Raw genomic sequence first — 50,450 nt, 5'->3', positions numbered from 1 at the left:
GAACCCGGAAGTTAAGCTCTTCAGCGCCGATGGTACTGCACCGGGGACGGTGTGGGAGAGTAGGTCACCGCCGGACAATCTTTTGAGGGCCCCCACCATTCGGTGGGGGCCTTCGTGTTTTTCGGGGAGTTTCCCCTCAAGGATTTCCCGGAGGGTTTCCCGGGGGCTTCGCGTGCTGCTTTCCGGGGCTTTTCCCGGGCTCCTTTCCGGTCCTTTCCTGGTCCTTCCGGTTTGTTCTGGCTCGTTTCGGAGGCTGGCTGGGGCTTGGTCGTTCCGGGGTTTGTGTGGGCTTCTGGCTCGTTACGATCAGGGCTTCCACCCCGCTACGACCGCCGTGCCTGGACTTCCCGGCCTGTGGCGTTTCATGGGACACGGAGTCCGCGTGCACCAGCCTTTACGGCCCTGTCCGGGACCCGCCCAGGACGTCAGTAGGCTGGAGACGTGGACTATCGAGCGGTTGAACAAGCGATCATGCAGCGTGGTGTCGAGTGGAACTTCGAGCCCAGCCTCGACAGGATCGCCGCGCTCGTGGATCTGCTCGGTTCCCCGCAGCACTCATATCCCGTCGTGCACGTGGCCGGTACGAACGGCAAGTCGAGCACGACCCGGATGATCGAAGCGCTCCTGCGCGAGCGCAACCTGCGGGTCGGCCGCTTCACCAGCCCTCACCTCGTCTCCATGCGCGAGCGCATCTGCGTGGACGGTGTCCCGCTCAGCGAGGAGCGCTTCGTCGAGGTGTACGAGGACATCGCGCCCTACCTGGAGATGGTCGACGCCCAGGGGCGGCGGCTCTCCTTCTTCGAGACCCTCACCGCGATGGCGTTCGCCGCTTTCGCCGATGCTCCGGTGGACGTCGCGGTCATCGAGACGGGCATGGGGGGCATCACCGACGCCACCAACGTCGCCGACGGTGCAGTGGCGGTCATCACGCCCATCTCCCTCGACCACGTCGACTACCTCGGGCCCGACGTCGAGACGATCGCCGGGGAGAAGGCCGGCATCATCAAACCCGGGGCGACCGCGGTGCTCGCGCAGCAGGAGCTTCCCGCGGCCTCGGTGTTGATGAGGCAGGCGGCCGACACCGGTGCCACCGTGGCACGCGAGGGGCTGGAGTTCGGCGTGCTGAGCAGGGAGCTCGCCATCGGTGGGCAGCTGCTCCGGCTCAAGGGGCTCAAGGGAACGTACGAGGACATCCTGCTCCCCCTTTACGGTGCCCACCAGGCGAGCAACGCCGCCTGCGCGCTGGCCGCGGCGGAGGCGCTGACCGGCGGGGAGGAGCCTCTGGACGCGGAGCTGGTACGGCAGGCGTTCCTGCAGGTGCGTTCGCCCGGCAGGCTCGAGGTGGTTCGCCGGGGGCCCACGGTGGTCGTCGACGCCGCGCACAATCCGGCGGGAATGCGGGCCACCCTGGACGCCGTGCAGGAGTCCTTCGACTTCGCGAAGCTCATCGGCGTGGTGGCGGTGTTCGAGGACAAGGACGTCCAGGGCATCCTGGAGCTGCTGGAACCGATGATGGACGAGATCGTGGTGACCAGGAACTCCTCGCCGAGGTCCATGGACGTGGACGATCTCGCCGCGCTGGCCGAGGAGATCTTCGGTCTTGACCGGGTGTACCAGGTCGAGAGGCTGGACAACGCGATCGACCGGGCGATCGGCCTGGTCGACGCCCTGGGCGAGTTCAGCGGGGCCGGGGTGCTGATCACCGGGTCGGTGGTGACCGCCGGTGACGCGCGTCTCCTGCTCAAGGCGGACGAGGCACAGTGAGCGGGCGAGGGCACGGCGGGCGACGAGACGCGTCACGCGGGCCGTACGTGCTGGGCGGACAGAGCGCGCCGAGCGGGCGGAACGCGGCGGTAAGCCGACGGAACGGGACGAGCCGGCCGGGCGTGGCGGGTGGGGTATGGCCGAGGCGACTCTGGAGGAGCGAAAAATGATCACGGTCACTCCGGGGATGAGACGTCTCTGTGCCAGCGTGCTCGGCATGGAGGCCATAGTCGTCGGTCTGTTCACGCCGGTCGCCATCAACACGCAGGGCATCGAACCGGCCGTCGCGGCCACCGTCGGCCTGGGCCTGGCGTTCCTCTGCGTGGTGGTGATCGGCCTGCTCAAGCGGCCTTTCGCCTACGTCGCGGGGAGCGTGATCCAGGTGCTCGCCATCGCCTCCGGCCTCATGGTCCCGACCATGTTCCTCCTCGGAGTGATCTTCGCCGCGCTGTGGATCACAGCGATATTCGTCGCTCGCCGTGTCGAGGGTGTGACTTCTCGCTAAAGTCGGCCAACATGGCCGTCCCTCCCATCCAACCGACTCGGGTGGTGTCCGCCAGGCCCACGGGCCTGGTGCGCGCGCTCCGCGTCTCCCTGATGCTCGACGTCGTCCTCGGACTGCTCGTCGCGGTAGTGCTGCCGCTGGCGATCGTCGCCATCCCCAACACCATCTCGGTGGTCGCCGCCCTCCTGCCGCCGGACATCTCGCAGATAGCGATGATCAGGGCGCACGGGCTGGCGCTTCCCGCGATGGTCCTGACCGTGCCGGTGGCGGCGGTGGCCGTGCACCGGATGAGGGCGGCCCCGATGATGGTCGCGGGGCTGACCCTGCTCGCCTTCGCGGACGCCGCCGGCGGGTACGCCGGGTCCACGGCGCTGGTGGGGGTCCTGCGGGTCCTGCACGGGGTCGGTGCGGGCCTGCTGGTCCCGGCCACCCTGATGGCCGTGTGGGGGCGTTCGGTGCTCCTCAGGGCCGTGTGGGCGGCCGCGTTGACGGCGAGCCTCCTGGCCGCCCAGGCGCTCGCCCTGTGGCCCCTTGACCAGGTCGACTCCTGGCGCGTCACCCTCCAGCCGTACCCGATGCTCACCGGGGTCGCGCTCGTGCTCGCCGCGGTCTACCTGGTGCTGTGGCTGAAGGAGGGCGAGAGTGCCGGTCCCGTACGGGCCGTCGCGGAACGCGGGCGCACGCTGTGGGTGTTCGTGCCCGCCGTGGGCGTCGCGGCCCTCGCCCTGGGCAGCACGTTCGACTGGTCGCCGAGCCTGGTGATCCGCGCGGCGCTGGTGTCGGTCCTCGTCCTGCTGGCCCTGGCCTCCTCCGGCGCCTCGAAGGGAGCCGTCGGCCGGGCGCCGGCCTACGCGATGATCGCGGTCGGCGTCGTCGTGCTGCCGACCGCCGCCCAGATCACCTACGTCGAGCTCGGCGGGCTGGGAGGTCCCGGCCTGTCCGGACTGTGGCCGGCCTTCGCGATCGCCGCGCTGGTGGGCCTCCTGTCCGCCGCGCTGGCGAACCGGCCGGGTCACGCGGCCATGCCCAGGGTCACCGCGGGCGGGCTCGTGGTGATGGTCGCGGGCCTGTGCGCCGTGCGGCTGTTCCTTCCGGCTCCGGGCGGGCTTCCGCTGATCATCCCGTTCGCGCTGCTCGCGGGGGGTGCCTCGGTGGCGCTCACCGGCGCGCTGCGCTCCTGCGGCGAGGGGGCCGCGCTCCTGGCGCTGTCGCTGTTCTTCCCCGCGGTGCTCGTGGGCTTCCTGCTGGGCAGCGGTGTCCAGGTCACCCGCCTGGAGGAGGCCACGACCCCGCAGGCGCTGGTCGACGGGTTCGTGGACGCCCTGCATCTGTGGGCGCTGATCGGGGGCGGCCTGGTGCTCGCGGTGATCGTGCTCGGCGCCGTCCTGGCCCGTCTTCTGCCCGGTACGCCGGTGGGCACCCGGGAGGCGGGGGACGCGCAGGACGCGAGAGACGCGCGGGACACCCCGTTCGGTGCGGGTTCCGCCTCCGGGCTGGTGCCCTCTCCGGCGGGGGAGGTCGATCTCGCCGGTGGCGCGTGGCCGGACGCCACGGCGTCGGGACCTCCCAGACAGACCGGCCAGACCGGCCGGAGCGGTCGGCCAGAGCAGGCCGGGCAGGCGGAGCGGGACGCTCAGGCCGGGCAGGCGAGACACTCGGTGGTGCGGCCGCGGTCCGAGGCCGCGGCCGGTCCGCAGCCGCAGGTCCGCCCTGACCCCGAGGCCGGGCCCATGGCGGCGACCGAGTCCATGAGCGGGTCCATGGCCGTCAGCGGGGGCGGGCACGGGGCGGGCGCGGGCGGAAGGCCCAGGCCCCGGCACGAGCCCGACCGGGTCCCCGAGCGCGACCCCGAGCCGGAGACGGAGACCGAGCAGGAGAAGGTCGTCGCGCCGCCCGTGGTGGTGCCGCCGCCCGCGCCCTCGCCCGAGGACGGCCCGGGGAACGGGCCCGCCCTCCAGTGACCTCGCCGACCACGGGGAATCGCGCGAAGGACGGTAAACTTCGCGCGATTACCGCAGTCCGCGACCCATACATGTTCAAAGGAGAACTTCAGTGTCCGAGCGCACCCTTGTCCTGATCAAGCCCGACGGTGTGGCGCGTGGTCTCATCGGCGACGTGATCGCCCGTGTCGAGCGCAAGGGTCTGAAGGTCGTGGCGCTGGAGCTGCGCACCCTGGACGTCGACACCGCCAAGGTGCACTACGCCGAGCACTCCGAGCGGCCGTTCTTCGGCGAGCTGGTGGAGTTCATCACCTCCGGCCCGCTGGTCGCGCTGGTGCTCGAGGGGCCGCGCGCCATCGAGGCCTTCCGCGGCCTCGCCGGCCTCACCGACCCGGTCAAGTCGGCGCCCGGCACCATCCGCGGCGACCACGCCCTGGAGATCGGCGAGAACGTCGTCCACGGCTCCGACTCTCCCGAGTCCGCCGCCAGGGAGATCAAGATCTTCTTCCCGGATCGCTTCTGAACGCACGCTTTCACCGTGTTCGCCGGGCCCCGCCGTCCTTGTGGACGCCGGGGCCCGGTGTATTCGGCTAACCCAAGATTTTGCTGCGGCAGGCCGCCTCATTGCGCTCAATGGTGGGTACGTCACGTTACGATTCGAGTGCGTTCCGTAGTTTTCGCCGACGACCTGACGGAAGGAGGCCGGCCTTCCTCATGGGCAGCAATCTTGCTTTTCTGGGCCGTGACATGGCGGTCGACCTCGGCACCGCGAACACCCTCGTGTACGTACGAGGCCGCGGGATCGTGCTCAACGAGCCGTCCGTCGTAGCGATCAACACCGCGACGGGGAAGATCGTGGCTGTTGGTATCGAGGCCAAGCGGATGATAGGCCGCACTCCCGGCAACATCGTGGCCATCCGCCCGCTCAAGGACGGGGTCATCGCCGACTTCGACGTCACCGAGCGCATGCTGCGCTATTTCATCCAGCGGGTGCACAAGCGCCGTCACTTCGCCAAGCCGCGCATCATCATCGCCGTGCCGAGCGGGATCACCGGGGTCGAGCAGCGAGCGGTCAAGGAGGCCGGTTACCAGGCGGGCGCGCGCAGGGTCTACATCGTCGAGGAGCCCATGGCCGCCGCGATCGGCGCCGGGCTCCCGGTGCACGAGCCCACCGGCAACATGGTGATCGACATAGGCGGTGGCACCACCGAGGTGGCGATCATCTCGATGGGGGGCGTGGTCACCAGCCAGTCGATCAGGGTGGGCGGCGACGAGCTCGACCAGGCGATCATCGCCTTCGCCAAGAAGGAGCACTCGCTCATGCTCGGCGAGCGCACGGCAGAGGAGATCAAGATGGCCATCGGCTCCGCGTGCCTGCTCCCCGAGGAGAGTCACGCCGAGATCCGGGGCCGTGACCTGGTCAGCGGCCTGCCCAAGACGATCGTGGTGTCGGCCGCGGAGATCCGCAAGGCCATCGAGGAGCCGTTGAACGTGATCGTCGACACGGTCAAGACGACCCTCGACAAGTGCCCGCCCGAGCTCTCCGGAGACCTGATGGACCGAGGGATCGCCCTCACCGGGGGCGGGGCGCTCCTCAAGGGCATGGACGAGCGGCTGAAGGCGGAGACCGGCATGCCGATCCACCTGGTCGACAACGCCCTCGACTCCGTCGCGCTCGGCTCGGGCAAGTGCGTCGAGGACTTCGACGCCCTGCAGCAGGTCCTGGTTCCCGAGCCGCGGCACTGATGAAGGACACCCGCCGGGCACGGGTCAACCTGGGGCTGCTGCTGGCCGCCGCGCTCGTGCTCGTGACCATCGACCACCGTTCGGTGACGGAGTCGCCGTTCGGTCCGCTCAGGACGGTCGGCACGACGCTGTTCGGCGCCGCGGAGAGCGCGGGGGCGGGCCTCGTGCGGCCGGTCGGCGAGTTCTTCGAGACGATGGCCGAGGCTCCCTCGGCGCGCGCCCGCATCGAGAAACTGCGCGCGGAGAACCAGCGGCTCCGGCACGACCTGGCGGCGCAGAGCCTCGACCGGGGGCGGTCCCGGGAGCTTCGCAGGCTGCTCGGGGTCGCGGGGACCGGCGGATACCGGATCCTGCCCACCCAGGTGATCGCCCGGCGCGGCGCCCCCGGGTTCGAGGAGGCCGTCGAGCTCGACGTGGGACGCGCCGACGGGGTGCGCCCGGAGATGACCGTGCTGAACGCCGACGGCCTGGTCGGCAGGGTGGTCCAGGTGGGCCCGTCCACCTCGACGGTGGTGCTGCTCAGCGACCCCGCCTCGGCGGCCGGGGCCCGGTTGGAGGGCAGCAACGAGATCGGGGTGGTGCACGGTGTGGGGGAGAACGGCCGCCTGGTCCGCTTCCGGCTGCTCGACTCGACCGCGCCGATCACCCCCGGCCATCGCATCGTGAGTTTCGGCTCCCAGCGTGGCGCGCCGTACGTGGCGGGGGTGCCGATCGGGGTGGTGGAGCGGGTGGAGGCCACGCCGGGTGAGCTGACCCGCATCGCGTACGCGCGGCCGTCCGCCGATCTCACCGCGCTGGACGTGGTCGGCGTGGTGGTGCGGGCGCCGCAGCGTGACCCGCGTGACGCGGTGCTCCCGCCGGGACCGCCCAAGACGAAGGTCTCGACGCCGGAGCGGGCCACCTCGCGTTCACCCGACGCCGAGTCCGGCTCCGAGCCCGGCTCCGAGTCCCGCTCCGACGCCGAGTCCGGCTCGGAATCCGGCCCGCGCGAGGCGGAGGCTCCCCGTGGCCGGCGAGAGGGGGCCTGACGGGATGGGCCGCAACGTGGCCTTCGTGCTGCTGTTCCTGGGGATCATGATCGTCCAGGTGACCGTCGTCAACAGGCTGCCGCTGCCCGGGAACGCCGCGCCGGATCTGGTGCTGCTCGCCGTGGTGGGGTACGCGCTGGCGCGCGGGGCCGCGGCGGGAGCCGTCATGGGTTTCGCCGCCGGTCTCGTCAGCGACCTGCTGCCGCCGGCGGCGCACCTGCTCGGGCACAACGCGCTCGTGCTCTGCCTCATGGGTTTCCTGGCGGGACGCGCGGTGGAGAGCCAGCCGGGCGCGGCGCCGCTCGCGGCGATGGCCTGCGCGGTCGCCGGTCCCGTGGTCGCCCTGGTGACCGGCGCCCTGGTGGGGGATCCGCGCAGCGGGCTGTCCATACTGACGACGGTGCTGCCGCAGGCGATGGCCTACAACCTGCTCGCCGCGCCCCCGGTGGTGTGGATGGTGCGAAGGCTCGTCCGGGGGCCGGAGCCGAGGCCGGTCCGGGTGCCCCAGCACGTCATACGGAGTCGCCTATGAGGCCACGTACGCGGCCTCGTGCGTCGTGGGGTCGTGGCGGGCTTCGCCGCGAGGGGAGAGCGAGGTCGGGCGGGTCGTGGGCCGGGGGTTCCGGCCGGGTGTGCGGGGAGGACGGGGTATGGGCCTGATGCGGGGGCGGCTGGTCGTGGTGCAGGTGCTGGTGGTGTCGATGCTGGCGCTGCTCGCCGTACGGCTCTGGCAGGTGCAGGTGGTGCGCGGTACGGAGTACGTGGAGGCCGCGACCGAGACGCGTACGCGCGACGTCGTCGTCCCCGCGGTGCGCGGGCAGATCCTCGACGCGACGGGCCGTCCGCTGGTGCGCAACCGGACGACGCTGGTGGTCTCGGTCGACCGCACGCGCCTGAACCGGATGGCGGGCAACGGCCAGGAGGTGCTCCAGAGGCTGGCCGACGTGCTCGGCCGCCGTCCCACCGAGTTGCGGGAGCGGATCAGGGCGTGCGGTCCCGGGGTGACCCGTCCCTGCTGGCCGGGGTCCCCGTACCAGCCGATCCCCATCGACGTCGACGTCACCACGCGCGAGGCCCTGCAGATCCTGGAGCGGCAGGAGGAGTTCCCCGGGGTCACGGCCGAGGTGCAGGCCGTGCGGGAGTATCCGCGCAAGGGCGCGGGCGCGCAGGCGCTCGGCTACCTGCAGCCGATCACGCAGGAGGAGCTGGACAGGCGCGACGGGCTCAGGTCGGCGTTCTCCGGGGTCGACCTGGTGGGCAGGGACGGCCTGGAGTCGGTCTACGACGTGCCGCTGCGGGGGACGCCGGGGATGCGGCGGGTGCAGGTCGACCGGCTGGGCAAGGTCATCGGGGTGGAGCGGCACGTGCCGCCCGTCCCGGGCGACACGCTCATCACCAGCATCGACGCCAGGGTGCAGACCCTGGCCGAGAAGGCGCTGGCGGAGGCGATGAAGGGCGCGCCCAAGGCCGACGGGGCGGCGGCGGTGGTGCTGGACGCGAGGACGAGCCGGGTGATCGCGCTGGCCAGCGCGCCGACGTACGATCCGGCGGTCTGGAGCGGGGGCATCTCCGAGGCGGAGTACCAGCGCCTGCTGTCGGGCAAGACCGGCAAGCCGCTGGTGTCGCGGGCGATCAAGGGCGAGTTCGCGCCCGGTTCGACGTTCAAGGTGTCGTCGGTGTCGGCGATGCTCAGGGACGGCTATCCGCTGCACGGCAAGTACGACTGCCCGGGGTCCTTCATGGTCGGCGACCGGCCGTTCAACAACTTCCGCGGCATCGGGCTGGGCGTCCTCAACCTGCACATGGCGCTGGTGAAGTCGTGCGACACGATCTTCTACCGGGCGGCGTACGAGCAGTGGCTGCGCGACGGCGGGCTCAATCCCAAGGGGAAGACCAAGGAGCCGATGGCGAACATGGCGCGTGCCTTCGGGTTCGGCCGTCCCACGGGCATCGACCTGCCGGGCGAGTCGCCGGGCAGGATCCCCGACCGGGCGTGGAAGAAGGCGCTCTGGGCGGCGACCAAGGAGGACAACTGCAGGCGGGCCAAGACCGGCTATCCGGAGGTGGCCAAGAGCAGTCCCAGCAGGGCCGCGTTCCTCAAGCGGCTGGCGTACGAGAACTGCCTGGAAGGGTTCCAGTGGCGGCCCGGTGACGCCGCCAACTTCTCCATCGGGCAGGGCGACGTTCTGGTGACGCCGCTGCAGCTGGCGGCGGCGTACGCGGCGCTGGTCGGGGACGGCAAGCTGCGCAGTCCCAGGGTGGGCTGGGCGCTGGTGCGTCCCGACGGCACCAAGGTCAAGGAGATCAAGGTGCCGGTGGTGGGCAAACTGCCGATCACGCCGGAGGAGCGGGCCTACATCAAGGGGGCGCTGAGCGAGGTCGCCTCCGACGGCACCGCGGCCGGGGCCTTCTCGGGGTTCCCCATGGACAAGGTCAAGATCGGCGGGAAGACCGGCACCGCCGAGGTCTACGGCAAGGCCGACACATCCTGGTTCGCCTCGTTCGCCCCGACGGACAAGCCGAGGTTCGTGATCGTCGCCATGGTGTCCCAGGGCGGGATGGGCGGCCAGACCGCCGCTCCGGCGGTACGGAAGATCTACGAGGGCATCTACGGCTTCAAGCCCGACGGGAAGCCGTCCTCCTCGGTCCTGCCGGGCGGGCGCCCCGCGAGGGCGCTCCCGGTGATCGCCAAGGACGGGACGGTGTCGCGATGACGGCTTCGGCGACGCGGGCGGCGCCGGTGACCGTGCCGGAGGGGACGTTCGCGCGGGTGTCCGTGAGCGGCGTGCCCGTCCCGGTGTCCGCTTCGGCGTCCATTTCGGCGTCCATTTCGATGTCGGCTTCGATGTCGGCTTCGATGTCCGTCGCGGTGTTCGCGGTGGGGTTCGCGAGGGCGCCGGTGGTGACGTCCGCCGGGGAGGGGGCGTGAACCGGGCGGCGGCCGCGCCGCCGAGGACGTCCCTGGCCGGCCGGACGGTGGCGGCCGCCGCCACTGTGGGCCGGATGGACGGGCTGATGCTGGTCGCGGTCACCGCGCTGGCGGTGATCGGCACGATGCTGGTCTGGTCCTCGACGAGGACCTGGGCGGCCGGCTCCACGGGGCTGGTCAAGAAGCACATCCTCAACCTCGTCATCGGTGCCGTGCTCGCCGGTACGGCCGCGATGGTGGACCACCGGGCGCTGCGGGCCTTCGCGCCGCTGATCTACGGCGCGACGCTGGTCGGGTTGATTCTGGTGATCACACCGCTCGGCAGCACCGTGAACGGCGCCCACTCGTGGATCATGCTGGGCGGCGGTTTCGCGTTCCAGCCGTCGGAGTTCGCCAAGCTCGGCCTGGTGCTGATGCTCGCCATGCTGATGGCCCAGCCCGCCAGGGGCACCGACCGGCCGCGCGGTTTCGACGTCGTGGTCGCGCTGGTGGTGTCCGTGTTCACCATGGGCCTGGTGATGCTCCAGCCCGACCTGGGCACCACGATGGTGATCGGGGTGATCACGGCCGGCACGATCGTCGTGGCGGGGGTCCGCAAGCGCTGGATCGCCGGGCTCACCCTCAGCGTGGTCGGCGCGGGGGTGGCGGTGTGGTTCCTCGGCGTCCTGGAGCCGTACCAGATCGCCCGGTTCACCGCGTTCCTCAACCCCGCCAGCGATCCGCGCGGCGTCGGCTACAACAGCACGCAGTCGCTGATCGCGATCGGGTCGGGGGAGGTGTTCGGCAAGGGGCTGTTCGGGGGTGGCCAGACCACCGGGCGTTTCGTACCCGAGCAGCACACCGACTTCATCTTCACGGTGGCGGGGGAGGAGTTCGGTTTCCTCGGCTCGGTCACCGTGGTGGCGCTGCTGGGGGTGATCCTGGTGCGGGGAGTGCGGATCGCGCGCGAGTGCGACGACCGCTTCGGCGCGCTGGTGGCCGGTTCGATCGTGTGCTGGCTGGCCTTCCAGTCGTTCGTCAACATCGGGATGACCGTCGGGATCATGCCGATCACCGGCCTTCCCCTGCCGTTCGTCTCCTACGGCGGCACCGCCACCTTCGCCAACATGATCGCCTTCGGTCTGCTCCAGGCGATCCACATGCGCGGGCAGCCGCTCAGGTGAGCCTTTCCGTGCCCGTTTCGCCCCTGCCCGCGGCGCCGGGACGCCTGCCGGGGTCGCGTACGCGGCGCCCGTGAGGGGCCGCGCCACCGGCCCGGCCCGCCGTGAGCGGGCGGCGACCGCCTGTGGCACCCCCTCCAGGCGGATATTCTTGATGGCATGTCTGTCGAGTCGCTGTTTCCCCGCCTGGAAGCGCTCCTGCCCAGGGTGCAGAAGCCGATCCAGTACGTCGGAGGTGAGCTCAACTCGACCGTCAAGGACTGGGACGAGACCACGGTCCGCTGGGCGCTGATGTATCCGGACGCCTACGAGGTCGGCCTGCCCAACCAGGGCGTCCAGATCCTCTACGAGATCCTCAACGAGCTGCCGGAGACGCTGGCCGAGCGGACCTACGCGGTCTGGCCCGACCTGGAGGCGCTCATGCGCTCCGAGGGCGTGCCCCAGTTCACGGTCGACGCGCACCGGCCCGTACGGGCGTTCGACGTGCTCGGGCTCTCCTTCTCGACCGAGCTCGGCTACACCAACATGCTGACCGCGCTGGATCTGGCGGGCATCCCGCTGGAGGCGGCCGACCGGGGCGAGGACGACCCGATCGTGCTGGCCGGCGGTCACGCGGCGTTCAACCCCGAGCCGATCGCCGACTTCCTCGACGCCGCCGTGCTGGGCGACGGGGAGCAGATCGCCATCGCGATCACCGAGGTCATCCGCGAGTGGAAGGCCGAGGGCTCGCCCGGCGGGCGCGACGGGCTGCTGATGCGGCTGGCCGAGTCCGGCGGGGTCTACGTGCCGAAGTTCTACGACGTCGACTACCACCCCGACGGCCGGATCCAGCGCGTCGCGCCCAACAGGTCGGGCGTGCCGTGGCGGATCCACAAGCACACCGTGATGGACCTGGACGAGTGGCCGTACCCCAAGAAGCCGCTGGTCCCGCTCGCCGAGACCGTGCACGAGCGGTTCAGCGTGGAGATCTTCCGCGGGTGCACCCGGGGGTGCCGGTTCTGCCAGGCCGGCATGATCACCCGTCCGGTGCGCGAGCGTTCGATCACCACGATCGGCGACATGGTCGAGGCGGGCGTCAAGGCGTCCGGCTTCAACGAGGTCGGCCTGCTGTCGCTCTCCTCGGCCGACCACTCCGAGATCGGCGAGGTCGCCAAGGGGCTGGCGGACCGCTACGAGGGCACCAACACCTCCCTGTCGCTGCCCTCGACCCGGGTCGACGCCTTCAACATCGACCTGGCCAACGAGTTCTCCCGCAACGGGCGCCGCTCGGGCCTGACGTTCGCCCCGGAGGGCGGCTCCGAGCGGATGCGCAAGGTGATCAACAAGATGGTCACCGAGGAAGACCTGATCAGGACGGTCAGCACCGCGTACACCCAGGGCTGGCGGCAGGTGAAGCTCTACTTCATGTGCGGCCTGCCCACCGAGGAGGACGCCGACGTCCAGGGCATCGCCGACCTGGCCAAGAAGGTCATCAAGGCGGGCCGCGAGGCCACCGGGTCGCGCGACGTGCGCTGCACGGTCTCCATCGGCGGTTTCGTGCCCAAGCCGCACACCCCGTTCCAGTGGGCCGGTCAGGCCGACCACGAGACGGTCGACCGCAGGCTCAAGGCCTTGAAGGAGGCCCTGCGCGGCGACCGTGACTACGGCCGTGCCATCGGCCTGCGCTACCACGACGGCAAGCCCTCGATCGTGGAGGGCCTGCTCTCCCGGGGGGACCGCCGGGTCGGCGAGGTCATCCGCGCGGTGTGGGCGGACGGCGGCCGGTTCGACGGCTGGAGCGAGCACTTCTCCTACCAGCGCTGGATGGACGCCGCCGCCAAGGTCGGCGTCGACGTCGACTGGTACACCACGCGCGAGCGCGAGGAGAACGAGGTCCTGCCCTGGGACCACCTCGACGCCGGTCTCGACCGCGAGTGGCTCTGGCAGGACTGGCAGGACGCGGTCAACGACGTCGAGGTCGAAGACTGCAGATGGACCCCGTGTTACGACTGCGGCGTCTGCCCCACGATGGGGACCGAGATCCAGATCGGGCCCACCGGGAAGAAGCTGCTGCCACTGACGGTTGTCTGAGGTAGGCGGTGCGTGAGCGCCGCTCATCCGAAACGACGACCACGACTTGGGAAGGACGACACCACCCTGAAACCCGCTCCCGACGGGCCGCCGCCCGCGCCCGTGGTGCAACGCCTGCGCGCGCGCTACGCCAAGCGCGGCCGCCTGCGCTTCACCAGTCACCGTGACATCACCCGGGCCCTCGAACGGGCGGTCCGGAGAGCCGACGTCCCGGTGGCGTTCAGCGCGGGCTTCTCGCCCCACCCGAAGATCTCCTACGTGGGAGCGGCCGCCCCCACCGGGGTCGCCAGCGAGGCCGAGTACTTCGAGATCAGCGTGACGCGCGAGTGTGACCCGGAGCGGCTGCGCGCCGCGCTGGACGCCTCGCTGCCGCCCGGTCTCGACGTGCTCGACGTCGTCGAGGCGGGCTCCGCGAGCCTGGCCGACCGGATGGAGTGCTCGGCGTGGGAGCTGCGGCTGCCGGGAGCCGATCTCGCCCTCGCCGAGGCCGCGGCCGAGAAATTCGTCGCCACGGACCACGTCGAGGTCGAACGCCTTACGAAGAAGGGGATGCGACGCTTCGACGCACGTGAAGCGGTGCTGAGCCTCAGGGTATTTGAGGGAACTGAGACAACAGCAGGTCAGGCGTCCAGTCAGCCATGTGTCATACTTCGCATGGTTGTACGGCACGAAACTCCTGCCGTTCGACCCGACGACGTTCTCACTGGACTGCGTCTTGTGGCTGACTTCGCGCCGCCGGTGCCCCCCGAGGTGACCAGGCTGGCGCAGGGCCCGCTGGACGTTCACACCGGTGAGCCCGCCGATCCGTTCGGCCTGGACCGCGACATCACGCGCGGCGGCGAAGCGGAACCGGTGGGCAGGCACGTCGGCGGCGACATATAGGACTTGGCGCCGGGCCCCAGGCCTGGCGGACAGTGAGAGACGAGAGCTCCCGCGCGGCGCGGAGACGCGCCCGGGAGCTGAACGGGAGAGCGCCCGCATGCTCGACAACGAGCCCAACGCCGGGGTCAACAGCCCTGGCGGGGACACGACAACAGAAGACACCCGGCCACCGGTGACCCGCCGCAGGGCCGCGAGCCGGCCCGCCGGACCTCCGCCGGAGCCGCCGGAGCCGGCCCCCGTGGTCACGGCCCCGCCCGCGCCGGTCGCGGCACCCGCGGCTTCCGTGACTCCCGAGGTCTCCGTGGCGGAGCCCGAGGCCGGGGCGCAGGAGCCCGTCGCGGCACCCAAGCGCACCCGTGCGCGCAAGACGGCCGTGGCGGACGGTACGACCACCACCACGCGGCGTAGCCGTGCGAAGAAGCCGGTCGCAGAGCCGGCCGAGGCCGAGATCGCGGCGTCCGCGGAGGCCGCGGCGCCCACGGCGCCCGCGGGGGTTCCTCCGGCGGCACCCGCCGTACCGGACCCCTTCGCCGTCCCCCAGCCCTTCTCCGAGCCCGCGCCCGAGACCGGAGCCGAGCCCGCGTCCCAGGAGGCGCCCGCCGCTCCGGCCAAGCGCACCCGTACGCGCAAGAAGGCCGCCCCGCGCGAGACGCCGCCGGTCGAGGCCGAGCCGAGCGTCCCCGAGGTGTCCCCCGCCGAGGCGGAGGAGGTCGTGGCGGAGCTGCTGCTCGACCTGCCCGCCGACGAGCCGCTCGACGACGAGCCCGCGGGCGAGGACATCGTCGTCGAGGAGCGGTCCGTCCTGTTCGCCGACCCCTTCGGGCTGGTCGGGCAGGAACGTTCCGAGGTGCCCTCGGTGACCTTCCAGGCACCCGCCGCGGTGTTCCAGCCCCTGTTCCAGGCCCCCGATCCGCAGCGGGCCGCTCAGGCCGCCGCGCGTCCCGCGCCGGTCCAGCCCGCCGTGCAGGAGCCCGAGCCCGCCGAGCCGAAGGCCGACCGGGCCGAGAAGATCGACAGGGCCGAGAAGGCCGAGCTCGCCGAGGAGATCGAGGACGACGACTCCGACGGCGACGACGACGCCAGTGGTCGCCGGCGCCGGCGCCGCAGGGGCGGCCGGGGCCGTGGCAAGGCGCGCGACCTCGACGAGGCCGAGGAGACCGAGGCCGAGCAGGACGACGAGGAGCAGCCCGAGGCCGAGCAGGACGACGACTCCGAGAGCGGCAGCTCGCGCCGTCGCCGTCGCAGGCGGCGCCGGGGCACGGACGAGCCCGGCGACGTCCCGGACGACCCGCCGAACACGGTGGTGCGCATCCGCGCGCCCCGCGCCGGGCGCAGCACCTCGGTGGACGAGGTGCAGAGCGTGCGCGGCTCGACCCGTCTGGAGGCCAAGAAGCAGCGCCGCCGCGAGGGCCGCGAGCTCGGCCGCAGGCGTCCGCCGATCATCACCGAGTCGGAGTTCCTGGCCCGCAGGGAGTCCGTCGAGCGCATGATGGTGGTCCGCCGCACCGGCGGGCGCACCCAGATCGCGGTGCTGGAGGACGGCGTCCTCGTCGAGCACTACGTCAACCGTGAGGCGAGCCAGTCGTACGTGGGCAACGTCTACCTCGGCAAGGTGCAGAACGTCCTGCCGAGCATGGAGGCGGCGTTCGTCGACATCGGCAAGGGCCGCAACGCGGTCCTGTACGCCGGTGAGGTCAACTTCGACACCGCGGGGCTGGAAGGACAGCCCAAGCGGATCGAGGTGGCGCTGAAGTCGGGCCAGTCGGTGCTGGTGCAGGTCACCAAGGACCCGATGGGCCACAAGGGCGCCCGCCTGACGAGCCAGATCAGCCTGCCGGGCCGTTACCTGGTCTACGTGCCCGACGGCTCGATGACCGGCATCAGCCGCAAGCTCCCCGACAAGGAGCGCACCCGCCTCAAGAGCATCCTGAAGAAGGTCATGCCGGAGAACGCGGGGGTCATCGTCCGCACGGCCGCCGAGGGCGCGTCGGAGGACGAGCTGGCCCGCGACGTGGCCCGGCTGTCGGCGCAGTGGGAGAACATCCAGCGCAAGGCCAAGTCGGCGAGCGCGCCCGAGCTGCTCTCCTCCGAGCCCGACCTCACCGTCCGGGTGGTCCGTGACGTCTTCAACGAGGACTTCGCCTCGCTGGTCGTCGCGGGCGACGTGTGGGAGACGGTCGACGAGTACGTCCGCTACGTCGCCCCGCACCTGGCCGACCGCCTCAGCAGGTGGGAGGAGGGCGGCGACGTCTTCGCCGCCTACCGGATCGACGAGCAGATCGCCAAGGCGATGGAGCGCAAGGTCTGGCTGCCCAGCGGCGGCTCGCTGGTGATCGACAGGACCGAGGCCATGACCGTGGTCGACGTCAACACCGGCAAGTTCACCGGCCAGGGCGGCAACCTGGAGGAGACCGTCACCCGCAACAACCTGGAGGCGGCCGAGGAGATCGTCCGCCAGCTCAGGTTGCGCGACATCGGCGGCATCATCGTCATCGACTTCATCGACATGGTGCTGGAGAACAACCGCGATCTGGTGCTGCGGCGGCTGCTGGAGTGCCTGGCCCGCGACCGCACCAAGCACCAGGTGGCCGAGGTGACCTCCCTGGGCCTGGTCCAGATGACGCGCAAGCGGGTCGGCCAGGGCCTCCTGGAGGCCTTCTCCACCACCTGTGAGTGCTGCAACGGCCGGGGCCTGCACGTCTCGTCCGAGCCGGTGGAGGGCAAGCCTGAGCCGCGCGGCACACAGGGCAAGATGGCCGTGGAGAAGGCCGTCGCGGAGAAGCTCGGCAAGGACGGTAACCACGCGGTGGCGGCCGGTGACCAGTCGGGCCGTGATACGGTGACCGATGCGCTTGACGGAGTCCAGCACGAGGACGGTCAGGCAGCACAGGCTTCTGGCCGGGGGCGGAGACGCTCCCGCAAGGCCAGGCCGGCCGACTAGACCCCCGTCCCGCACAGGGACGGGGCCGAAGGCCGGCACCCCCGACGTTCCGCCCGGTTCGACCAGGACACCGTCAATCCGGTACTCTGGTGAACCGGTGCGCTCATGGCGCGCCCTGTTCGCGCGCCTACCCGGTACGTCATCAATGACCACAGCCGGATGCGGGGCGCAGCATCCAGCGAGCAAGCAGTCAGAAGAAGGGTTCCGCGGTGTACGCGATCGTTCGTTGCGGCGGCAGGCAGCAGAAGGTCTCCGTCGGTGACGTCCTTGAAGTGGACAAGGTCGCCGGCGAGGTCGGTTCCACGGTTTCGCTGCCGACGGTCCTCGTCGTCAACGACGGCGACGTGACCACCGAGGCGGGCAAGTTCACGGTTGCCGCCGAGATTCTCGGTGAGACCAAGGGTCCGAAGATCCGGATTCTGAAGTACAAGAACAAGTCGGGGTACAAGAAGCGCCAGGGTCACCGCCAGCGGTACACCCAGGTGAAGATCACCGGCATCGACCAGGCCTGAGTTTCGGGAGTTTTGCGAGATGGCACACAAGAAGGGCGCGTCGTCCACTCGGAACGGCCGCGACTCCAACGCCCAGAGGCTCGGCGTGAAGCGCTTCGGCGGTCAGCTGGTCAACGCCGGCGAGATCATCGTTCGTCAGCGCGGCACGCACTTCCACCCCGGCGACAACGTCGGCCGTGGCAGTGACGACACGCTGTTCGCGCTGGCCGCGGGCCACGTTCTGTTCGGTGTCAAGCGTGGGCGCCGCGCGGTGAGCATCGTCCCGGTCGCGGAGTAGATTCGCGCCGACAGACGTTGACGGCAGGGGTGGATCGCATTCAGCGGTCCACCCCTGTTCGCGTTTTCAGCAGAGGTTCCCGTAGATAGAGGTAGGAAAGTAGACATGCCGGACTTTGTGGACCAGGTGGTCCTGCACATCAAGGCCGGTGACGGGGGAAACGGCTGCGCCTCTGTCCATCGGGAGAAGTTCAAGCCGCTGGGGGGTCCCGACGGGGGCAACGGCGGCCGGGGCGGTGACGTGATCCTGGAGGTCGACGCCAACACGGCGACCCTCCTGGAGTATCACCGCCGCCCGCACCGCAAGGCCGACAACGGCAAGCAGGGGCAGGGCGCCAACCGCGACGGCGCCAACGGCGGGGACATCATCATCCCGGTGCCCGACGGCACCGTGGTCAAGAACGCCGACACCGGCGAGGTCCTGATCGACCTGATCGGCGCGGGCACCCGCTACGTGATCGCCGAGGGCGGGCACGGCGGGCTCGGCAACGCCGCCCTGGCCTCCGCCAAGCGCAAGGCCCCCGGCTTCGCGCTGCTCGGCGAGCCCGGCGACGAGATCGACGTCATGCTGGAGATGAAGAGCGTCGCCGACGTGGCGCTCGTCGGCTTCCCCAGCGCGGGCAAGTCCTCCCTGATCGCCGCGCTCTCCGCGGCCCGCCCGAAGATCGCCGACTACCCGTTCACCACCCTGGTCCCCAACCTCGGGGTGGTCACCGCGGGCGAGACCATCTTCACCGTCGCCGACGTGCCGGGCCTCATCCCCGGCGCCTCGCAGGGCAAGGGCCTGGGGCACGAGTTCCTGCGTCACGTCGAGCGCTGCAACACGCTCGTGCACGTGATCGACTGCGCCACGATGGAGCCGGGCCGCGACCCGATCAGCGACTACGAGGCCATCGAGGCCGAGCTGGCCGCGTACGGCAAGCTGGAGGACCGGCCGCGCCTGGCGGTGCTCAACAAGTCCGACGTGCCCGACGCCCGGGATCTGTCCGACATCGTGGGGCCGATGCTGCGGGAGCGTGGCCTGCGGGTCTTCACGATCTCCGCGGCCACCCACGACGGGCTCAAGGAGCTGACCTACGCCATGGGGGAGATGGTCGCCGCCGCCAGGGCCGCCGCTCCCGTCCTGGAGCCGACCCGCCTGGTCATCCGGCCCAAGCAGCACGGCGACACGGGATTCGCGGTCCGCAGGGTCGACGAGCGCACCTTCCAGGTCACCGGGGTCAAGCCGGAGCGGTGGATCCGCCAGACCGACTTCACCAACGACGAGGCCGTGGGCTACCTCGCCGACCGGCTGGAGCGGCTCGGCGTGGAGGAGGAGCTCACCAAGGCCGGGGCGAAGGCCGGGGCCGAGGTGATCATCGGTTCCATGGAGAACGGCTACATCTTCGACTGGCAGCCGACGCTCAACGCGGAGGCCGTGCGCCAGGGGCCGCGCGGCTCCGACAACCGGCTCGGCTAACGGGACGTCCTGTCCCAGTCCGAGCGGCCCGTCCGGGGCGGCCCGGACGGGGGGTTCGGATAACCTGATCTTCCAAGTGATCATCTTTGAGAGGTGCGTGTCGTGGACTCTGCGCGCGAACGGATCCGTACGGCTTCACGCCTCGTCGTGAAGGTGGGTTCGTCCTCGCTCACCACCCCGCAGGGAATGATCGACGTCGACCGGGTGGACGCCCTGGTCGACGTGCTGGGCGCCCGCCGGAAGGCGGGCACCCAGATCGTGCTCGTCTCCTCGGGGGCGATCGCGGCGGGTCTCGGCCCGCTCGGGCTGCCCGCCAGGCCGCGCGACCTCGCCACTCAGCAGGCCGCCGCCTCGGTCGGCCAGGGCGTGCTGGTGGCCCGCTACACCTCCTCCTTCGCCCGGTACGGCCTGCGGGTCGGCCAGGTGCTGCTCACCGCCGACGACATGATGCGCCGCTCGCACCACGTCAACGCCGAGCGCACGCTGGCCCGGCTGCTGGAGCTGGGCATCGTCCCGGTGGTCAACGAGAACGACACCGTGGCCACCGACGAGATCCGCTTCGGCGACAACGACCGGCTCGCGGCGCTGGTCGCCCATCTGACCCGGGCCGACGCGCTGGTGCTGCTTTCGGACGTGGACGCCCTCTACGACGGCGATCCCCGCCGCCCCGGCGCCCGCAGGCTCGCCGACGTGCGCGGGCCGGAGGACCTCGTCGGGGTCGAGCTCGGCAAGGGCGGCGCGGTCGGCACCGGAGGCATGATCACCAAGGTCCAGGCCGCCAAGATCGCCACAGGGGCTGGGGTGCCCGTGGTGCTGACCGCCGCGGCGCACGCCGCCCAGGCCCTCGCGGGGACCGACGTCGGCACCTACTTCCACCCCGGCGGGCGCCACCCGGGCACCCGCCTGCTCTGGCTCGCCCACGCCACCACCGGCCGCGGCCGTCTCCACCTCGACTCGGGGGCCGTCGAGGCGGTGGTGAGCCGCCGCAAGTCGCTGCTCCCGGCCGGGGTCACCTCCGTCGAGGGCGAGTTCGCGGCGGGCGATCCGGTGGACCTGTGCGGGCCGCTCGGCCGGGTGGTCGCGCGCGGCCTGGTCAACTTCGACGCGGGGGAGATCCCCGAGCTGCTCGGACGCTCCACCCGGGAACTGGCCGCCAGCCTGGGGCCCGAGTACGAGCGAGAGCTGATTCACCGCGACGACATCGTCATACTGGAATCCCACAACTAGTTCTTTTGGAGCGCGAGATGTCCGAGGACTTCCTGAAGGTTGCCCTGGCGGCGAAAGAGGCCGCCGCCGAGCTGGCCCCGCTGCCGAGGGCGCCGAAGGACGCCGCGCTCCGGGTGATGGCCGACGCGCTCGTGGCCGCGTCCGCCGAGATCGTCGCGGCCAACGCGCTCGACGTGGAGAGGGCGAGGAAGAGCGGGACCTCCGAGTACATGATCGACCGCCTCCGTCTCGACGAGGCCAGGATCGAGGCGATCGCCGAGGCGGTCCGCGAGGTCGCCGACCTCCCCGACCCCGTCGGCGAGGTGATCCGGGGCAACACGCTGCCCAACGGGCTGGAGCTGCGCCAGCTGCGGGTCCCGCTCGGCGTGATCGGCATCATCTACGAGGGCCGCCCCAACGTGACCGTGGACGCCGCGGCGCTCTGCCTCAAGAGCGGCAACGCCACCCTGCTGCGCGGCTCGTCCAGCGCGTACGAGTCCAACACCGTCCTCGTCAGGATCATGCAGGAGGCGCTGGCGGGCACCCAGGTGCCCGCCGGGGCCGTCCAGCTGGTCCCCGGGCAGAGCCGCGACTCGGTCAAGGAGCTCATGCGGGCCCGCGGCCTGGTCGACGTGCTGATCCCGCGCGGCGGCGCCTCGCTGATCAACTCGGTGGTGGAGGAGTCCACCGTCCCGGTGATCGAGACCGGCGTGGGCAACTGCCACGTCTACGTCGACGCCGACGCCGACCAGGACCTCGCGATCCAGATCCTGATCAACTCCAAGGTCCAGCGGCCCTCGGTGTGCAACGCGGCCGAGACGCTCCTGGTGCACGCGGCCGTGGCCGACGCCTTCGTGCCGCGCGCGCTGGCCGCGCTGGCGGCCGAGGGCGTCACGGTGCACGGTGACGCGCGCGTCGCGGCGTACGGCGACGTGGTGCCCGCCGAGGAGGAGGACTTCCGGATGGAGTACCTCTCGCTGGACATCGCCGCCGCCGTGGTCGACTCGCTGGAGGACGCGGTGGCGCACATCAGGAAGTACGGCTCGGCCCACACCGACGCGATCGTCACGCGCTCGGTGAGCGCCTCCCGCAGGTTCGTCGCGCTGGTCGACTCCGCGGCCGTGGCGGTCAACGCCTCGACCCGGTTCACCGACGGCGGGGAGTTCGGCTTCGGCGCGGAGATCGGCATCTCCACCCAGAAGCTGCACGCGCGCGGCCCCATGGGCCTGCCGGAGCTGACCTCGACCAAGTGGGTCTACACCGGCGAGGGCCACCTGCGCACGGCCGAGGGCACGGTCCTCGCCTCGCCCGAGGCCGCCTCCCGCTAGTTCCCGCCGTTCCCTCCCGGCTTCCCGGCGGGGCGCCTCGCTGTCCCGGATCTTTCGGGGAGTCCGGCGTGCCGTCGGGAAAACGTCACACTCGCCCGCTATGGTGTGGTCTCCTATGGCTGGAGAGCAGGGGAGCGAGCGGGAGTGAGCGACCCGATAGGCGCAGCGGTCCCTGACCCATGTGGCCGACGCAGGAGGTCACGTGGGTCGTCTCGGGCGGGTCGGTCCCTACACGTTGCTGGAACGTCTCGGCCGTGGGGGAATGGGCGAGGTCTACCTCGCCTCCAGCCGCCGGGGTGACAACGTCGCGCTCAAGGTGCTCCACGACGTCCACGACGCCGGCTCCGAGGCCCGGGTGCGCCTGGAGCGGGAGGTCCGCGCCCTCCGCAGGGTGGAGAGCCCCTACGTCGCCCGCGTCGTCGACGCCGACCTCGACGGTGACCGGCCCTACCTGGTCATGGAGCACATCGAGGGAGACACCCTCCTGGAGCGGGTGCGCCGCGACGGTCCCCTGGAGGGCGCCGGGCTGCTCAGCGTCGCGCAGGGGCTCGCCGTCGCCCTGTCGATCATCCACGCGGCCGGGGTCGTGCACCGCGACCTCAAACCGGCCAACGTGGTGGTGGGCGGGGACGACGAGCCGGTCCTCATCGACTTCGGCATCGCCCACGTCCTGGACGCCACCCGGCTCACCCTGACCGGCACCTTCCTGGGCACCCCCGGATACGCCGCCCCCGAGCTGTTCGCCGACGAGCACGTGGGCGAGCCCGCCGACGTGCACGCCTGGGCGGCCACCGTGGCCTTCGCCGCGACCGGCCGTCCCACCTTCGGCGGGGGCACCGTCGAGGCGCAGATGTACGCGATCCTCAACGGCCAGGCCGACCTCGAAGGGGTCCCGGCCGCCCTGCTGCCCCTGATCCGCGCCGCCCTCCACCGCGAGCCGGCCAAGCGCCCCACCGCGGCGCTCCTCACCGGCCGCCTGGGCCGGCTGGCCCGGGTGATCCCGGCCGAGGCGGGGGCGGCCAGGAAACCGTCCGCTCCGGCGGGGGAGAGGCCCGGCCCGGCCAGGAAGCAGGAGAGCCGCTCCAAGTCCGCCGCCAAGGGTGAGGATCCCGCCAGGGGGGGCAGGGCGGCCAGGGCGGAGAGCGGCAGGGGGAGGCCGGTCCCGGTGGACGGCGCGGTGCGGGCGCCCCGGCCCCCGGCCGGTGCGGACGGCACGCCACGCGGCGGGCGGGCGGTGCCCGCCGGTGAGGCGGTCCGTGCGGCGCGGACCGCCTCACCGGCGGGTGAGACGTCGCGCGGCGGGCGCCCGGCCGCCGCGGTCGGAGAGGCGCCCCGTGGCGGGCGTCCCGCCTCCTCGACGGGCGAGGCGTCTCGCGGGGGCCGTACGGCCGCCACGGCCGGTGAGGCGTCCAGGACCGGCCGGGTCCCCGCGCCCGCCGAGACGTCGCGCGGTGGGCGCCCGGCCGCCGCGTCCAGGACCGTCCGGCGCCAGGCCGGCAAGGGGAGGGGCGGCGCGGCCGGAGAGCCCAGGGACGGGGGCCGGGCGGGGCCGCTGCCCGCGGGCAACGCGGCGCTGCTCCTGCTGGCCGTCCTGGCCGTCCCGTGCGTCGTGGCCACGGCCATCTGGCCGGCGGCCACCTTCGCCGTCACCGGGGTGTTCGCCACGCTCGCCCGTGCGCTGTGGGCCGGTCACTGGCTGGTCAGGAAGCGCAAGTCGGCCAGGACCCGGGCGGTCCTGCGGGTGCTGGGCTTCCCGCTGACCTTCGTCGTCTCGCTGCTGACCGCCCTCGTGTGGCCGGGGCTGCCGGCGGCGGTCCTCGCCGGGTGCGCGCTCTGGCTCACCCTCGGCGGCTCGCTGCCGCCCGACTGGTGGACGCACCCCGCCCCGGTCGCCGTCGCCGGCGTCGTGTTCGGCGTCGTCTGCGGAGGCATCCTCGGCCGGGAGATCGAGCGGATCGGCGCCGAGCTCGTCGAGCTCCGCAAGGAGGGCCTGCGCGCACTGGCCGTGCTGGGCGGGTTCGTCGCCCTGTGCTCCGCGGCCGTACGCGCGATCGCCCTCCTCGTGTAGACGCCCTCGGGGCCCTTTCCGCGGCGGGACGTGGGGGCCTTGGCCGGTGTGGTGAACCGGGGGGCGCGGGAGGCCGGGGCGCCGGTGGTGTGACCGCGTTTCGTCGTTCTTACGAGACTCGACAATTCTCGTGGGACGCGATGACGACACAGAGGCGAGCTGACGGGCGACCAGAATGAGAAAAGGGCCCGGGAGCAGCCACCCGGGCCCCTATTGGTAGAACTCTCCGTTAATTTCCATCGCGGCGGGAGAAGCGGTTGAAGATGCGCTCCCCGGCGTTGACGGCGCCTTCGGCCACGTCGCGCAGGACGCCGATGAACGGGTCCTGGGACTGTGACCAGGAGTCGCGGTAGGAGCGGGCGGCGGCCTTGATCTCCTCGGAGATCTTCGCGTTGGCGTCGTCGGCGCGGCGGGGGTACTCGCCGGCGATGATCGTGTCGTACTCGCCGCTGCGGCGCCACTTGTCGAGCTCGGCGACGCGGGAGACGGCGAACGGGTGGGTGGTGCCCAGCAGGTTGAGGACCTTGAGCAGGCCGTCGCGGACGTCGCCCGCCGTGTCGTACTCCCGTGCCTGGTCGAGGAAGGCCTCGATGTTCATCTCGTGCAGGCGCGAGCCGCCGGCGAGCTTCATCAGGGCGCGCAGCGCCGCGTCGGAGTCCTGGCCGCAGAGCAGGCCGCCACGGTCGGCGGAGAGCTCGGACTTGCGGTGCCACTCCTCCAGGCCGGCCACGATCGCGCGCAGGCCGATGTAGCCGAGCGGGATCCAGGCCACGCGGGTGGCCAGCCGGGTCAGGATGTCGAGCATGGTTCGGTAGACGGCGTGGCCCGACAGGATGTGGGCGGTCTCGTGGCCGATGACGAAGCGCTGCTCCTCCTCGTCCATCAGGTCGAGGAGGCCGGTCGTGACGACGATGAACGGGTCGTCGAAGCCGATCGCCTTCGCCTGCGCCAGCGGGCTCTGCTGCACGTAGACCTCGGGAATGCGGTGGAGGTCGAGCGTGTAGGCCGCGTCGCGGCCCATGTCGTGCAGGGCGCGGAACTGGGTGTCGCTGGTCCGCACGGCCGAGGCGAGGTAGATCAGGCGCAGGCGGCGCTCGCTGACCAGGCCGGACATCTGCTTGAGCACCGTGTCGAACCCGCTGAGCGACCGGAGGGCGACCAGCGCGGACCGATCGGCAGGATGTTCGTAGGCGCGCGAGCTGATGCCGGGAAGCTGCACGCGATGGCGATCCGGGGTGGTGGTCATGTTCGGCATGCTACGTCGGGTCTGCCTGCCACGCGCGGGGGGTGGTTAAAAGCTGTGTACGGCTTGCACGTATGGTCCGTTTCATGATGAACGTGCCTACCGGCCGGGGAAAGCGACGTCTGGGAGTCATGGGTGGGACCTTCGACCCGATCCACCATGGTCACCTGGTCGCGGCCAGCGAGGTCGCCCATCACTTCGATCTCGACGAGGTGGTCTTCGTGCCGACGGGAAAGCCGTGGCAGAAGGCCGACAAGATCGTCTCCGCCGCCGAGGACCGCTATCTCATGACGGTCATCGCGACAGCCTCCAACCCCCGCTTCTCGGTGAGCCGCGTCGACATCGACCGTCCGGGGCCGACCTTCACCATCGACACGCTCAGGGAGATCTCCGCCGCCTGGGGGCCCGACGTGGATCTCTACTTCATCACCGGGGCCGACGCCCTCGCCCAGATCCTGAGCTGGCGCGACGTGGACGAACTGTTCACCATCGCGCACTTCGTGGGCGCCACCAGGCCCGGCCACGTCCTGCGCGACCCCGGCCTGCCCGACGGCAAGGTGAGCCTGGTGGAGATCCCGGCGCTGGCCATCTCGTCGTCGGAGTGCCGCCAGCGGGTGGCCTCGGGAGAGCCCATCTGGTACCTCGTCCCCGACGGCATCGTCCAGTACATCAACAAGCGTGGCCTGTACGGTCACGCGCGGCCCTGAACGGGGCAGACGCCACGTCTCGTTCGCCCCGGCGCCTGGGGGGACGACCGGCCGCGGCGGGTCCCGGCCCGGTGTGAGGGCGCCGAGGGACGGCGTGGGACGGCGTGGGACAGGGCCGGAGCGATGGATGGTGAAAAATCCTGTGAATCGCGATGATCTGGTGGAATACCGCAGGCTAGAACGTGTTCCGATGAAATTCGCTATGATTTGGGAAGTTTGCGTGGGACGAGTATCCGCAGCTCAACCGGCATGATCGTCGAGCGGCCCGGCCGGTGCCCGTCCCACCCGAGATCCACAAGCGCGGTCCCGGCCGCGGAAGACGCCCCTGATCAGGCCGCCGATTCGTTTGCGGCGCGGAATCGGGTGGCACACGATGGGCGTTGTTCAAAAGGCGGCTCTTCAACGAGCGCCGAATCGGGCACCCTGATAGGTGACAGCGCCGACTAGCAGGAGGACTGACCCACACCGTGACAGCAACCGACAGATCCGTCCAGCTCGTCAGGCTCGCCGCCGAGGCGGCGGCCGACAAACTGGCCGATGACATCCTTGCCTACGACGTGAGCGACCAGCTCGTCATCACCGACGCGTTCGTGCTCTGCTCCGCCACCAACGACCGCCAGGTCCGCGCCATCGTCGACGAGATCGAGGACCGGCTGCGGATCGAGGCCGACGCCAAGCCCGTCCGCCGCGAGGGCGAGCGCGAGGGCCGCTGGGTCCTGCTGGACTACATCGACATCGTCGTGCACGTCCAGCACGAGGAGGACCGTACCTTCTACGCGCTGGAGCGCCTGTGGAAGGACTGCCCCTCCATCGCGCTGCCCGACAGCGTGACCCAGGTCGCCGCCCAGCGCGCCCGCGGGGCGGTAGCTGAGTGAGTCGTCGCGTCGTCTGCCTCAGGCATGGCCAGACGCTGTGGAACGTCGAGCACCGCTTCCAGGGTCACAGCGACATCCCCCTCGACGAGACCGGGATCGCGCAGGCCGCCCGCGCGGCCTCGCTGCTCGCCGCGCTCCGTCCCACCATGATCGTTTCCTCCGATCTCCAGCGGGCCTTCGACACCGCCTCGGCACTGGGCCGCGTCACCGGCCTGGACGTCGCCGTCGACAAGGACCTGCGCGAGCGCGGCGGCGGTCAGTGGGAGGGGCTCACCCGGGAGGAGATCTCCGAGAGGTGGCCCCGGGAGTTCACCGTCTGGGAGGCCCCGGGCGGTGAGGCGGTCGGTGACGTCGCCGACCGGGTCTCCTCGGCCGTGCGCCGTTGGGCGGGAGAGATGGACTCCGACGGCCTGCTGGTCGTCGCCTCGCACGGGGCGGCGATCCGGCTCGGCATCGCCAGGCTCATGAACCTGCCGCAGGAGCTCTGGCCCGCCCTGGGCGGGCTCGGAAACTGCTCGTGGTCGGTGCTGGAGGAGGCGCGCAAGGGCTGGCGCCTGCTGGAGCACAACGCCGGGACCCTCCCCGAGCCGGTCAGCAGTGACGACAGCCCCGAGGCCACCGATGACGGCCCCGAGGCCGCCCGGGAGTGACCTTCGAGCGGCGCGGCTTGCGCCCCGGTGGCGGGCGCGGGCCGTGTGGTCGTCGATTAGGTGAACACGCGGGTGTCCTTATATGCTTCCCGAGCGCCGCGACGAGAGCACTCGAAGCGGTGACCAGGGGCTATGGCGCAGCTGGTAGCGCGCCTCCATGGCATGGAGGAGGTCTGGGGTTCGAATCCCCATAGCTCCACGTCGGGCCGCCGCACGGGCGGGCCCGCAGGACGTCGCCGAGATCCCGTCCGATCGTCTCGATCGGGCGGGATCTCGGCGTTTCCGGGGCCGGGGAGCGGCTGCGGTCGTTTCCGGGGCGCGGGAGGGGCCGGAGGTCATCCGGTTCCGGTCCGGTCGTAGATTCCGGACACCGCCCGCGCGGTCTCCGCCACGAGGTCGCGCAGCTCCGCCGGGGCGACGACCTCCAGGTCCGCGCCGAAGCGCAGGAACTCCGCCAGCGCGTGCCGCGGGGACTCGACCGGGACCGTGACCCGGGTCCAGCCCTCGTGGTCCGGGGGTTCCGCGGTGGCCTCGGCGGCGCGCAGGACGGCCGGGAGGACCATGTCCGGCAGCCGCTTCATGCCGAACGGCGAGAGCCGGATGACGGCCTCGCCTCCCAGGAGCCGTGTCTCGAACTCCTCCAGGGCGCCGTTCCAGTGGGTGGCGAGATCGAAACCGGCGGGCCGCTCGAACGGCTCCCGGAGCGCGGGCGGTTCCAGGATCTGCGAGACCCGGTAGGTCCGCACGTGCTCGCCGCCGCGCGCGACGAGATACCAGCGGCCCGCCTTGAGGACCAGCCCGTACGGCTCCAGCGTGCGGACCACGTCCTGGGGGACCTTCCAGCGGTGGTAGCGGATCTCCAGACGGCGTTCGTTCCAGACGGCGTCGGCCACCGCGGCCAGGTGCGGGGTCTCGTCGGCGCCGTGGTACCAGTCGGGCGCGTCGAGGTGGAAGCGTTCGCGGATCCGCCCGGCCCTGTCCCTGAGCTCGACCGGGAGCGCCGCCATCAGCTTTAGCCCCGCGGCCGTCACCACCGAGCCCAGCCCGAGCTCCGCGGCGGGGCCCGGCATCCCCGCCAGGAACAGCGACTCCGCCTCGCCCGCGGTCAGCCCGGTGAGCCGGGTGCGGTAACCGTCGAGCAGCCGGTAGCCGCCGGAGGGGCCCGCGTCGCCGTACAGCGGCACGCCGGCCGAGTGGAGCGAGTCCACGTCGCGGTAGATGGTCCGGACCGAGACCTCGAGTTCGGCGGCCAGCTCCCGGGCGGTCATCCTGCCCCGGGTCTGCAGGAGCATCAGCAGGGAGATGAGACGGCTCGCGCGCATGTCACGAATTATCGGGCGAGGTCGGAGAAACGGGTTCCCGTTGTTCGAGCGACGGGGCCAAAGAGGCGGGTTCCCGTTGTCCGGGCGAGGTCGGAGAAACGGGTTCCCGTTGTGCGGGCGGGGTGGAGGAACGGGCTCCCGCCGCCGGGCGGCCGGAGAGGCGGCTTCCCGCTCTCGGCGGGGCCGAAGAGGCGGGTTCCCGGCTCGCCCTTGCCGCGCCGGCCGCGCCTCCTCCGTCTGGATGCGGGGCCGGCACGGTGGGGCGGGCCGGGAACCACGGACGCGGGTGACGTCCGCGCTCCTCTTCATGATCGGTCAGCCGGAACGGTGAGGCAGCGCGTTTTAGCCTTACTTAAGGCGGGTTTACGGGTGACCTAACCAACCCTCCCCGGCGGCACCCCGTACCGGCGGACGGCGCGCTTCCCGGCGGCCGGGGGCGGGTCTCTCAGTGTGTCGCGTTCCTGCGCGGCCAGCGGTCGCCGACCAGGCGCCGGGCGGTACGCGGGGGCCGGTCGTGCCGGTCGGTGCGGAACCAGAGCTGGACCCTGGCGCCGCCGAGGGAGGAGGCGTCGATGCGCAGCGTGCCGCCCGAGGACTCGGCGAGCCTGCGGGCGATGTCCAGGCCGAGCCCGGTCGATCCCGCGCCGCTGGCCCCGCGCCGCAGCGCCGCCTCGGGGTCGGGGATGCCGGGACCGGCGTCGGCGATCAGCATGCCGACGGTGCCCGCGCCCTGGTGCAGGGTCACCGTGAACGCCGTGCCCTCGGGGGTGTGCCGGAAGACGTTGCCGAGCAGGGCGTCCAGCACGGCGCTGAGCTCGGCGGCCGCGACCGGTACCCGCGCGGGCGCCGAGGCGCCGATCAGCTCCCACGGGCGCCGCTGGTCCTCGGCCAGCGCGGACCAGAAGGTCAGCCGTTCGCGCAGCACCTCGGCGGCGTCGCAGTGGACGAGTTCCGGAGCGCGGGAGGGCTGTCTGGCCGCCGCGATGATCTGGTCCACCTCGGCCTCCAGGCGGCCCAGCGCGCTCCTGCTCTGCTCGGCCTCGGGTCCCAGGTGGTCCAGGCTGAGCCGGAGCGCGGTGAGGGGGGTGCGCAGGCGGTGCGACAGGTCGGCGGCCATCTCCCGTTCGGCGGCGAGCAGCTGGATCACGCGGTCGGCCATGCTGTTGAACGCCTCACCGGCCGCGACCAGCTCGGGCGGGCCCTCGGGCTCGATGCGGACGCTGAGGTCCCCGGCGCCCAGGGCGCTCGCCGCCCGGCCCAGCCGCCGGGCCGAGCGCACCACGCGAACCCCCAGCCGGTCGCCGACCAGCAGCGACCCGGCGACGAGCGCCGCCGCCACCCCGCTCAGCACCGCCCACGACGAGGCGACGCCCCGGGTGAGGTCCGCCGGCGGGATGAAGATCTCGATGACCACGGTCCTGCCGCCGTCCAGGGCGACGGGGCGCAGCAGGAGGTAGCCGGTGTCCATCTCCGTGGTGATGGCCCGGGTGAGCCGGGAGGCCGCGGCCACGGTCTCGGCGGGGGCCCTGACGGTACCGGCCGAGCCGCCGCCGGGCAGGTGGACCGCGATCCGGTCCCGCGCTCCCGTACTGAGCAGCGCGTGGGTCAGCCGGTCCGGATCGACGGTGATGGCCAGCACCGGGACGAGCGCCGACGCCTGCCGCTCCGCCTCGGCCATGGCCCGGCCGTGGGCGATCTCCCTGACGATGAGCCCGAGCGGTATCAGGAAGGCCAGGGCGACCATCGAGGTTCCCGCGACGGTGAGCAGGGCGAGGGTCCGCCTCACGGCGGCGTGATCAGCATGACCCCCACGCCGCGTACGGTGTGCAGGTAGCGGGGGGAGGAGGCGCTCTCGCCGAGCTTGCGCCGCAGCCAGGACAGGTGGACGTCGATCGTCTGGTCGTCCCCGTAGGACTGCTGCCACACCTCGGTGAGCAGTTCCTTGCGGGAGACCACCCGGTCGGCGCGGGCGGCGAGGTAGGCGAGAAGGTCGAACTCGCGCCTGGTGAGGGTGAGCGGGGCGCCGTCCAGCCCGGCCTCGCGCCGGTTGAGGTCGACCGACAGCGTGCCGACGCACAGGACCGCGGGCGGGGTCGCGCTCCGCGCCCGGCGCAGCACGGCGTCCAGGCGGGCGTTCAGGTGGTCGCCGGAGAACGGTTTGACCAGGTAGTCGTCGGCCCCCGCCTGGAGCAGGCGGACGATCTCCGCCTCGTTGTCCCTCGCCGTGGCCACGATGACCGGCACGCTGGAGACGCTGCGGACCATCTTGAGCGCCTCCGCCCCGTCCAGGTCGGGCAGCCCGAGGTCGAGGACCACCGCGTCCGGGGGGTTCTGGGTGATCTCCCTCAGCGCGTCGAGGGCGCGCCCCGCGCTGCGCACGGCGTGCTGGCGCCTGCTGAGTTCCTGGATGATCGCGGATCGTACGTACTCGTCGTCTTCGACCACCAGAACCGTCGCCATGCCATGTAACGGTAGTGAACAATGAGACATATGGCGTAATAATTCACGACATGCGGCAGACGCTGGGGTTCATAGCGGTGTGGTGCGGGGCCACCGTCCTGGCGATCTCGGTCGCCTGGTTCGGCGTCCGCGACGTGCTCCGCAGCGAGGTCTTCGAGGACGCGAGCATCGAACCGCTCAACGCCGCCATCGGCCGTACGGGAGACTCGGCGCTCCCGCTGGGAGCGCCCACCGGGCCGCAGGCCGTCGGCACGCCGGACGCCTCCTCCACCGCGCCCGGCCGGACCTCGGCGCCCCGCCTCACCCCGCCCGCGCGGGACACCGCCAGGCCGCGACCGGAGCATTCCCCGTCGAGGACCGCCGCGACGCCGTCACGCACGCGGGAGACCGGGCTCTCCCGTTCCGGGCCGTCGGCGTCCCCCTCCCGGTCCACGTCCAAGCCTGCCGCGACCCACGCCGCCCCCGCGCCCTCGTCGTCCGCCGCGCCCAAGGCGACGGCCACCAGAACACGGTCGATCTCCACCGAGAACCTGCGCGTGGTGAACGTCAAGGGCGGTTCGGTCTCGTTCGCCATCGAGAACGGCGTGTGCCGCCTGATCGCCGCCGCTCCCAACGCGGGCTACGAGGCCAAGGTCGCCTCGGCCACCGGCTGGATCCGGGTCGACCTCGTCCAGGGAGAGCACGGTTCGGCGGTCTTCTGCATCGGGGGGGAGAGCCGCACCGACCTGTGGGAGTACTGAGTACTGGAGCAGGTCCGCGGGAGCCGGGACGGGTCTCCGGGAGTCAGGGCCGCTCTCCGGGAGGGGTGAGGTCGTCGGGGTGTTCTCCGGGCGGACCGGGGTGGCGGTCGCCGAGGCTGTGGGGGTGGTCGTAGTACGGGCGGGTGGGCCGGTCGCCGAGGTCGTGACGGTCTTCCTCGCGCGGGCCGGGGAACTGGTCACCGACGCCGTGACGGTCTTCCTCGCGCGGGCCGGTGGGCCGGTCGCCGAGTTCGCGTAGTCGCGCGGCCGCCTCGGCGACGCGCTCCTCGCCGAAGACCGCGACGCCGTGCCGTTCCAGCAGGGCGGTGGTGACCCCGTTGCCGGGCACCCGCCGGCCGCCGAAGGCGCCGTCGTAGACGGTGAGGCTGCCGCAGGAGGGGCTGCCCTCCTTCAGGATCGCCACCCGCACGCCGTGGGCCCGCGCGGCGGCGAGCGCCGCCCGCGCGCCGGCGAGGAAGGACTCCGTGACGTCGGCGCCCCCGGCGGTCAGCACCCGGGCCGTCCCGGCGAGCACCGCCTCGCCCCCGGCTCCGCCCTCGATCTCCGCGGCCGGGCGCGGGACGGGCAGGCCGCCCTCGACCTCGGGACAGAACGGGACGAGCCGCCCCTCCCGCCGCCACGCGGCCAGCAGCGCGTCGCCGCTGGTCTTGGCGGCCCCGTCGTAACGGACCTTCCGCCCCATCAGGCAGGCACTGACCAGGATCCTCTCCACGGCCCCAGAGTACGTGGCGCGACGCGAGGGGCGAGGGGGCCGGGCAGTACCCTGCTGCCCATGCTTCTCGATGTCCCGGGGTCTCGATGATCGGCCCGCTCGCGACCGGCCTGATCCTGCTGTCGCTGGTGATCGGGATCTTCAGCCTCGTCACCACGGCGAGGAACAGGGCGATGGGAAGAACGCTCCTCGTCGCGCTCGGGGTGCTGGAGCTCGGCCTGCTCGTCCAGGCCGGGTTCGTGATCGCCGCGCTGGTGCGGGGCGAGGGGCCCGCGGAGACGGCCACGCTCATCGGCTACCTGGCGGGCAGCCTGGTGATCCCGCCGGCGGCGGCGTTCTGGGGGTACGGCGAGCGCTCGCGCTGGGGGCCCGCGGTGATCGCGGTGGCGGGCTTCGCGATTCCCGGGATGGTCGGGCGGATGCTCCAGCTCTGGCAGGGACTGCCGTGAGCGAGCCGGCGATCGGTACCGGGCCCGGACGCGCGCTGGTGGCGGTCTACGGGGTGTTCGCCCTCGCGGCGGGGGCCCGCGCCGCCGTGCAGATCGCCACCCGGTTCCAGGAGGCCCCGCTGGCCTACTCGCTGTCGGCGTTCGCCGCGGCCGTCTACGTCGTGCTGACCGTGGCGCTGGCCAGGGGGAACAGGACCCTGGCACTGGTCGCCTGCGGTGTCGAACTGGCCGGGGTGCTCGTCGTGGGCACGCTCAGCATGGCCGACCCCGAGGCCTTCCCGCGTGCCACGGTTTGGTCGGGTTACGGAAGCGGATACCTGTTTATCCCACTTGTGCTCCCTGTCCTGGGGCTTTACTGGCTTTTGCGGCGCCGCTAGTTAGGCCCGCACCCCACAGGGCATGTGTGCCTCCCGAACCGACCAAACCACACAGGGAGGCACGGTCATGAGCTCGATTGAACAGTCCGTCGACGTCAACGTTCCGATCCGGACCGCGTACAACCAGTGGACCCAGTTCGAGAGCTTTCCCGAGTTCATGGAAGGCGTCGAGTCGATCAAGCAGTTGAGCGACACGCGTACGGCGTGGGTCGTCGAGATCGCGGGGGTCCGCCGGGAGTTCGAGGCGGAGATCACCGAGCAGCATCCCGACGAGCGGGTGGCCTGGAAGTCGGTCGAGCGGCCGCACCAGGCGGGCGTGGTGACCTTCCACCACCTCGGCCCCGACAGCACCCGGGTCACGTTGCAGATGGAGTACGACCCCGAGGGGTTCGTCGAGACCGTCGGTGACTGGCTGCAGATCGTCCGCCTGCGCGTCCGCGGTGACATGGAGCGTTTCAAGACCTTCATCGAGTCGCGCGGCGACGAGACCGGCGCGTGGCGCGGCGACGTGCCCGGCCCGCACGAGCGTGGCGACGCCGGCACCGCTGGCACCGGTGACCAGAGGCCGGGCGAGCATCACGGCACCGGCACGGGAGGCGGTCACGGGTTCGACGAGGCTGTGCCCTCGCCGCCTCCGCGCACGGGGGGCCAGTCCTATCCGCCGGACCCGTCGCTTCCCCCGCCCGGTGGCACGCCGCTGCCCCCGCCCGGTCGCGGGCTCGGCGAGGAGCCGCCGCCCGCCCCGGGGCCGCGCATCTGACGCCCGCCCGCCGGAGTCGCGTACCCGAGCCCCCGCCGCCTGACCGGGCGGCGGATTCCCGGCCGGGGTACGCGTCCGGCGCCGGTCGCTTCCGGGCCGCGTGCCCGACGTAGGCGCGCCCGGTGTCGCCCCGATGTCCGGTGCCCGGACCGTCCGGGATTTCGGGCACCGCAGGCCGGGGAGTCGCGCCGGTGCGTGAGAGAGCCGGGTCACGTTCTGTAAACAGGGACGTGGCCCGGCTTTCATGTTGTCAGTGATTCGCGCCTGTCTCGGCCGGTCACGGGCGGTCAGGAACAAATCGAGGTTTCGCTCCTGTTAGAGTCGGGGTCAGCCAATCATCCTACGATTGGATGAAATCACTGAGGAGGACTGGAACCAGCATGAGCGTGCTCACCCATCAGACCAGGGGCCGCACCGGTGGAACGACAGGCTCTCTCGCCTGGTTGCTCGTGCTGGGAATCGTTCTCGCGGCGCTGAACCTGCGCACCGCCGTCACGAGCGTCGGGCCGGTTCTCGACCAGATCACCTCCGGTCTCGGCATGACCGCCGTCGGAGCCGGGCTGCTCACAACGCTCCCCGTGCTCATCTTCGCCTCGGTCGGCGCGGTGACCCCCGCGCTGTCCAGGAAGGTCGGAGAGCACCGCCTGCTGCTCCTCGCCCTCATCGTCCTCGGCGCGGGCCTGCTCATCCGATCGATGGTGGGCTCGGCCGAGGTCTTCCTCTACAGCAGCGCCCTGGCGCTGTCGGGCGGCGCGGTGGGCAACGTGCTCATCCCCAGCCTGATCAAGCGTCACTTCCCCGGCCGGGCCGGGACCATGACCACCGTCTACACCACCGCCCTCGCGGTGGGCACGATGCTCGCGGCCGCCGCGACCGTGCCCATCCAGCGGGCCACCGACGGCAACTGGCACGTTGCCCTCGGGGTGTGGGGGGCGTTCGCCGCCGTCGCCGCCATTCCGTGGCTTGCGCTCTCGCGCAGTGAGCCGGAGCGGCACGGAGCGAGCGGGGGAACTGGTGCCCGCGCCCTGCTCCGCAGCAGGATGGCCTGGGCGGTCGCCGCCTACTTCGGCACCCAGAGCATGGTCGCCTACATCATGTTCGGCTTCCTGCCGAAGATCCTCACCGACGGGGGCTACACCACCTCGCAGGCGGGCCTGGTGCTGGGCGTCTTCACCGCGATCGGCATCCCGGTCTCGCTCGTCGTGCCCGCGATCGCGTCGCGGTTCTCCGACCAGAGGCCCGTGGTGGCCGCCTTCGTCTTCTTCTACACCGCGGGCTTCCTCGGTCTCTGGCTCGCGCCCTCCGCCCTGGCCTGGGTCTTCGCCAGCCTGGTCGGCGTCGGCATGGGGTCGTTCCCGCTCGCGCTGACCATGCTCGCCATGCGTACCCGCACCCCCGAGGCGACGGCCGCGCTGTCGGCGTTCGGGCAGAGCACCGGATACCTCATCGCGGGTGCCGGGCCCCTGGTCGTCGGCGTCCTGCACGAGTCGACCGGTGGCTGGACGCTGCCGTTCCTGCTGCTGTTCGCGGTGGTCGCCGTCCAGCTCGTGGCGGGCTGGTACGCGGGCCGGCCGGGCTACCTGGAGGACGAGCGGGTCCTCGCGCGCTGACCAGGCGTGACCGGTACGGCTCGTGTCCCCACGGGGGCGGCGCGAGCCGTACCGGCATAATGGGGCGATGCCGATCACGGGTTCGACGCGGGTCACCTATCCGGGCGGGGCGGTCAGGGGGCGTTCGGCCGTCGTCGCCACCGTGCCGGTCGGGGACGGGTACGGGACCGTCGTGGCCGAGACACCCTTCCACCCGCTGGACCACACCTGGCCCGACCAGCCCGCCGACACCGGGACCATCGGCGGGGTCGCGGTGACCGACTGCGTGACCGGGGCCGTGGCCGAGGGCGAGGAGACCGTCCGTCTCGGCGCGGACATCCCGGTGCGCCGGGGCACCCCCGGCTGGCACTGGCTGGTCGTCCACGTCACCGCCGAACCCGTCGCGGACGGCGGGCTCACGGATGCCGGGTTCACGGCTGCCGGGCCCGGTGGCGCCGGGTTCGGTGCCGGAGCCGATGCCGTCGGGTCCGATACCGCCGGGCTCGGTGGCGCCGGGTTCAGGGGTGAGGTCGAGCTGGTGGTCGACGCCGAAGGCCGCCGCGCTCTCTCGGCGGGGCACACCGCCTGCCACCTCGCCGCCCTCGCGCTCAACGCGGCGCTGGCCGGACGGTGGCGCAAGGAGGCGCCCGCCGACGGGCTGGGCCACCCCGACTTCGACCAGGCCGCCATCGCCTCCTCGCGGATCCTTCCCGGCGGCAGCCAGGACGTCTACCGGCTGGGCAAGTCGTTGCGCCGCAAGGGTTTCGGCACCGAGGGGCTGGCCGAGGAACTCCCGCGGATCGCCCGCCTGGTCGGCGACCGGCTCACGGCGTGGATCGCGGCCGACGCCGCCGTCAGGATCGACACCCCGGGCCCGGAGCTGACCGCCCGGCGCACCTGGCACTGCGCCCTGCCCGAGGCCGAGGTCTCCATCCCGTGCGGGGGGACACACCTGTCGAGCACCGCCGAGCTCGGCGCGATCGCCGTGACCCTGGAGCTGTCCGCCGACGGTTCCGAGCTGACCATGCGCACCACCACCGGCCCGTACGCCGCCGCTTCGTAGGGCGCGGGGCATCGGGCCGCTGTGCTCGCCGTTCCCGGTCCGAGCTCGCGGGCGCCGGGGCGGCACCGTTTCCGGGGGCGGGCATCCCCGTACGCCAGGGGTGCCCGCCTTTCCCGGGGCCCGGTGCGGCCCCGGGAGCCGGCAGGTCAGCGGGTCACCCGGTCAGGCGCGGCTTCGAGCGTCGCGCCCCTGAGAGCCGTCCCGCTCCTGGGACGGGACCCGCTCCTGGGACGGGCCCGTTCCTGAGAGCGTCCCGCTCCTGGGACGGGACCCGCTCCTGAGTCGGCACGTCTCTGAGAGCGGCCCGTCCCTGAGACGGCCCGCAGGGCGGCCTCCGCCGCGATCAGGGCGCTGTGCGAGGAGACCTCGCTGAGCAGGCCGGGGGCCGCCACCGCGTCACCGATCAGCCAGACGCCGTCCCCCCGGTCGATCGCGGGCCGATCCCGCCAGGTGGCCCCCGGCAGGTCCAGGGCGCCGGTGCGGCCGTTGCACGTGGCCTCCCGCCGCCAGGTCGTCCGCTCCCGCCAGCCGGGGAGCCCGAGATCGGCCACCCGCTCCGCCCGGGAGATCGCCTCCGCCCTCGTCTCACCCGGTCTGACCGGCATCTGCAGCTGGCAGAGGCTGTGCCCGTCCGGGGCGAGGGAGGGGTCCGGCAGGCTGTACCGCTCCAGGAAGCCCCCCTCGTCCAGGTCGGAGACGACGAAGAGGTCGTCGGCGCTCGCGCGGAGGCCGAGGTCGAGCAGGACGGCCTTCCCGCTCTCCCCGCGCAGCGACTCGTCGCCGAGCAGTGTCCTGGCGGCGTCCAGCGAGGTCGCCACGATCACGGGGGCGTTCTCGGGCAGGCGGTCCACCCGCGAGCCGGTCTCGATCCGCACGCCCAGGCCGCGCGCGTGGACGGCCATCCGGTCGATCACCCGCCCCCAGCCGCCGGTGACGTAGCGCGGCGCCGGATACTTCGGCGCCGCCGCCCGCAGCGCGCGCTCCCAGACGAACGCCGCCGACAGCCGCCCGGGGTCCGCGTCGTAGGTGATCACGCCGACCAGCCCGGCGAGGGCCCGCATGCCCTCCTCGCCGAAACGGCGGGTGGCCCAGGTCCCGAAGTCCTCGTCCACCGGTGCCCGCAGCCGCCGCCTGGCGAGCGCCTTCAGCAGCGACCAGGGCGGCATGCCCGACAGCCGGCCGCCGTGGCGGAACCTGCTCCTGGCGAGGATGCCCGGGGTGAGCCCGGTGTACGGCCGGACGAGCCCCCTGGCCTCCAGCCAGCGCCATGGCTCGCCGTCGGAGTAGAAGACGTGGGTGCCCTCGTTGGCGACGTACGGTGCGGCGGTGCTTCTGGCCCGGCCGCCCAGCTCCCGGTGCGCCTCGTGGAGGGTGACCCGTGCGCCGCCCTCGGCGCAGGCGATGGCGGCGGTGAGGCCGCCGAGCCCACCGCCGACGATGGTGATGTCGCCGCCGCTGATCTGTTGCGTCTCTCGTGTCATGCCCGTACGACGCATCGAAGGACGCCGTTCGTGACATCCACCGGGACGTCTTCGTGGCCTCTATCGGGACATCGGAGAGCCGGGACACAGAGAGCCGGGACACAGAGAGCCGGGACACAGAGAGCCGGGACACAGAGAGTCGGGACACAGAGAGTCGGGACGTCAGAGATGGGAGAGCTTCTCCGGGTTCGTCACCAGGAAGATGGTCCTGATCAGGCCGTCCTCGACGACCAGGGAGAACACGCTGACCGGCCGCCCCTCCGCGGTCACCAGCACGGCCGGCCCGCCGTTCACCTCCGCGATCTCCACGCCGAAGCCGGAGACCGGTTCGGCGCCGATGCTCTCCATGAAGGTCCGCGGGCGGTCACCGGACGCGATCGAGGACAGGAAACGCGCCACCCTGCGCGCGCCCGTGATGATCCGCAGAGGGGCCTTCGCCTTGCCGCCGCCGTCGCTGACCAGCGACGCGTCCTCGGCGAGCATCGCGGTCAGCGCCCCCAGGTCGCCGCCCACGGCCGCCTCGGCGAACCGCTCGGTGAGCCTGCGCCGCACGCCCCGGTCCACCTCGAACCTCGGCCTGCCCTCCTGGACGTGCTCCCTGCCGCGCCGGGCGAGCTGCCGGGTCGCCGCCTCGCTGCGTTCGATCATCTCGCCGATCTCCGCGTACGGCATGCCGAACGCCTCCCGCAGCACGAACACCGCGCGTTCCAGCGGGGAGAGGGTCTCCAGCACCACGAGCAGCGCCAGCTCGACCGAGTCGGCCAGCTCGGCGTGCTCGGCCACGTCCGGGGTGACGATCAGCTCCGGCAGCCACGACCCGACGTAGGCCTCCCGCCGGGCCTTCACCCGCCGCAGCCGGTCGACGGCGAGCCGCGTCACGACCTTGACCAGGTACGCCCGGTCGTCCTCCACCCGGGAGACGTCCACCCCCGACCAGCGCAGCCACGCCTCCTGGACGACGTCCTCGGCGTCGGTCACGCTGCCCAGGATCCGGTAGGCGACCCCGGTGAGCAGGTCGCGGTGCTCTTCGAAACGCTCAACGGCCATAGGGGGATAGACGTATCACGGGGCTCCGATGTGACACGACCCGGTAAACGGTTGTTTACCGCCACCCTCTACCATGCGAGGGCGGAAGTCGACAGCGGAGACAGCGAGAACAGCGGAGGAGCGGGCAGTGACGGGAACGACCCTTGCCGAACCGGGTACCACGCGGCAGGGCAGGCATCTCTGGCTCACCCTGGTGGCGCTCTCCATGGCCGGGATGGTCGTGTCCGTCCAGCAGACCGTGGTCATCCCGCTGCTTCCCCGGCTGATGGCCACCTTCGGCGCGTCGGTGGCCGAGGTCACCTGGGTCTTCACCGCCTCGCTGCTCGCCGCCGCGGTGGCCACGCCGCTGCTGTCGCGCCTCGGCGACATGTACGGCAAGAAGCGGATGATCCTGTTCACCGTCGGCCTGCTCGTCCTGGGCTCGGTCGTCTGCGCCCTGTCCGACACCCTCTCCGTGCTGATCGCCGGACGGGCCCTGCAGGGGGCGTCGGCCGCGCTGATCCCGCTGGCCATCGGCATGATCAAGGACGGGTTCCCGCCCGCCAGGGTGATGACGGCCATCGGGGTGGTCAGCGCCACCATGGGCGTCGGCGGCAGCCTCGGCATGATCGTCACCGGCCTGATCGCCGACCGTACCCCCAGCCACCACCCCGTCTTCTGGATCACCGCGGGACTCGGGGCGGCCGCGGTCGTCCTCATCGCGCTCAGCGCCCGCGACGCCGGGCCCGGCACCGGCGGCCGCCCCGACCTCGTCGGCGCGGCGCTGCTGTCGGTCTGGCTCGTCTGCCTGCTGCTGGCGATCTCCAAGGGCAACGACTGGGGCTGGGGCTCGGGAACCGTCGTCGGGCTGTTCGCGGGCGCGGCCCTGTTCTGCGCCGTGTGGGTCGTCAGCCAGATGCGGCTCCGGGCGCCGATGATCCGGCTGCACCTGCTCGTCGGGCCCCGGTCCCTGCCCGCCAACCTGGCCTCGCTGCTCCTGGGCTTCGCCATGTTCGGCTTCTTCACCCTGATCTCCAGCTTCGTCCAGACGCCTCCGTCCGCCGGGTACGGCTTCGGCGGGTCGGTCCTCGACGTCGGCATCTACGCCCTGCCCAGCACCGTGACCATGCTGCTCGCCTCCTTCATGGCGGGCCGCCTCTCCACCCGGCTCGGCCCCGCCTACTCCCTCGCCCTCGGCGCGGCCCTGTGCGCGGCCGGATTCGGCTGGTTCACCTTCTTCAACGACTCGGTGCTCCACCTGATCGGCTCCAACGCCGTGCAGGGGCTGGGATTCGGCGTCGGCTACGCCGCGCTGGGGGCGCTCGCCGTGCAGCACGTGCCCATGGACCAGAGCGGCATCGCCAGCGGCATCAACTCCCTGGTCCGCTCCATCGGCGGCAGCGTCTCCGGCGCCGCGACCTCGGCACTCCTCACCTCCATCACCATCGCCGGCACCTCCGTCCCCTCCCGCGACGCGTACGTGATCTCCTTCGGCATCATCACCGCGAGCGCGGTGGGCTCCGCGGCCGTCGCGCTCGTGACCGGAATGAGGGCGCGAGGACTGTCCTGAGTCGGTTAGGATTTCATCTGCATCGCAAGGGGCTATGGCGCAGCTGGTAGCGCGCCTCCATGGCATGGAGGAGGTCTGGGGTTCGAATCCCCATAGCTCCACTTCGGTGACTGGGGTCCGCTGTTCGCAGGCAGAAAGCCTGCTCCCGGCGGGCCCCTTCGTCGTTCACACGGAGGGACGACCCTCCGGCCCCCCGGGGTGGGGGCTCCGCCCCCACGCCCCCCGCTTCGCTTCGCTCAGGGGGCTGCTTCGCCGGCTGGGCTGCTTCGGAGGCGTTCAAGAGTTTCCTTGATCGCGAATTCAGCTGGTCGGCCGTGTTCTCGCGTCTCACGGGGACAGGACCGCCGTCCGGAGCGATCCGGCCAGGCGACGGCCTGCGATGCAGGGCGAGGCGGAGTGGTGAGCGGGAACGGTACGGGAAAGGACGGCCGGGCGGGGCCGGGTCAGTCGTCGGAGGCGACGATGACGGTCAGGGAGTCCTCGTTCCGGTCGATCAGGACGAGTTCGTGGAACTCGCCGAGGATCCAGCCCAGGTCGTCGTCGCGGGCCGCCTCGTCGAGGTCGCGGAGGCGGTAGCGGGAGGTGGCCGCGCGGATCAGCGGGTAGACCTCGGCCTCCAGGTCGTGGGCGATCGTCTCGGGGAGGTCGGCGTACCTGCCGGCCCAGGTGCGGATCGTGGCGCAGGCGGCCTCCTGGCCGATCTCCTCGAACGAGGCGGCGGAGAGCGCGTCGAGACGGTAGGGGCCGTGCACCGGCCCGCCGTCCTTCCAGGAATCGGCGCCCAGATAGTCGTCCCGGTACAGCTGGTGGGAGAGCAGCGCGGTGAGCAGCGGTTCGTCGTCCTGCGGGGTGGCGAGACGGAAGTGCTTCACATCCACCCAGCGGTAGGTCCCGTCCTTGAAGTTGACCAGGGTGGTCGAGGCGAACGCCAGTTGCTCCATGGGTGTGACGATAGTGACTCCTGGGATCTGATCATCACCAATTGGCCGAACTGGATAAGGGCTCGGCAAACGGAGGAAACAGGGCACGAGCTGGGCGCGGGCGGCGGCGGATGTCCGTTCCCCGGGTGAGGGGACGACGTTTGCGGCTCCGGGGTGGGGGCAGCCGTCGACGTATCCGACGCGGTGCTGTTCGACGTATCCGACGTGGTGTTACAGGAGGTCAGATGCTGCCCCGGAAGCAGAAGGTCGGCACGGTCGCGGTGATCGCCCACCAGAAGAAGACGTTCGGCGGTGGACTCGACGAGCTGCGCAGGCTCCTCGCCGACGAGGGTGTCGGCGAGCTGCTCTGGTACGAGGTGCCCAAGAGCAAGAAGGCGCCGAAGAAGGCGAAGAAGGCGCTGAAGGAAGGGGCCGACCTGGTCCTGGTGTGGGGCGGCGACGGCATGGTGCAGCGCTGCGTGGACACGCTCGCGGGCTCCGGCGTCACGGTCGGCATCCTCCCCGCGGGGACGGCCAACCTCTTCGCGCAGAACCTGGGCATCCCCGAGGACCTGCCCAAGGCCGTGCACATCGCCTTCCACGGCGAGAGCCGGAAACTGGACCTCGGGAAGGTCAACGGGGAGCACTTCGCCGTAATGGCCGGGGTCGGGTTCGACGCGGCGATGATCGAGGACGCCGACCGGGGGCTGAAGGACCGCCTGGGGCGCGTGGCGTACGTCTGGACGGGCCTGCGCCACGTCCGGGGGGAGCTCGTGCGGATGGAGGTCAAGATCGACGATGTGACGTGGTTCGAGGGCGAGGCGAGCTGCCTGCTGCTCGGCAACGTCGGCACCATCACCGGCGGCATCGAGGCGTTCGACGACGCGCGTCCGGACGACGGATGGCTGGAGATCGGCGTGACCACCGCGACGGGGCCGATCCAGTGGGCCCGCGTGCTCGGCCGGATGAGCGTGGGGCGGTCCGACGAGTCGCCGTTCGTCCGGATGTCCCGGGCGCGCAAGGTGACCGCCACGTTCGCCACCCCGATGACCTACGAGCTGGACGGCGGCGCCAAGGGCACCGTCACCGAGCTCAAGGCCAAGGTCGTGCCCGGCGGCATCACCATCCGCGTACCCGAGTCCGGCGACTCCGGCTCGCAGTGATCCTGGATCACCGGCTCTGACCGGCCGTGATCGCGGGTCACCGCGCACGGCCGGTGCGGGGAGCGCGCGTCCGGTCGCCAGGCCGACCCTAAAAACCCCTTTTGGTTAACATTCATGACAAATGCAGATTGGGTATGGTTTGCCGACTAATTTCGCTTAACGGGAAAGAGCGAGTCGATGGCCGGTAATCACTGGACCAAGGGCGGCGTCCCCGGCCGGTCGGGGCGGGGCGTGCCGGTCACCGGTGCCGGCACCGGCCTCGGCCTGGAGGCCGCCCAGGTCCTCGCCGCGCACGACGCCGCCCGCCAGGCCCGCCTGTGGGCGGGGTCCGGGCGGATGACGGGGATCGTGTACGGACTGTGATCGATCTGAGGGTGTCGATCGACATAGACCGTCCCGCGGCCGAGATCTGGCGGATCGTCGCCGACTTCGGCCAGGATCCCCGGTGGCGCGCGGGCGTGACCACGATGGCGCCCGACCCGCCTGGCCTCGTCGTCCCGGGCACCACCACCGACGAGACCATGCGCTTCGCCGGACGCGGCTTCTACATCAGCGGTCTGGTGACCTCGGTGGTGCCCGGGAGGGAGTTCCTGTGGCAGGGGACGTCGGGGATCGACGTCGAGGGCGGCAGGTCGGTCGTGCCCCTGGACGACGGCCGGTGCCAGGTGACCATGTGGTTCCGGCTCAGGCTCCCCGGCCTGCTGCGGCTGCGCGCTCCCATCCTCGAACGCATGCTCAGGCGCAGACTCCAGCAGAACGTCCGCCGCCTCGGTGACCTGGTGGTCACCACGGACGCGTGACCGCTGTCCGCGCTGTTCGCGGTGACCGTGTTCGTGTGGTCGTCATGCCCGGATGACCGTCATCTGCAGTTCGGTCACCCAGTTGTCGTAGTCGCCCTCGGGACAGTCGATGGAGACCTCCCTCGCCAGCCCGACACCGCGGTAGCCGTGCTCGTCGATCCAGTGGGCCAGCGTCTGGAACGTCGGCCCGACCCGCTCCATCGAGCCGCGGTGGATGATCGTGGCGGCCTGCTCGATCTCCGGCAGGTCCACGACCGCGAAGTCGTGGTCGCCGTCCGTCTCCGCGGCGACCTCCAGCCCGGCGTGCACGGTCACCCGGCCGTCGGCCTCGGGCTCGTAGCGGGCGATGCCGTATCCGGTGACCTTCACCCCGGCGGCGTCGACGCGCCGGCACAGGTCGGCGAAGAGCGGCTGGATGACGGGACTGATGTCCTCACCCTCGTAGCTGGCCGCGACGGCGCTGAGCTCCGCCACGCGCGTCGAGGGGATCGGCTTGAGGAGAACCTCTTCGGGGTGCATGTGACCTTCCTTGGCGATCGTCGTGAGTCGTACTTCCACTCGGACGAGCCGGGCCGTGTCCGCCGCGATCCGTTCCTCCAGCTCGGCGCGGCGCAGCCGCAGCATCCCGAACAGCTCCGTGGCGTCGACCCGCTCGTCCAGGATCGAACCGATCTGGCGCAGGGTGAGGCCGAGGTCCTTCAGGGCGATGACGCGGTTGAGCCGCGACAGCTGGTCGGCCCGGTAGAAGCGGTGCCCGCTGCCCGGGTCGACATGGGCGGGCCGGAGCAGGCCGATCGCGTCGTAGTGCCGCAACATGCGCACCGACACCTGGCCGAGCTGGGAGAACTCTCCGATACTGAACATGGTGCTTTCAGGTATACGGGCTGACACCGTGTCAGCCGCAACCCCGGACCTCGCCTCCGCCGGGTCACCCTCCCGTACGCTCCGGCGACGTCCGGCGACGTCCGGCCGTCCCGTCACCGCGACACCCGGTCAGGTGTCGTCGTTGACGGCTACTTGCGGGTAGGAATAGGTTTCCAGATACCAACCGGTCGGTTCGGTGGGGGCATCGGCTTCGCGTGACGCGAGGCCGGAGCCCCGGCCGCCGGCCGTTCGTTGACTCCCTGGAGGCGTGATGACCGACGTCCAGCTGGCCCGTCAATCCTGGCGCCGCCTGGAGCCCGTCCACGGGATGATCTACTTCGTGCCCGAGGCCACCGAACGCTACGCCGCGCTCGGCCTCGACAGCCGCGCGGGCTACTTCGCCTCCCGCTCCGCGGCCTTCGGCGCCGCCTCCGCCGAACTGGTCATCGCGACCTTCTACAACTTCCACCCCGCCCTCGTACGGCGCGCGATTCCCGCCGCGTGGCAGGTCACGACCCCGGAGAAGCTGCTCGCGGCCCGTCTCGAAGCAGCCGGGGCGGCCCTGCGCCGGGCCGGGATCCACGAGATCGACACCCTCGACGAGACGACGGAGCTCGCCGCTCGCGCCGCGGAGCGGGCCTGCGAGCATCCCCAGGGGCGTCCGCTGTTCGCCGCGCACGCCGCGCTGCCCTGGCCCTCGGAGCCGCTCCTGCGGCTCTGGCACGCCCAGACGCTGCTTCGGGAGTTCCGGGGTGACGGGCACGTCGCGGCCCTGCTGACCGAGGGCGTCGGCCCGCTGGACGCGCTGGTCCTGCACGCCGCGACCGGGCACGTCCCCACGGTGTTCCTCAAGCTCAGCCGCGACTGGCCCGAGGAGGAGTGGGCCGCGGCCGAGGAGAGGCTGCGCGGACGCGGCCTGCTGGGCGGCGACGGGCTCACCGAGGAGGGCGCGGCCCTCAGACAGCGGATCGAGGACCGCACCGACGAGCTGGCGCTGCCCGCGTACGCCGCGCTCTCCGACGACGAGCTGGCCCGCCTGGCCGAGCTCGCGCGCGCCTTCGGCCGGGCCGTGGTGGACAACGGCCTGCTCGCCGTCTCCGGCTGAGCCCGCCGGGAGTCCTGGTCTTCGCGGTCGTCTCCCGCCGGGCTGGCCGGTTCGGTCCGGTTCAGCCCGGTTCAGTCGCTCGCGGACGGGTCGCCGACCTGGCCGATGAACAGCGGGGTCATCGTCGGCCGATGGACGATCGCGAAGGCGAACGGGTGGTCGGCGCGGACCTCTGCCTCCGGCGGGGGCGGGGCCGACACGGCGAACGCGAGGCCGGTGACGGCGGCGGCCTCGGTACCCCACTCGTCCACGGTGATGTTGGCGCGGTGGATCGCCTGGTCGAGCGAGGCTCCGTCGGTGATCCCCGAGTAGTCGTTCCCCCGCAGCCCCAGTTTCGCGAGCGATTCCGTCAGGTCCAGGCTCGCGGAGAAGTCCCACCGGGGCATGGCGAGCCGCACCGGCCGCCGATCCCCGAGCCCGGTCGCCACCTGCGCCAGCACGGCGGGGGAGAGCAGGTCGCCGGGGGAGCCGCCCGCTCGCGGCACGAGGACCCACATGGCCAGCTCGTCTCCGGCGTAGCGGAGCTCCACGGCCTGCCAGCCGGACCCCTCCGCGTACGGGAGGAAGCCGTCGCGGCGCATCAGGGCCGTGCGGGTCGTCGTGCCGTCCGCGCGGGTGAAGGTGGCGCCCTCCTCCGGCGGGTCGGTGAACGGTGTCGCCCAGTCGGCCTTGAGGTAGACGGCGTTGGCGATGACCAGCTTGGTCCTCGCTGGCAGGTTGTCGAACACCTTCTTGACACGCCCGGCGGTCCGCTCCTCGGCCCAGGCGTTGATGACCTCCGTGGCGTTCCCGGCGAAGTCCACCTGGCGCACGCCCGTGCCGTACTGCGCCGCGAGCGTGCGCAGGAACCCGGGCTTGACGCTCAGCCCCTCCTGGGTGAACACCTCGTTGGCGATGCCCACGACCGGCGGCTCGGACGCGCCCTCCTGGGCGTCCCGTTCCGCGCCCGGGTCGGGGAGGGGGGGCGGGTCGTCGGTCGTGACGATCCGCCGGGTGAGCGCGTTGAGCGAGGTGTGCGGCCCTTCGGAGGGGAAGCCGAAGACCGCGTCGAGCTCGGTGGCGGTGTCTCCGGCGGCTCCCGCCCTCGCCAGGCCGAAGGCGTAGCCGATGCTCAGGGGAGACAGGACGGTGTTGGCCCCGGGCCTCGCGGTCGCGGCGAACAGGGCGTGCCCGAAGGAGGTCAGGCCGCGTACGGTCTCCGCGACCGGTGGGTCCTGCGGGACCTCCCGTTTCACCCCCTTCGCGGTGATCGCGCTGGACTCGGTCATGGCACACGCCGAGAGGGCGGCGACGGCCAGCAGGGCGGGTAACAGTCGGCGCATGATCCTGAAACGTACGCCGCCGCCGGGTGGTTCACCCGGTTCAGCCGCTTCGTGCGGTTCGCCCGGCGTTCGGGTCGCGCGTTTGGTTCGTGTGCCTGGCCTGGTTCGTGTGCTCGGCTCGTGCGGCGGCCGGTTCGCGCGAGGAGCGGCACCCGGTTCGCGTGGCGGTCGGTTCGCGTGGTGGACGGCACCCGGTTCGCGTGCCGTTCGGTTCGCGCGATGGGCGGCATCAGGTGAGCGCCGCGAAGGCGCCCGCCCCGATGAGGGCGACGGCCCAGGCGAGATCGAGGTTGAACCACGCCCTGCGCAGCACCGCCACGCCCAGCCGCTCGTAGACGACCAGGGCCAGCACGGTGGTCGTGACCAGCATGGCCAGCGTGTGCACCCCGGTCGTCAGCAGGCTCTGCGAGGCCAGCGCGGCGGCCTCGTACCCTTCGTGGCCGCCGTGCCCACTGTGTGCGCCGTGTGCGCCGTGTGCGCCGTGTCCGTCGTTCAAGGCGACCGGGAGCACCATCAGCCCGGCCCCGTGAGCGGTGGCCATCAGGAACGACCACCCGGCCAGCTGCCACTTCGTCACCTTCATGCCGACCCAGCGGGGATGGCGCCGCCTCAGCAGCCGCCACAGACCGAACCCGCACACCACGGCCGCCACGCCGTACGAGACCACTTTGGGCGGGGCGGCGAGCCGGGCCGCCGACACCAGGCCGAGGGTGATCAGCACCGAGCCCGCGTGGCCGAGCACGATGGGCGGCAGCGCGCGCAGCACCCCGTCGCGTGAGCGCTCCTGCAGCCCGAGCGCGACCGCGAAGAGCCAGCCCATGGCCGGGTTCAGGCCGTGGAAGGCACCGAGCCCGGCCAGGATGAGCAGGGACGTCAGATCCATCGGGCACGCCTCGCGGGGAGTGGGAAGGTGGCGGGGTCCGGTGGGCCCGCGGCCGGGATCGGGGTCAGAGGCAGGGCCAGGGCCAGGGTCATGGGAAGCAGTAGGAGTCGGAGGAGGAGTCGCCGCCCTGCAGGCGGACCTGGTGCGCGCGGCGGCCGTCGGAGGCGAAGTCGACGAAGAAGCCCGGATCGAGGGCGATCGAACCGTCGTCGGCGATGTCCGCCTTCACCATCCAGCCGGAGATGCCGTCGGGGTAGAAGACGTCGTCCCAGGAGCGGTAGAGCGAGTTGGTGAAATAGACCCGCCGTCCGTCCCTGCTCGCCTCGACCATCTGCGGCCCCCCGTTCAACGCCCGGCCCGGAGCGGCGGGGTGGCCGTCACGTCTGGCGATCCCGCCGATCCGGACCGAGCCGGTCTCGCGCGGGGCGAAGGGGTTGGAGACGTCGTACGCCTTGAGTTCGCCGGTGCCCCAGGCGGAGACGAGCAGGATCCGGTCGTCGAGGGTGAGCGAGATGTCGCTGACCAGCGGTGGCACCGCGCCGAACTGCTTGAGCGGCTCGGGCAGCAGGTCGGGGTCGGCGGGCTCGGCCGGGATCGTGATCGTCTTGCGGGCCTTCCAGACGCCGTCCTCCAGGTACCAGGTGAAGATGTTGGCCGACAGGTCCTCGACGTCGATCACGCTGTTGACGAAGCCGTAGGTCTTGGTGGGGTCGTGGGCGGGCCGGAGCTCCAGGGCCATCTGGTGCCGGTCGCCCAGGTCGATCTCCTGGAGGTGCCTGCGCCTGACCAGGTCCCAGACGTGCAGCTTGTGGCCATACTGCCGTCCGACCAGAAGCTCGAGCGAGGGGCCCGGCTCGATCTGGTTGGGCGTCCCCCACTCGCTGGTGATCATCGTGTCGTGCCCGAGGTGCCACCAGAAGTCGTAGTGCAGCCGCTGCGAACCCCGGTCGGCCTCCCAGCGGCCCTTCGGCTCGAAGGTCTCGTGGTCGAGTGTGAACACACCGCCGGGCGCGTCGCCGTCCACGTTGCCGAGCGCGCTGACGTAGATGGCGTCGGTGCCGCAGTGGACGGTGTGCGGGCGGCTGTAGCCGGTCTTCTCGAAGATCGTCTCCGGCTCGATCGTCTTGACGAGCTTGGGGGACCAGGGATCGTCCTTGACGTCGAAGATGTAGATCCTGCTGGACCTCAGGCCGGGAAGGACCAGGTAGCGCCTCTCCACGTGCGGATGCGGCGCGTACGGGCACAGGGCCGCGCTGCATACGTTCCAGCCGAAGTGGTGGAGTTCGTCGCCGGGGACGGACATGTCGTGCACGTCGGCGATCGAGCCGTTCGACAGGTCGATCGTGGCGAGCCCGTCAGGCCGGTCGTCACCGGTCGTGGCGAGCAGCGCGACGTAGGCGAGCTCCTCCTTCGGGGCCGTCATGGCCTCGCGGGCCGACGGGTAGAAGGTGGGATCAGGCTGGATGAGTGCCACGGTGAACTCCTGAACTCGTAGCCGGAACCGATACCCAACTAATCATGTAGGAAAACTGCCTGTTGTCCAGGGGGCATGTTGCGTGACCGTCGTGGACGGGAGGGGTGCGTCCGGCTGCCTGATTCCGCCGGTTCGCCGGGCCGACGAACGTGGAGGACGGTCCGAGTGGGCACGAGATCCTCCGGTGAAGGGTTTCGGGTGGAGGGCGTTAAGCGAATGTTTCGGATAAGCGGAGAGGTGCGGGGCAAAATGCCCCGCACCTCTCCGTGTTTCAGTTGACGGCCACCTGGCCCGCGCGGCCGTTTCCAGGTTTCACTTCTCCGGTCCTACGGACTTTCGAAGTGAACCGCCGGGCCGGGACACGTCAGGCGATCTGTTTCCATGAGGCCCCTTTTCACGAGGGCCCTGGAAAACCTCAGCAGACTCGCACGGCCGCTGTCGTGCAGCCCCTCGGGCGGACCCAGTAGACCGGGACGCTGACCACCGGGGTACTGACGACCGGGTACCCGACAACCGTGCCCCTGTTGACCACTGCCCCTCCGGCCGGACCCTGAGGTCCGATCGGGCCCTGGGGTCCGACTGGGCCTTGGGGTCCTGGGGGCCCTGCGGGTCCTTCAGGTCCTGCGGGTCCTGCCGGTCCTTCAGGTCCTGCGGGCCCAGCGGGTCCTTCAGGTCCTTCAGGTCCTTCCGGTCCCTCGGGTCCTTCCGGTCCCTCGGGTCCTTCCGGTCCTTCAGGTCCGGGTGCGCCGTCGGCGCCTGCGGGTCCTGCCGGTCCCTCGGGTCCTGCGGGTCCTGCGGGTCCTTCCGGTCCAGGCGGGCCAGCCACGCCGTCGGCGCCTGCGGGTCCTGCCGGTCCCTCGGGTCCTGCGGGTCCTGCGGGTCCTTCAGGTCCTGCGGGTCCGGGTGCGCCGTCGGCGCCTGCGGGTCCTGCCGGTCCCTCGGGTCCGGGTGCGCCGTCGGCGCCTGCGGGTCCTGCGGGTCCTTCAGGTCCTGCGGGTCCGGGTGCGCCGTCGGCGCCTGCGGGTCCTGCCGGTCCCTCGGGTCCGGGTGCGCCGTCGGG

The 50,450-nt window shown here is 71.7% G+C and carries 44 protein-coding genes, 2 tRNA genes, 1 rRNA gene and 1 pseudogene; 36 read left to right on the top strand and 12 right to left on the bottom strand.

Annotation, left to right across the window (positions count from 1 at the left end; all coding sequences use genetic code 11):
* From rrf to ACFFRH_RS30670, 19 genes are all read left to right on the top strand, one after another.
* Window positions 1-76 (top strand): 5S ribosomal RNA (gene rrf / locus ACFFRH_RS30760); the annotation flags it as partial.
* Window positions 77-471: 395 nt separating this feature from the next.
* Complete coding sequence (locus ACFFRH_RS30755) at window positions 472-1,764, top strand: bifunctional folylpolyglutamate synthase/dihydrofolate synthase (protein ID WP_344743205.1); 1,293 nt, start codon at window positions 472-474, stop codon at window positions 1,762-1,764.
* 166 nt (window positions 1,765-1,930) lie between these two features.
* Window positions 1,931-2,269, top strand: a complete 339-nt coding sequence (locus ACFFRH_RS30750; protein WP_344743203.1) for a DUF4233 domain-containing protein — start codon at window positions 1,931-1,933, stop codon at window positions 2,267-2,269.
* A gap of 11 nt (window positions 2,270-2,280) precedes the next feature.
* Entirely contained in the window at window positions 2,281-4,230 is a 1,950-nt protein-coding gene (locus tag ACFFRH_RS30745; RefSeq protein WP_386161114.1) for a hypothetical protein, read from the top strand.
* Window positions 4,231-4,321: 91 nt separating this feature from the next.
* A complete protein-coding gene (ndk, locus tag ACFFRH_RS30740) occupies window positions 4,322-4,732 on the top strand; it encodes a nucleoside-diphosphate kinase (RefSeq protein ID WP_329084418.1) in 411 nt (136 codons plus the stop codon).
* 191 nt (window positions 4,733-4,923) lie between these two features.
* Complete coding sequence (locus tag ACFFRH_RS30735; RefSeq protein WP_344743201.1) at window positions 4,924-5,955, top strand: rod shape-determining protein; 1,032 nt, start codon at window positions 4,924-4,926, stop codon at window positions 5,953-5,955.
* Window positions 5,955-6,983, top strand: coding sequence for a rod shape-determining protein MreC (gene mreC / locus ACFFRH_RS30730; RefSeq protein ID WP_386161113.1), 1,029 nt, complete (start codon window positions 5,955-5,957; stop codon window positions 6,981-6,983). The genes ACFFRH_RS30735 and mreC overlap by 1 nt, the downstream gene beginning before the upstream one ends.
* Window positions 6,961-7,515 carry a rod shape-determining protein MreD gene (gene mreD, locus ACFFRH_RS30725; RefSeq protein WP_386161112.1) on the top strand — a complete coding sequence of 185 codons (555 nt, stop codon included), beginning with the start codon at window positions 6,961-6,963 and terminating at the stop codon, window positions 7,513-7,515. The genes mreC and mreD overlap by 23 nt, the downstream gene beginning before the upstream one ends.
* Before the next feature lie 118 nt (window positions 7,516-7,633).
* Window positions 7,634-9,697, top strand: a complete 2,064-nt coding sequence (gene mrdA, locus ACFFRH_RS30720) for a penicillin-binding protein 2 (RefSeq protein WP_386161111.1) — start codon at window positions 7,634-7,636, stop codon at window positions 9,695-9,697.
* Window positions 9,698-9,908: 211 nt separating this feature from the next.
* Entirely contained in the window at window positions 9,909-11,075 is a 1,167-nt protein-coding gene (gene rodA, locus ACFFRH_RS30715) for a rod shape-determining protein RodA (protein WP_344742604.1), read from the top strand.
* A gap of 156 nt (window positions 11,076-11,231) precedes the next feature.
* Window positions 11,232-13,142: a TIGR03960 family B12-binding radical SAM protein gene (locus ACFFRH_RS30710; RefSeq protein ID WP_344742606.1), complete on the top strand. Its 1,911-nt coding sequence runs from the start codon at window positions 11,232-11,234 to the stop codon at window positions 13,140-13,142.
* Between the two features lie 102 nt (window positions 13,143-13,244).
* A complete protein-coding gene (locus tag ACFFRH_RS30705) occupies window positions 13,245-14,024 on the top strand; it encodes a TIGR03936 family radical SAM-associated protein (protein ID WP_344742618.1) in 780 nt (259 codons plus the stop codon).
* A 97-nt stretch (window positions 14,025-14,121) separates the two neighbouring features.
* Window positions 14,122-16,965: an Rne/Rng family ribonuclease gene (locus ACFFRH_RS30700; protein ID WP_344742607.1), complete on the top strand. Its 2,844-nt coding sequence runs from the start codon at window positions 14,122-14,124 to the stop codon at window positions 16,963-16,965.
* A gap of 209 nt (window positions 16,966-17,174) precedes the next feature.
* Window positions 17,175-17,477 carry a 50S ribosomal protein L21 gene (gene rplU / locus ACFFRH_RS30695; protein WP_030924785.1) on the top strand — a complete coding sequence of 101 codons (303 nt, stop codon included), beginning with the start codon at window positions 17,175-17,177 and terminating at the stop codon, window positions 17,475-17,477.
* Between the two features lie 19 nt (window positions 17,478-17,496).
* Window positions 17,497-17,754, top strand: coding sequence for a 50S ribosomal protein L27 (gene rpmA, locus ACFFRH_RS30690; RefSeq protein WP_030924780.1), 258 nt, complete (start codon window positions 17,497-17,499; stop codon window positions 17,752-17,754).
* Between the two features lie 105 nt (window positions 17,755-17,859).
* Window positions 17,860-19,212, top strand: a complete 1,353-nt coding sequence (gene obgE, locus ACFFRH_RS30685) for a GTPase ObgE (protein ID WP_344742609.1) — start codon at window positions 17,860-17,862, stop codon at window positions 19,210-19,212.
* Window positions 19,213-19,314: 102 nt separating this feature from the next.
* Entirely contained in the window at window positions 19,315-20,439 is a 1,125-nt protein-coding gene (proB, locus tag ACFFRH_RS30680; protein WP_344742610.1) for a glutamate 5-kinase, read from the top strand.
* A gap of 17 nt (window positions 20,440-20,456) precedes the next feature.
* The gene (locus ACFFRH_RS30675; protein ID WP_344742611.1) at window positions 20,457-21,746 is read left to right on the top strand and encodes a glutamate-5-semialdehyde dehydrogenase; all 1,290 of its coding nucleotides are present in this window, start codon (window positions 20,457-20,459) and stop codon (window positions 21,744-21,746) included.
* A gap of 202 nt (window positions 21,747-21,948) precedes the next feature.
* Window positions 21,949-23,814: a serine/threonine-protein kinase gene (locus ACFFRH_RS30670; protein ID WP_386161110.1), complete on the top strand. Its 1,866-nt coding sequence runs from the start codon at window positions 21,949-21,951 to the stop codon at window positions 23,812-23,814.
* A 229-nt stretch (window positions 23,815-24,043) separates the two neighbouring features.
* On the opposite strand, the gene ACFFRH_RS30665 is transcribed toward ACFFRH_RS30670, so the two are convergent.
* Entirely contained in the window at window positions 24,044-25,069 is a 1,026-nt protein-coding gene (locus ACFFRH_RS30665) for a M48 family metallopeptidase (protein WP_386161109.1), read from the bottom strand.
* Window positions 25,070-25,143: 74 nt separating this feature from the next.
* On the opposite strand from ACFFRH_RS30665, the gene nadD reads away from it, so the two are divergent.
* From nadD to ACFFRH_RS30645, 4 genes are all read left to right on the top strand, one after another.
* Window positions 25,144-25,764, top strand: a complete 621-nt coding sequence (gene nadD / locus ACFFRH_RS30660; protein WP_344742615.1) for a nicotinate-nucleotide adenylyltransferase — start codon at window positions 25,144-25,146, stop codon at window positions 25,762-25,764.
* A 467-nt stretch (window positions 25,765-26,231) separates the two neighbouring features.
* Complete coding sequence (gene rsfS, locus ACFFRH_RS30655; RefSeq protein ID WP_350973855.1) at window positions 26,232-26,639, top strand: ribosome silencing factor; 408 nt, start codon at window positions 26,232-26,234, stop codon at window positions 26,637-26,639.
* Window positions 26,636-27,289 carry a histidine phosphatase family protein gene (locus ACFFRH_RS30650; RefSeq protein ID WP_386161108.1) on the top strand — a complete coding sequence of 218 codons (654 nt, stop codon included), beginning with the start codon at window positions 26,636-26,638 and terminating at the stop codon, window positions 27,287-27,289. Before rsfS ends, ACFFRH_RS30650 begins: the two co-directional genes overlap by 4 nt.
* Before the next feature lie 126 nt (window positions 27,290-27,415).
* Window positions 27,416-27,488, top strand: a tRNA-Ala gene (locus ACFFRH_RS30645).
* Between the two features lie 136 nt (window positions 27,489-27,624).
* Here ACFFRH_RS30645 and ACFFRH_RS30640 read toward each other — a convergent pair.
* The 3 genes from ACFFRH_RS30640 to ACFFRH_RS30630 all read right to left on the bottom strand — a co-directional run bounded on the left by ACFFRH_RS30640 (window position 27,625) and on the right by ACFFRH_RS30630 (window position 31,071).
* Window positions 27,625-28,611, bottom strand: a complete 987-nt coding sequence (locus ACFFRH_RS30640; protein WP_386161107.1) for a helix-turn-helix transcriptional regulator — start codon at window positions 28,609-28,611, stop codon at window positions 27,625-27,627.
* Window positions 28,612-29,056: 445 nt separating this feature from the next.
* The gene (locus tag ACFFRH_RS30635) at window positions 29,057-30,397 is read right to left on the bottom strand and encodes an ATP-binding protein (RefSeq protein WP_386161106.1); all 1,341 of its coding nucleotides are present in this window, start codon (window positions 30,395-30,397) and stop codon (window positions 29,057-29,059) included.
* The gene (locus ACFFRH_RS30630) at window positions 30,394-31,071 is read right to left on the bottom strand and encodes a response regulator transcription factor (RefSeq protein WP_386161105.1); all 678 of its coding nucleotides are present in this window, start codon (window positions 31,069-31,071) and stop codon (window positions 30,394-30,396) included. The genes ACFFRH_RS30635 and ACFFRH_RS30630 overlap by 4 nt, the downstream gene beginning before the upstream one ends.
* A gap of 50 nt (window positions 31,072-31,121) precedes the next feature.
* Between ACFFRH_RS30630 and ACFFRH_RS30625 the strand changes: the two genes are divergently transcribed.
* Window positions 31,122-31,811 (top strand): hypothetical protein, encoded by a 690-nt coding sequence (locus ACFFRH_RS30625; RefSeq protein ID WP_344746341.1) that lies wholly within the window; start codon window positions 31,122-31,124, stop codon window positions 31,809-31,811.
* 247 nt (window positions 31,812-32,058) lie between these two features.
* Here the strand turns inward: ACFFRH_RS30625 and ACFFRH_RS30620 are convergent.
* Window positions 32,059-32,544: pseudogene (locus tag ACFFRH_RS30620) on the bottom strand (2-thiouracil desulfurase family protein); the annotation flags it as partial.
* Between the two features lie 86 nt (window positions 32,545-32,630).
* Between ACFFRH_RS30620 and ACFFRH_RS30615 the strand changes: the two are divergent.
* The 5 genes from ACFFRH_RS30615 to ACFFRH_RS30595 all read left to right on the top strand — a co-directional run bounded on the left by ACFFRH_RS30615 (window position 32,631) and on the right by ACFFRH_RS30595 (window position 36,782).
* Entirely contained in the window at window positions 32,631-32,993 is a 363-nt protein-coding gene (locus ACFFRH_RS30615; protein WP_344746342.1) for a hypothetical protein, read from the top strand.
* Window positions 32,990-33,370 (top strand): hypothetical protein, encoded by a 381-nt coding sequence (locus ACFFRH_RS30610; protein WP_344746343.1) that lies wholly within the window; start codon window positions 32,990-32,992, stop codon window positions 33,368-33,370. The genes ACFFRH_RS30615 and ACFFRH_RS30610 overlap by 4 nt, the downstream gene beginning before the upstream one ends.
* Before the next feature lie 67 nt (window positions 33,371-33,437).
* On the top strand, window positions 33,438-34,130 hold the full coding sequence (locus ACFFRH_RS30605; protein ID WP_344746344.1) for an SRPBCC family protein: 693 nt from the start codon (window positions 33,438-33,440) through the stop codon (window positions 34,128-34,130).
* 380 nt (window positions 34,131-34,510) lie between these two features.
* Window positions 34,511-35,740, top strand: a complete 1,230-nt coding sequence (locus ACFFRH_RS30600) for a CynX/NimT family MFS transporter (protein WP_386161104.1) — start codon at window positions 34,511-34,513, stop codon at window positions 35,738-35,740.
* Between the two features lie 67 nt (window positions 35,741-35,807).
* Window positions 35,808-36,782: a metal-dependent hydrolase gene (locus ACFFRH_RS30595; protein WP_344746345.1), complete on the top strand. Its 975-nt coding sequence runs from the start codon at window positions 35,808-35,810 to the stop codon at window positions 36,780-36,782.
* A gap of 146 nt (window positions 36,783-36,928) precedes the next feature.
* On the opposite strand, the gene ACFFRH_RS30590 is transcribed toward ACFFRH_RS30595, so the two are convergent.
* Both ACFFRH_RS30590 and sigJ read right to left on the bottom strand, forming a co-directional pair.
* Window positions 36,929-38,263, bottom strand: a complete 1,335-nt coding sequence (locus ACFFRH_RS30590) for an NAD(P)-binding protein (RefSeq protein WP_386161103.1) — start codon at window positions 38,261-38,263, stop codon at window positions 36,929-36,931.
* A 162-nt stretch (window positions 38,264-38,425) separates the two neighbouring features.
* Window positions 38,426-39,310: an RNA polymerase sigma factor SigJ gene (gene sigJ / locus ACFFRH_RS30585; RefSeq protein WP_344746346.1), complete on the bottom strand. Its 885-nt coding sequence runs from the start codon at window positions 39,308-39,310 to the stop codon at window positions 38,426-38,428.
* 127 nt (window positions 39,311-39,437) lie between these two features.
* On the opposite strand from sigJ, the gene ACFFRH_RS30580 reads away from it, so the two are divergent.
* Complete coding sequence (locus tag ACFFRH_RS30580) at window positions 39,438-40,859, top strand: MFS transporter (RefSeq protein WP_344746347.1); 1,422 nt, start codon at window positions 39,438-39,440, stop codon at window positions 40,857-40,859.
* A gap of 28 nt (window positions 40,860-40,887) precedes the next feature.
* A tRNA-Ala gene (locus ACFFRH_RS30575) sits at window positions 40,888-40,960 on the top strand.
* 342 nt (window positions 40,961-41,302) lie between these two features.
* Here ACFFRH_RS30575 and ACFFRH_RS30570 read toward each other — a convergent pair.
* Window positions 41,303-41,800, bottom strand: coding sequence for a hypothetical protein (locus tag ACFFRH_RS30570; RefSeq protein ID WP_386161102.1), 498 nt, complete (start codon window positions 41,798-41,800; stop codon window positions 41,303-41,305).
* 224 nt (window positions 41,801-42,024) lie between these two features.
* Here ACFFRH_RS30570 and ACFFRH_RS30565 point away from each other — a divergent pair, with 224 nt between their 5' ends.
* The 3 genes from ACFFRH_RS30565 (at window position 42,025) to ACFFRH_RS30555 (ending at window position 43,742) form a co-directional block, all read left to right on the top strand.
* The gene (locus ACFFRH_RS30565) at window positions 42,025-42,942 is read left to right on the top strand and encodes a diacylglycerol/lipid kinase family protein (protein WP_344746349.1); all 918 of its coding nucleotides are present in this window, start codon (window positions 42,025-42,027) and stop codon (window positions 42,940-42,942) included.
* A gap of 177 nt (window positions 42,943-43,119) precedes the next feature.
* Complete coding sequence (locus ACFFRH_RS30560) at window positions 43,120-43,305, top strand: hypothetical protein (protein ID WP_344746350.1); 186 nt, start codon at window positions 43,120-43,122, stop codon at window positions 43,303-43,305.
* Window positions 43,302-43,742 (top strand): SRPBCC family protein, encoded by a 441-nt coding sequence (locus tag ACFFRH_RS30555; protein WP_386161101.1) that lies wholly within the window; start codon window positions 43,302-43,304, stop codon window positions 43,740-43,742. The genes ACFFRH_RS30560 and ACFFRH_RS30555 overlap by 4 nt, the downstream gene beginning before the upstream one ends.
* A 42-nt stretch (window positions 43,743-43,784) precedes the next feature.
* On the opposite strand, the gene ACFFRH_RS30550 is transcribed toward ACFFRH_RS30555, so the two are convergent.
* Window positions 43,785-44,606: a MerR family transcriptional regulator gene (locus ACFFRH_RS30550; protein ID WP_344746352.1), complete on the bottom strand. Its 822-nt coding sequence runs from the start codon at window positions 44,604-44,606 to the stop codon at window positions 43,785-43,787.
* A gap of 271 nt (window positions 44,607-44,877) precedes the next feature.
* Between ACFFRH_RS30550 and ACFFRH_RS30545 the strand changes: the two genes are divergently transcribed.
* Window positions 44,878-45,711 (top strand): SCO6745 family protein, encoded by an 834-nt coding sequence (locus ACFFRH_RS30545; RefSeq protein WP_344746353.1) that lies wholly within the window; start codon window positions 44,878-44,880, stop codon window positions 45,709-45,711.
* 71 nt (window positions 45,712-45,782) lie between these two features.
* Here the strand turns inward: ACFFRH_RS30545 and ACFFRH_RS30540 are convergent, their stop codons facing one another.
* From ACFFRH_RS30540 to ACFFRH_RS30530, 3 genes are all read right to left on the bottom strand, one after another.
* Window positions 45,783-47,033 (bottom strand): serpin family protein, encoded by a 1,251-nt coding sequence (locus ACFFRH_RS30540; protein ID WP_344746354.1) that lies wholly within the window; start codon window positions 47,031-47,033, stop codon window positions 45,783-45,785.
* Window positions 47,034-47,262: 229 nt separating this feature from the next.
* Window positions 47,263-47,916: a hypothetical protein gene (locus ACFFRH_RS30535; RefSeq protein WP_344746355.1), complete on the bottom strand. Its 654-nt coding sequence runs from the start codon at window positions 47,914-47,916 to the stop codon at window positions 47,263-47,265.
* Window positions 47,917-48,004: 88 nt separating this feature from the next.
* Window positions 48,005-49,390, bottom strand: a complete 1,386-nt coding sequence (locus ACFFRH_RS30530; RefSeq protein ID WP_344746356.1) for a selenium-binding protein SBP56-related protein — start codon at window positions 49,388-49,390, stop codon at window positions 48,005-48,007.
* Window positions 49,391-50,131: 741 nt separating this feature from the next.
* On the opposite strand from ACFFRH_RS30530, the gene ACFFRH_RS30525 reads away from it, so the two are divergent.
* Window positions 50,132-50,450 (top strand): hypothetical protein (locus ACFFRH_RS30525; protein WP_386161100.1); only part of this gene is annotated, 319 nt, incomplete at its 3' end.

The sequence above is a fragment of the Streptosporangium vulgare genome, from assembly GCF_042428775.1.
In the GTDB taxonomy this organism is placed as follows: Bacteria; Actinomycetota; Actinomycetes; order Streptosporangiales; family Streptosporangiaceae; genus Streptosporangium; species Streptosporangium vulgare.
The sequence above is the reverse complement of the archived record's forward strand: the minus strand, read 5'-3'. Positions and strand labels throughout refer to the sequence as shown.

Coding starts and splice junctions, on each gene's coding strand:
- rpmA (WP_030924780.1), top strand. CDS start 17,497: ATGGCACACAAGAAGGGCGCGTCGTCCACTCGGAACGGCCGCGACTCC.
- ACFFRH_RS30745 (WP_386161114.1), top strand. CDS start 2,281: ATGGCCGTCCCTCCCATCCAACCGACTCGGGTGGTGTCCGCCAGGCCC.
- ACFFRH_RS30565 (WP_344746349.1), top strand. CDS start 42,025: ATGCTGCCCCGGAAGCAGAAGGTCGGCACGGTCGCGGTGATCGCCCAC.
- ACFFRH_RS30545 (WP_344746353.1), top strand. CDS start 44,878: ATGACCGACGTCCAGCTGGCCCGTCAATCCTGGCGCCGCCTGGAGCCC.
- ACFFRH_RS30755 (WP_344743205.1), top strand. CDS start 472: ATGCAGCGTGGTGTCGAGTGGAACTTCGAGCCCAGCCTCGACAGGATC.
- mreC (WP_386161113.1), top strand. CDS start 5,955: ATGAAGGACACCCGCCGGGCACGGGTCAACCTGGGGCTGCTGCTGGCC.
- ACFFRH_RS30710 (WP_344742606.1), top strand. CDS start 11,232: ATGTCTGTCGAGTCGCTGTTTCCCCGCCTGGAAGCGCTCCTGCCCAGG.
- ACFFRH_RS30700 (WP_344742607.1), top strand. CDS start 14,122: ATGCTCGACAACGAGCCCAACGCCGGGGTCAACAGCCCTGGCGGGGAC.
- ACFFRH_RS30665 (WP_386161109.1), bottom strand. CDS start 25,069: ATGCCGAACATGACCACCACCCCGGATCGCCATCGCGTGCAGCTTCCC.
- ACFFRH_RS30600 (WP_386161104.1), top strand. CDS start 34,511: ATGAGCGTGCTCACCCATCAGACCAGGGGCCGCACCGGTGGAACGACA.
- ACFFRH_RS30640 (WP_386161107.1), bottom strand. CDS start 28,611: ATGCGCGCGAGCCGTCTCATCTCCCTGCTGATGCTCCTGCAGACCCGG.
- obgE (WP_344742609.1), top strand. CDS start 17,860: ATGCCGGACTTTGTGGACCAGGTGGTCCTGCACATCAAGGCCGGTGAC.
- ACFFRH_RS30750 (WP_344743203.1), top strand. CDS start 1,931: ATGATCACGGTCACTCCGGGGATGAGACGTCTCTGTGCCAGCGTGCTC.
- ACFFRH_RS30675 (WP_344742611.1), top strand. CDS start 20,457: ATGTCCGAGGACTTCCTGAAGGTTGCCCTGGCGGCGAAAGAGGCCGCC.
- ACFFRH_RS30560 (WP_344746350.1), top strand. CDS start 43,120: ATGGCCGGTAATCACTGGACCAAGGGCGGCGTCCCCGGCCGGTCGGGG.
- ACFFRH_RS30615 (WP_344746342.1), top strand. CDS start 32,631: ATGATCGGCCCGCTCGCGACCGGCCTGATCCTGCTGTCGCTGGTGATC.
- ACFFRH_RS30590 (WP_386161103.1), bottom strand. CDS start 38,263: ATGACACGAGAGACGCAACAGATCAGCGGCGGCGACATCACCATCGTC.
- ACFFRH_RS30570 (WP_386161102.1), bottom strand. CDS start 41,800: ATGGAGCAACTGGCGTTCGCCTCGACCACCCTGGTCAACTTCAAGGAC.
- ACFFRH_RS30735 (WP_344743201.1), top strand. CDS start 4,924: ATGGGCAGCAATCTTGCTTTTCTGGGCCGTGACATGGCGGTCGACCTC.
- ACFFRH_RS30630 (WP_386161105.1), bottom strand. CDS start 31,071: ATGGCGACGGTTCTGGTGGTCGAAGACGACGAGTACGTACGATCCGCG.
- ACFFRH_RS30605 (WP_344746344.1), top strand. CDS start 33,438: ATGAGCTCGATTGAACAGTCCGTCGACGTCAACGTTCCGATCCGGACC.
- ACFFRH_RS30625 (WP_344746341.1), top strand. CDS start 31,122: ATGCGGCAGACGCTGGGGTTCATAGCGGTGTGGTGCGGGGCCACCGTC.
- ACFFRH_RS30535 (WP_344746355.1), bottom strand. CDS start 47,916: ATGGATCTGACGTCCCTGCTCATCCTGGCCGGGCTCGGTGCCTTCCAC.
- ACFFRH_RS30550 (WP_344746352.1), bottom strand. CDS start 44,606: ATGTTCAGTATCGGAGAGTTCTCCCAGCTCGGCCAGGTGTCGGTGCGC.
- ACFFRH_RS30540 (WP_344746354.1), bottom strand. CDS start 47,033: ATGCGCCGACTGTTACCCGCCCTGCTGGCCGTCGCCGCCCTCTCGGCG.
- nadD (WP_344742615.1), top strand. CDS start 25,144: ATGATGAACGTGCCTACCGGCCGGGGAAAGCGACGTCTGGGAGTCATG.
- sigJ (WP_344746346.1), bottom strand. CDS start 39,310: ATGGCCGTTGAGCGTTTCGAAGAGCACCGCGACCTGCTCACCGGGGTC.
- ACFFRH_RS30595 (WP_344746345.1), top strand. CDS start 35,808: ATGCCGATCACGGGTTCGACGCGGGTCACCTATCCGGGCGGGGCGGTC.
- mrdA (WP_386161111.1), top strand. CDS start 7,634: ATGGGCCTGATGCGGGGGCGGCTGGTCGTGGTGCAGGTGCTGGTGGTG.